The 51,733-nt window shown below is 37.3% G+C and carries 42 protein-coding genes, 1 tRNA gene and 5 pseudogenes; 14 read left to right on the top strand and 34 right to left on the bottom strand.

Going from position 1 to position 51,733, the window contains the following annotated elements:
- A partial coding sequence (locus PVV65_RS07070; protein WP_273789700.1) for a DUF4043 family protein occupies window positions 1–575 on the bottom strand: 575 nt, incomplete at its 3' end.
- A gap of 98 nt (window positions 576–673) precedes the next feature.
- Window positions 674–1,519, bottom strand: a pseudogene (locus PVV65_RS07065) (hypothetical protein); the annotation flags it as partial.
- Between the two features lie 733 nt (window positions 1,520–2,252).
- Here PVV65_RS07065 and PVV65_RS07060 point away from each other — a divergent pair.
- Window positions 2,253–2,489: pseudogene (locus PVV65_RS07060) on the top strand (type ISP restriction/modification enzyme); the annotation flags it as partial.
- A gap of 1,045 nt (window positions 2,490–3,534) precedes the next feature.
- Here PVV65_RS07060 and PVV65_RS09980 read toward each other — a convergent pair.
- The 6 genes and pseudogenes from PVV65_RS09980 to PVV65_RS07035 all read right to left on the bottom strand — a co-directional run.
- A pseudogene (locus tag PVV65_RS09980) lies at window positions 3,535–3,639 on the bottom strand (transcriptional regulator); the annotation flags it as partial.
- An 18-nt stretch (window positions 3,640–3,657) separates the two neighbouring features.
- Window positions 3,658–3,735 (bottom strand): annotated as a pseudogene (locus tag PVV65_RS07055) (Killer protein); the annotation flags it as partial.
- Between the two features lie 13 nt (window positions 3,736–3,748).
- The gene (locus tag PVV65_RS07050; protein WP_273789698.1) at window positions 3,749–4,681 is read right to left on the bottom strand and encodes a DMT family transporter; all 933 of its coding nucleotides are present in this window, start codon (window positions 4,679–4,681) and stop codon (window positions 3,749–3,751) included.
- An 11-nt stretch (window positions 4,682–4,692) separates the two neighbouring features.
- Entirely contained in the window at window positions 4,693–5,556 is an 864-nt protein-coding gene (locus PVV65_RS07045; protein WP_273789697.1) for a carboxymuconolactone decarboxylase family protein, read from the bottom strand.
- 753 nt (window positions 5,557–6,309) lie between these two features.
- Window positions 6,310–6,561 (bottom strand): type II toxin-antitoxin system RelE/ParE family toxin, encoded by a 252-nt coding sequence (locus PVV65_RS07040; RefSeq protein ID WP_273789696.1) that lies wholly within the window; start codon window positions 6,559–6,561, stop codon window positions 6,310–6,312.
- Between the two features lie 495 nt (window positions 6,562–7,056).
- Window positions 7,057–7,133, bottom strand: a tRNA-Arg gene (locus PVV65_RS07035).
- A 271-nt stretch (window positions 7,134–7,404) separates the two neighbouring features.
- On the opposite strand from PVV65_RS07035, the gene PVV65_RS07030 reads away from it, so the two are divergent.
- A complete protein-coding gene (locus PVV65_RS07030; RefSeq protein ID WP_273789695.1) occupies window positions 7,405–8,178 on the top strand; it encodes an NAD kinase in 774 nt (257 codons plus the stop codon).
- Window positions 8,179–8,324: 146 nt separating this feature from the next.
- Window positions 8,325–9,728 (top strand): DEAD/DEAH box helicase, encoded by a 1,404-nt coding sequence (locus PVV65_RS07025; protein WP_273789694.1) that lies wholly within the window; start codon window positions 8,325–8,327, stop codon window positions 9,726–9,728.
- 60 nt (window positions 9,729–9,788) lie between these two features.
- Here the strand turns inward: PVV65_RS07025 and gltX (PVV65_RS07020) are convergent, their stop codons facing one another.
- The 7 genes from gltX (PVV65_RS07020) to PVV65_RS06990 form a co-directional block, all read right to left on the bottom strand.
- Window positions 9,789–11,162 (bottom strand): glutamate--tRNA ligase, encoded by a 1,374-nt coding sequence (gene gltX / locus PVV65_RS07020; RefSeq protein WP_273789693.1) that lies wholly within the window; start codon window positions 11,160–11,162, stop codon window positions 9,789–9,791.
- Between the two features lie 10 nt (window positions 11,163–11,172).
- On the bottom strand, window positions 11,173–12,834 hold the full coding sequence (locus tag PVV65_RS07015; RefSeq protein ID WP_273789692.1) for an NAD+ synthase: 1,662 nt from the start codon (window positions 12,832–12,834) through the stop codon (window positions 11,173–11,175).
- A gap of 125 nt (window positions 12,835–12,959) precedes the next feature.
- Window positions 12,960–14,339 (bottom strand): class II 3-deoxy-7-phosphoheptulonate synthase, encoded by a 1,380-nt coding sequence (locus PVV65_RS07010; RefSeq protein WP_273789691.1) that lies wholly within the window; start codon window positions 14,337–14,339, stop codon window positions 12,960–12,962.
- A gap of 72 nt (window positions 14,340–14,411) precedes the next feature.
- Window positions 14,412–15,803, bottom strand: a complete 1,392-nt coding sequence (gene gor, locus PVV65_RS07005; protein WP_273789690.1) for a glutathione-disulfide reductase — start codon at window positions 15,801–15,803, stop codon at window positions 14,412–14,414.
- Between the two features lie 200 nt (window positions 15,804–16,003).
- Window positions 16,004–16,561, bottom strand: a complete 558-nt coding sequence (locus PVV65_RS07000) for a DUF2059 domain-containing protein (RefSeq protein ID WP_273755288.1) — start codon at window positions 16,559–16,561, stop codon at window positions 16,004–16,006.
- A gap of 97 nt (window positions 16,562–16,658) precedes the next feature.
- Window positions 16,659–17,363: a ribose-5-phosphate isomerase RpiA gene (rpiA, locus tag PVV65_RS06995; protein ID WP_273755289.1), complete on the bottom strand. Its 705-nt coding sequence runs from the start codon at window positions 17,361–17,363 to the stop codon at window positions 16,659–16,661.
- A gap of 332 nt (window positions 17,364–17,695) precedes the next feature.
- A complete protein-coding gene (locus PVV65_RS06990; protein ID WP_273789689.1) occupies window positions 17,696–19,972 on the bottom strand; it encodes a ComEC/Rec2 family competence protein in 2,277 nt (758 codons plus the stop codon).
- Window positions 19,973–20,082: 110 nt separating this feature from the next.
- Here PVV65_RS06990 and gltX (PVV65_RS06985) point away from each other — a divergent pair, with 110 nt between their 5' ends.
- The 7 genes from gltX (PVV65_RS06985) (at window position 20,083) to PVV65_RS06955 (ending at window position 27,755) form a co-directional block, all read left to right on the top strand.
- Window positions 20,083–21,513 (top strand): glutamate--tRNA ligase, encoded by a 1,431-nt coding sequence (gltX, locus tag PVV65_RS06985; RefSeq protein WP_273789688.1) that lies wholly within the window; start codon window positions 20,083–20,085, stop codon window positions 21,511–21,513.
- 268 nt (window positions 21,514–21,781) lie between these two features.
- Window positions 21,782–23,077, top strand: a complete 1,296-nt coding sequence (gltA, locus tag PVV65_RS06980) for a citrate synthase (RefSeq protein ID WP_273755292.1) — start codon at window positions 21,782–21,784, stop codon at window positions 23,075–23,077.
- A gap of 323 nt (window positions 23,078–23,400) precedes the next feature.
- The gene (locus PVV65_RS06975; protein WP_273755293.1) at window positions 23,401–24,153 is read left to right on the top strand and encodes a transporter substrate-binding domain-containing protein; all 753 of its coding nucleotides are present in this window, start codon (window positions 23,401–23,403) and stop codon (window positions 24,151–24,153) included.
- Between the two features lie 492 nt (window positions 24,154–24,645).
- The gene (locus tag PVV65_RS06970; protein ID WP_273789687.1) at window positions 24,646–25,398 is read left to right on the top strand and encodes a transporter substrate-binding domain-containing protein; all 753 of its coding nucleotides are present in this window, start codon (window positions 24,646–24,648) and stop codon (window positions 25,396–25,398) included.
- A gap of 77 nt (window positions 25,399–25,475) precedes the next feature.
- The gene (locus PVV65_RS06965) at window positions 25,476–26,198 is read left to right on the top strand and encodes an ABC transporter permease (protein WP_273755295.1); all 723 of its coding nucleotides are present in this window, start codon (window positions 25,476–25,478) and stop codon (window positions 26,196–26,198) included.
- A complete protein-coding gene (locus tag PVV65_RS06960) occupies window positions 26,195–26,902 on the top strand; it encodes an ABC transporter permease (RefSeq protein WP_273789686.1) in 708 nt (235 codons plus the stop codon). The genes PVV65_RS06965 and PVV65_RS06960 overlap by 4 nt, the downstream gene beginning before the upstream one ends.
- Window positions 26,903–26,981: 79 nt before the next feature.
- On the top strand, window positions 26,982–27,755 hold the full coding sequence (locus PVV65_RS06955; protein ID WP_273789685.1) for an amino acid ABC transporter ATP-binding protein: 774 nt from the start codon (window positions 26,982–26,984) through the stop codon (window positions 27,753–27,755).
- A 20-nt stretch (window positions 27,756–27,775) separates the two neighbouring features.
- Here PVV65_RS06955 and lpxB read toward each other — a convergent pair whose 3' ends face one another.
- The 13 genes from lpxB to PVV65_RS06890 form a co-directional block, all read right to left on the bottom strand.
- Window positions 27,776–28,972, bottom strand: coding sequence for a lipid-A-disaccharide synthase (gene lpxB / locus PVV65_RS06950; protein ID WP_273789684.1), 1,197 nt, complete (start codon window positions 28,970–28,972; stop codon window positions 27,776–27,778).
- Window positions 28,965–29,837, bottom strand: coding sequence for an LpxI family protein (locus PVV65_RS06945; RefSeq protein WP_273789683.1), 873 nt, complete (start codon window positions 29,835–29,837; stop codon window positions 28,965–28,967). The genes lpxB and PVV65_RS06945 overlap by 8 nt, the downstream gene beginning before the upstream one ends.
- A gap of 2 nt (window positions 29,838–29,839) precedes the next feature.
- Entirely contained in the window at window positions 29,840–30,664 is an 825-nt protein-coding gene (gene lpxA / locus PVV65_RS06940; protein ID WP_273789682.1) for an acyl-ACP--UDP-N-acetylglucosamine O-acyltransferase, read from the bottom strand.
- Window positions 30,665–30,687: 23 nt separating this feature from the next.
- Window positions 30,688–31,155, bottom strand: a complete 468-nt coding sequence (gene fabZ, locus PVV65_RS06935; protein ID WP_273789681.1) for a 3-hydroxyacyl-ACP dehydratase FabZ — start codon at window positions 31,153–31,155, stop codon at window positions 30,688–30,690.
- 1 nt (window position 31,156) lies between these two features.
- On the bottom strand, window positions 31,157–32,203 hold the full coding sequence (lpxD, locus tag PVV65_RS06930; protein ID WP_273789680.1) for a UDP-3-O-(3-hydroxymyristoyl)glucosamine N-acyltransferase: 1,047 nt from the start codon (window positions 32,201–32,203) through the stop codon (window positions 31,157–31,159).
- Window positions 32,204–32,268: 65 nt separating this feature from the next.
- Entirely contained in the window at window positions 32,269–34,665 is a 2,397-nt protein-coding gene (gene bamA / locus PVV65_RS06925; protein ID WP_273789679.1) for an outer membrane protein assembly factor BamA, read from the bottom strand.
- Window positions 34,666–34,868: 203 nt separating this feature from the next.
- On the bottom strand, window positions 34,869–36,017 hold the full coding sequence (locus tag PVV65_RS06920) for an RIP metalloprotease (RefSeq protein ID WP_273789678.1): 1,149 nt from the start codon (window positions 36,015–36,017) through the stop codon (window positions 34,869–34,871).
- A 15-nt stretch (window positions 36,018–36,032) separates the two neighbouring features.
- The gene (locus PVV65_RS06915; protein WP_273789677.1) at window positions 36,033–36,848 is read right to left on the bottom strand and encodes a phosphatidate cytidylyltransferase; all 816 of its coding nucleotides are present in this window, start codon (window positions 36,846–36,848) and stop codon (window positions 36,033–36,035) included.
- Window positions 36,849–37,533: 685 nt separating this feature from the next.
- A complete protein-coding gene (frr, locus tag PVV65_RS06910) occupies window positions 37,534–38,094 on the bottom strand; it encodes a ribosome recycling factor (RefSeq protein ID WP_273755306.1) in 561 nt (186 codons plus the stop codon).
- Window positions 38,095–38,131: 37 nt separating this feature from the next.
- On the bottom strand, window positions 38,132–38,851 hold the full coding sequence (pyrH, locus tag PVV65_RS06905; protein ID WP_273789676.1) for a UMP kinase: 720 nt from the start codon (window positions 38,849–38,851) through the stop codon (window positions 38,132–38,134).
- Between the two features lie 155 nt (window positions 38,852–39,006).
- Window positions 39,007–39,930: a translation elongation factor Ts gene (tsf, locus tag PVV65_RS06900; RefSeq protein WP_273789675.1), complete on the bottom strand. Its 924-nt coding sequence runs from the start codon at window positions 39,928–39,930 to the stop codon at window positions 39,007–39,009.
- 102 nt (window positions 39,931–40,032) lie between these two features.
- Window positions 40,033–40,812, bottom strand: coding sequence for a 30S ribosomal protein S2 (gene rpsB, locus PVV65_RS06895; protein WP_273789674.1), 780 nt, complete (start codon window positions 40,810–40,812; stop codon window positions 40,033–40,035).
- A gap of 167 nt (window positions 40,813–40,979) precedes the next feature.
- Window positions 40,980–41,816, bottom strand: a complete 837-nt coding sequence (locus PVV65_RS06890; RefSeq protein ID WP_273789673.1) for a cell envelope integrity EipB family protein — start codon at window positions 41,814–41,816, stop codon at window positions 40,980–40,982.
- A gap of 145 nt (window positions 41,817–41,961) precedes the next feature.
- On the opposite strand from PVV65_RS06890, the gene PVV65_RS06885 reads away from it, so the two are divergent.
- Window positions 41,962–42,423, top strand: coding sequence for a RidA family protein (locus tag PVV65_RS06885; RefSeq protein ID WP_273789672.1), 462 nt, complete (start codon window positions 41,962–41,964; stop codon window positions 42,421–42,423).
- A 32-nt stretch (window positions 42,424–42,455) separates the two neighbouring features.
- Window positions 42,456–42,878: an HIT family protein gene (locus PVV65_RS06880; protein ID WP_273755312.1), complete on the top strand. Its 423-nt coding sequence runs from the start codon at window positions 42,456–42,458 to the stop codon at window positions 42,876–42,878.
- A gap of 23 nt (window positions 42,879–42,901) precedes the next feature.
- Here PVV65_RS06880 and clpA read toward each other — a convergent pair whose 3' ends face one another.
- Together clpA and clpS are read right to left on the bottom strand one after the other, a co-directional pair.
- Window positions 42,902–45,253 (bottom strand): ATP-dependent Clp protease ATP-binding subunit ClpA, encoded by a 2,352-nt coding sequence (clpA, locus tag PVV65_RS06875; protein WP_273789671.1) that lies wholly within the window; start codon window positions 45,251–45,253, stop codon window positions 42,902–42,904.
- A gap of 6 nt (window positions 45,254–45,259) precedes the next feature.
- On the bottom strand, window positions 45,260–45,655 hold the full coding sequence (clpS, locus tag PVV65_RS06870) for an ATP-dependent Clp protease adapter ClpS (RefSeq protein ID WP_273755314.1): 396 nt from the start codon (window positions 45,653–45,655) through the stop codon (window positions 45,260–45,262).
- A gap of 233 nt (window positions 45,656–45,888) precedes the next feature.
- Between clpS and PVV65_RS06865 the strand changes: the two genes are divergently transcribed.
- Window positions 45,889–47,238 carry a D-alanyl-D-alanine carboxypeptidase gene (locus PVV65_RS06865; RefSeq protein ID WP_273755315.1) on the top strand — a complete coding sequence of 450 codons (1,350 nt, stop codon included), beginning with the start codon at window positions 45,889–45,891 and terminating at the stop codon, window positions 47,236–47,238.
- Between the two features lie 32 nt (window positions 47,239–47,270).
- Entirely contained in the window at window positions 47,271–47,549 is a 279-nt protein-coding gene (locus tag PVV65_RS06860) for a hypothetical protein (RefSeq protein WP_273755316.1), read from the top strand.
- Window positions 47,550–49,232: 1,683 nt separating this feature from the next.
- Here the strand turns inward: PVV65_RS06860 and PVV65_RS06855 are convergent.
- From PVV65_RS06855 to PVV65_RS06835, 4 genes and pseudogenes are all read right to left on the bottom strand, one after another.
- Window positions 49,233–50,624 carry an L-serine ammonia-lyase gene (locus PVV65_RS06855; protein WP_273789670.1) on the bottom strand — a complete coding sequence of 464 codons (1,392 nt, stop codon included), beginning with the start codon at window positions 50,622–50,624 and terminating at the stop codon, window positions 49,233–49,235.
- 383 nt (window positions 50,625–51,007) lie between these two features.
- Window positions 51,008–51,238 carry a hypothetical protein gene (locus PVV65_RS06850; protein WP_273789669.1) on the bottom strand — a complete coding sequence of 77 codons (231 nt, stop codon included), beginning with the start codon at window positions 51,236–51,238 and terminating at the stop codon, window positions 51,008–51,010.
- Window positions 51,239–51,354: 116 nt separating this feature from the next.
- Complete coding sequence (locus PVV65_RS06840; RefSeq protein WP_273789667.1) at window positions 51,355–51,582, bottom strand: hypothetical protein; 228 nt, start codon at window positions 51,580–51,582, stop codon at window positions 51,355–51,357.
- A pseudogene (locus tag PVV65_RS06835) lies at window positions 51,579–51,733 on the bottom strand (lysozyme); the annotation flags it as partial. The gene PVV65_RS06840 and the pseudogene PVV65_RS06835, both read right to left, overlap by 4 nt.

The raw sequence follows: 51,733 nt of genomic DNA, 5'->3' as shown, positions 1-51,733 counted from the left end.
ACATCCTCTTTTGTAAGCTCTTCATCTGTTTTTTTCTTGGCTGGGCGAATAAGGCGCAATTTGCTTGGCTCTGATGGCGCATTAAAACCATAATGAACCGGTTTAAGCGTTATGGTACGCCCTTCAAAATGCATCCATGGTGCTGTATAGCCTGCTGCCTGAATGAAAAACATCATACTTAAACGGTCTGCATACCAATCAACCAACCCATCTTTTGCTTCTTTACGCAAATTAAAGGGAACACGTTGTTGATCAATAGAGCCTTCATATTTGATGCGCACAGCATGAGTAAGCTCGTTGATGCGCACCTTTTCATTCATAAATTGGAGGGCTTCTTCATTGCCTTCTAGCGTTTGTCCCTCGCTAACGCCATCCCCCATAAGTTGAACGCGTAATCCACTCGTAACGGAGTCACCAGCGGATTTTCCTAGCACATCCAACACTTGGATAATGCTGTTTTTGCTCTCCCCCATCAGCGGTGCAATGGGCAACGCTTTTGAGGTCTCTGTGTTTAGCATCTTAGCCCAAACGCCAACGGCTAATGGGTCATTGAGCTTTACTTCTGTTACTGCCATTTCAATCAATGCCTTTCTTGGTTTTAAAACTCGCCTTGCGGCTCCCCCAAACGATAACAATCACTTGGGTTCTCTCTGTCGCGCCATTGCGCACATCTTCATGCTCTACTCATAATTTGTTCAAATTTTTTGGGATTTTTCTCAACCCATGCTGCAAATTCTGCTTCCGGCATGGAAAAAAGCGTTCTCACATCCATACCACCTGTTAGAACTTGCCCGCCGCGCGCTGTAAGCGTCCGCGCTGCTTGAGAGCGCTCTTGAAGGACTCCCACTTCGTCCTTAACTGGTGCTCCACTATAGCCAAAAGCTTTCGCTTTTTGCACCAGCACCTCAATTGGATTTATACCGGCTTTCTGACACTGCTGGCATATTTGGCGCAATTCAGCACCAATTTGCTGTTGCCGTGCTACAGGGTCTTTCCATTGCGGATAAAGGCTAGCTTGCGCTTGTAGAACATTGTCTGCTCTTTCATAGAGATAGTCCGTGATACTGTCTAAATCTGGATATTTATCTTGTACCTGCGCTTTGGATTCCTCGAAATATTCCCCTAACTTTTGACGTTCATATTCCTCTTGACTCATGCGCTCTTGGCTCTCTCTCATATGAGAAAACTCATCAAGCAATTTCTGTTGTTCCTGTACCTTATGACTAAGCCATGCAACATGTGCTTCTGGGTCGTCTTTTAGAGAGGGAACATTTTCCTCACGGCGGCGCGTGATTTCTTCTTGCATTGCGGCATATTTTTGCGCAAGTTCAATAGCCAATTCACGCGCTTCAATGGCGCTTTGTTCTGCCTTTTGACGTGCTTGCCGCTCTTGCTCTAATTTATCAGATTCTATTGTATCAGAACTTGGCTGCTCCTGAAGAGCTTCTACAGGTAGCTGTTCAGAACTTTCCTCTGATTCAAACACCTCTTCAACTTGCTCTGGCTCGAACAACTCAACAATACGCTATGAATGGAATCCCTTAATGACAAGCCATAAAACATCACACTGAGGCAATTTGGAAATCTTATAGAACATTAACAATATAACAGTGAACTCTTCAAAGCACTCCCCATTATGAGTTTTGGGGGGGCTTTTTATAGGTATTATTTTATTTTTTAATCTAAAATAAAAATCATTATATTTCAATATGTTAATGTTTTAAAGAAACAACCTATATTAAATGCAATCCGTAAATATAATCTATAATATATATTTAAAGGGGTTTTGTAGGTTTTTTTTGGGGGGGTAAGAACCTACAAAACCTATCAAAATACTCATTCTGATATTTTAAAGCACGTAGTACATTTATCTTGATTAACCCGTGAAACGAACAGCAAATTTCACTACTTTGCTGATCTTATTCCATGTCATGGGCTGTTGATAAGCAGCCTTAAAGACCCCTTTTGAAAAAAAAATTCTGGTTTTGCAAGAATTTCACCTCATCTGACACTCGCTATTTATCCCAAATGGATTTAATTGACTTCAATTTGATTATTTTGAAGAGAATTAATCAGTAGAATATATTGTCATGGAGTCTATTCTTTATATCTCACCCTCTTTATTCTGATAATAAACATGTCTCTTTACGCTCTCTCTTACAAGCCTATCGTGATCAAGCGATATCAGAGCAAGAAAAGCAAGCTGCTTTTGAAAAGTTTGTCATTGCCTATTTGACGCAAGACCCGCTTCAGAAGCTTATGAGTATATTGTCAATGGTAGACCCGCTCTTGAATGGGTTATGGGGCGTCAATGTGTAAAGACTGATAAAAAGAGTGGCATTGTGAATGATGCCAATCGTTATGCCGTTGAAACCATTGGCAACCCTGCCTACCCTCTAGAGTTGTTTCAAAGGGTTATTACCGTAAGTTTAGAAACCATGAAAATCGTAAAAAAACTACCAAAATTGGAAATTAGAGAAACTGAATAGACTTGGTATGCCACATAATGGGTATATTAACCTTATAAGGGGTAAAAGGTCTTATACCTATAGGTTCTATACCCCCTTTATACATTGCTTACGTACAATCTTTAAAAGGATAATTTATCATGCGTTATTCTAAAAAGAAGAAACTTGCACTTTTAGATACTCTTATTTGGATTGCTTTAAGACTTTTAAGAAACCCACTCTTAAATAGAATTAGATTTTTTTACATTGCCTTTAAGAGGTTATACCGTAATCTAAAATGATAACTTTATCCTTTTCAAAAGCTTTGTTTAAAGAGAGTTATGTATATTCATTTTTCTTATATTACTTATAGGTTTTGTAGGTTCTTTAAACCCCCACCCCCCCCCCCTACAAAACCCCTTTTTATATATATTATAGATTGTATTTAATATAGGTTGTTTATTTAAAAGATTAACATATTGAAATATATTGATTTTAATTTTTTACCATTCAAAAAAAATAATAGAGGATCTAAAAAGAACTGACAAAACTGACATCACTGACAAAAGCCTATTAAAAGGAATTTTACTGATCTCTATAATTATCAATCTCTCTTTAGATGTTTTCATAACAGTCTATAAATTACAATTATCCTACTTATCGTTTCTCTTATGAAAATGAAAAATGATGCCATGGCTATAAAGCATATAACAGCTATAGAAAATGCGTAAAAACAGCAGCTTCAAATAACTAAACTGTAAATGAACGCATTGATTATAAAGAGAGCACCTATAAGAGGCTATTAAATTTTAAATGTATTATAAACAAAATTCACAAAAAAAATTAAATTCATTTAGTAAAAAAACTGATAGGTTATAAAGTTTAAAATACGCATAATGAGAGCCTTTTTAAATATTATAGATGTATAGATTCAAAACATAACACAATCGTTTCATAAAGCCTATAATATAGCTTTAAACGCATATAAATATAAAAGAAGCAATTCATAATCATAAGATATTATCAATACACAACGTATTTAAAAAATACAAAAAAAGATAAAATATTATTTGACAATAAATACGTATTTTGTTATATGAAGACGGTACGCTAATTTTTGTATTGTTATCCCCATTTCTTCTAAAAAAGCTACTTTTAGAACTTCACTAGAATGGGCGGGGTTATGCGTCATTTGTTTTCATTCCTTTCATCAATGGTAATCTTGATAATCAACAAGCTCCACATCTGTTCCGATAAAGCGAAAAATAACACGCCAATTTCCATTCATCTTAAAAAGTATATTACTCTTTATGCGCATTGGGAACGGCTTTTCTAGATCCTAGTAAGCTGAATATATAGCCTTGTCCGATTAGAACTCCAAAAATCGTAACAAAAACGCCTATGATTTGCATGGTTTGAGGGATGAAGCCGAACAGGATTTGCACCAATAAGGCTGAAATAGGTACAAAATTGAAAAATATCGCCGTCTTACCCGGACCTCGGATCGCTATTCCAATATTCCAAAATAGGTAGGCTAAAACTGATCCTGCAACCCCTATCCAAAGGAGTGCGAATAAACTAGCGCCGGACATAGACATGGTTTCTTGAAGAGGGGATTCGAATAAAAAGGTTAGGACGCCAAGGGCGACGGTGCCAGAGAGCATCGTCCAGCTTGTTGTTTCAAGCGGGGTTGCGTTCTTGACAAATGACCGCGTGCCCACGGTATAGAACGCCCAACCAATGGAACCTAAAAGAATCATAATATCTCCTTTGGCAAAGGAAACATGGTTAGACAAAAATCTCCCATTTGTTATGACTAAATAGACCCCGAACATGCTAATGAGCATCCCTATAACCCTCTCACAGGTTGGGAAAGATTTATTCATGATAGCTTCAATAATATTAGCACTAATAGGGGTTGTCGCCATGATGAGGGAGGCTGTTATGGGATTTGATGTTTGCAAGCCAACAAATAAAGCGCCATTAAACCCTGCCACACCGATAATCCCTAGGAAAATATAAGAAATAAAATTTTGCGATAAAACATGCCACCGCAAGCCTTCTTTGAAAATCATAATTAAAAATATGGCGATTACGGCAATGAGAAACCGCTCAAAAGAAGCTGTCCATGGAGAAACAGTCGTTAAAGCTATCTTAGTGGCTTGGAAATTGGAACCCCAAAAAAAGGTTCCTACGAGGGTTAAGACAAGAGCTATTCTGGGCGTGATTTTCATTGGATAGATCCTTATACTTGATACCAAAGTGGAGCATCGAGACGTATAGAAGAAATTTGTGCGGTATTAGATGAGGAAAGAATAAAGTTGACCGCGGAAGCAATTTCAACGACATTAATCGCTGCAGGAAAGCCTGCATAAGAAGCAATGTGAATTGCTAATTCAATCACCTGTTCGGGCGTGCCACCTACATTAAGCAGACCCTGTATATGCAGCTTCAGCTGTGGAATCGCAGTTCCTAACGTTCCTAACGCTGCCACCGTTATAATTTCCCGTTCAAAGAAGTTGAGGATAGGCCGTGTGTAGATATCACCAAACCCAAACTCAACAACAAAACGAGCTAAGTCTGGAGCAATGCTACCCAGTGTCTTAATAATCATTTGTCCATCGGGGCCATCAATATGTTCTAGTGCCTTCAGTCCAGATTCGTAGCGATCCTCGCATACTAATGGCGAGCCGCAACTAGATATGAAGTCTAGTTGCTTTTCATCAAAGACCTCTTTTGCAGCAAAAACACTATTTAAGGCTGCTGGAAACCCTGCATAAAGTGCCAACTGTATCATTACTTCAATCAGCTCAGCAGGACTACACCCAATATTAAGAGCACTGGTAAGGTGGAATTTGAGTTGCCGTCTTGCATTACCGAGAGTTGCAAAGATGGCAACGGTGGCAAGCTGCCGAATACGGCTTGTTAAGTGAGGTCGCTCATAAATTTCTCCATACACAAAAGAGATGATGAATTTTGCGAGATCAGGGGCAACATCGGCCATTTCTTCAAGAATTGAAGGGGTCTCGACCAATTCCATAGAGCGTAAACGCTCCACGCCCAATTCATAAGCATTTTTCTTATAATTTACAAATGTTTGTTCTTGCATGTAATGGCCCCCTCCCCACGGAGCCTTAGTTGGGTAAGGCTTTTACTTTCCTTAAAAACTAAACCTTCAATTAAAATGCAATACCTTATCTCCTCTTGCGGATTTGCATTGCATGAATCGTTATCGTGCTTTAATATCCTAGTCAATCATTTTGTAAATTTATTTTACATTATAGGCAATCCTTATGAAGCTATAGCAGATAGTAAGGGATTTTTCTATGGCATTAATATTACGTTGATGCAGCAGGCACGTGTAGCCTTTCCAGACGTTGTACTTAAGACTGAGCTAAAATTAGCAAATTAAACCCTTCTTATTCGTATTTGTGCAAGAGAACTGAGGTGTAACTTGTTGAGTGTAGAAACACCATGCATGATTATGTGCGCATTGAGCTATAGGACTTAGTTGTATTTAGTATTTTGCGGCTTGAATTTACCGAGGAAAGTGCGAAGCGTTAAATTTATAAAAGATGCTACTGACTTACCTCTAATCTAGTAAAGTTCTATCATGACAAAGCCATTTGTTGGGGTGTACGGAAGAGCTTTGTTTTTAATTCAAGTTAGAGGTATGTAATAGCAGATGAGTGCAGTACTCCTTTGCTGCAAAGTCCTCCAATCGGTTTAGCTAAAAATATTATGCCGCAATTAGGTGCCCAATATAGCTTGATCATGTCTATAAATTTTTGTTTAATACCTTTAGCACTGGAGAACTTTAGTAAAATTAATGCTGTGTGCCTCTATCAAGTTGTAAAATATATTATGCTTTAAGATCTCGGTAAAAATTTTCATGAGAGCCAAGTGCTAACAAGGTCAAAGTAATCGTGTGATCTTCATAGCTGTAAGCAAGCAGCGTCAATTGCTTGGCCATTTTAAATTTATAGACAAAAACACCAGAAAGATCACCTGTTTTGGCTTGACCAATGGTGGGCGTTTTCATAATGACGCGAACAGCTATGACCGGCAATATCAGTGTATAGAGAAATCGCTCTATCCTCATCTCCAAAACCATAATCACCATACCAAATACAGAGATTTTGAAAGAATTCAAATCTGGACGATTATTTCCACCCCATTACTTATTATTTATTTAACTGGTTATATTCCGTATCTGCATCCCACCTCATCATAGTAGCCTTTAGCTATAAGAATAAAAGCAGATTTGATTATCTATTTTAATAACTAGAACAACATATTTAGTGATCTATTGTTAATATCACCAGATTAATTCTACAATAGTACATTGAATTAATATGTATTTTTTATGTTATATGTTTTCACAGTTAAATTGAAATCATATTGAGATATATCTTGCTTTTTATCTCGATATTTAAAAAGGCTAATCTAAAAATTACAAACCATAAATTTTACTTCTCTTAAAATCATTTTCTTATTTGTCACAAAACTTAATAAACAACTCAAATGACCATTTTAGTAAAATTTTCTTCTTTTTAGATTTAGATAATGAGAAAAATTATTATTGAGGATGATGTTAAATTGAAAAGTTTGGTGCACCCGACAGAATTCGAATCTGTGACCTCTGCCTTCGGAGGGCAGCGCTCTATCCAACTGAGCTACGGGTGCTCCACACCGATTATCAAAATCAGTTGTGGTCTTTTAACTAATCATACGCTCAGCTTCAATGCTAAATTAGCATTCTAATAAAAAAATTACTTATTTGTAAATTATCTAGCAACGTAATCTTTTTTTCTTTTCTACAATGATACTTTATCTTGAAATAGCTTCTCTTTTGGTCTTCAATACTCTTTTTATTATAAAATAGCTTTTATTATAACTTCAAAACTCTCAAAAAATAAGTTACAAGATGCGTTATAATTATCAGGATAATTCTTAAATGATTACATTACCAAGTCGCTTTCATTTTATTTCCGCAGAGACTGAGGAAGCTATCAAAGCTACCCAGAAATTAATTTCCGTCTACGGTCATTCTTCTCTGGAAGAAACTGATATTGTTGTTGCAATCGGTGGTGATGGAACAATGTTACAAACCGTACGAGATGTTATGAACACTGGAAAACCTATTTACGGTATGAATCAAGGTTCTGTAGGATTTCTTATGAATGAATTTCATGAAAAAAAATTGCCCGATCGTATTGCTGTCGCCCATAAAAAAGAAATTCATCCCTTACGCATGATTGCAAAAGCTGAATATCAAGAATCTATCGAGGCACTTGCAATTAATGAAGTATCCCTCTTTCGGCAATCTTATCAAGCAGCAAAAATTCGTATCACCATTGATAACAACATACGTATGGAACAATTAAGTTGTGATGGTATCCTCGTCGCGACACCTGCAGGATCAACTGCCTATAATTTATCAGCACAAGGACCTATTCTCCCCCTTATGGCCCCTCTTATGGCTCTCACCCCTGTTAGCCCTTTTCGCCCAAGACGTTGGCATGGCGCATTGCTCCCCAATACAGTAACGGTGCGTTTTGATATGCTCGAACCTGATAAACGCCCTGTCAATGCTGCTGCGGATAATGTTGAGGTTAAATCTGTCCATTCAGTGACTATTTCAATGGCAACAGAAGTAACAGCTTCAATCCTTTTTGACTCAAGTCATTCATGGGATGAGCGTATTTTATCAGAACAATTTCGCTATTAATGATTGTATTATGCGCTTTATATGTATATGATTGTTATAGTTGGATTTTTTGTGAAAGCATCTTAACACTCTTTAAGAATGAAGAATATTAGTTGTACATATCGTTGAGATAGCGAAGTTAAAAGTACAGAGTAATTGATAAAAAAATGATACCATCTTTGAATAGTTTTGATGATTTAGGTCTTTCCTCAAAGGTTATTAATGCTGTAAAGTTAGCAGGATATACAGTTCCAACGCCTATTCAAAGTGAAACAATTCCTCATGTTCTTCAAAGAAAAGATGTTCTAGGAATCGCTCAAACAGGAACGGGTAAAACCGCCTCTTTCGTATTACCTATGCTCACTCTCCTTGAAAAAGGTCGTGCAAGAGCACGAATGCCCAGAACACTCATCCTAGAACCAACAAGGGAAATCGCAGCTCAAGTTGAAGAAAATTTCGATAAATACGGAATAAATCACCGTTTAAATGTTGCTCTTTTGATTGGTGGCGTTTCTTTTGAACACCAAGATCGTAAACTTGAACGAGGAGCGGATGTTCTTATCGCAACACCAGGGCGACTTCTTGATCATTTCGAGCGGGGTAAATTACTCCTGATGGGCGTTGAAATCCTTGTTATTGATGAAGCTGATCGCATGTTGGATATGGGCTTTATTCCTGATATTGAACGTATCTGTAAACTAACCCCTTTCACGCGTCAAACTTTGTTCTTTTCTGCTACAATGGCGCCAGAAATTACAAAGCTGACAAAACAATTTTTACATTCTCCTGTATCCGTTGAAGTTACAAAAGCATCCTCAACAGCAACTACAATTACACAACGGCTTGTCAAATCTGGAAATAAATCGTGGGATAAAAGAGCAGTTTTACGAGAGCTTATCCAAAATGAAGGTTCTAAACTTCAAAATGCTATTATTTTCTGTAATCGAAAGAGAGATATCTCTGAACTGTTTAGATCGCTCATCAAACATAACTTTAATGTAGGCGCACTTCATGGGGATATGGATCAATATTCACGTATGAATACCTTAGCCGATTTTAAAAATAATAAGCTTACGCTTTTGGTTGCTTCTGATGTTGCGGCCCGTGGGCTCGATATCCCTGCGGTAAGTCATGTGTTTAATTATGATGTTCCTACACATGCTGAAGACTATATCCATCGAATTGGTCGTACAGGGCGTGCAAATCGTCGTGGAAAAGCTTTTACAATCGTCACGAAAGATGATCAAAAATATATCAACGCTATTGAAGAAATAAGCAATGAAAAAATTGAATGGCTCAATGGAGATCTTTCGACTTTAATAACCGATGATCAAACAGAAGATATTGTTGTAAAGAAAAAATCTTCACAATCATCAAAGAAAAATGCTGCCAAAGATGCTCTTTTCCCCCCTAAAAAAACTGTAAAAGAGAATAAAATAGATTATATCAAAAATATGAAGCGTAAAAAAAATCCATCCGAGCAACAACACTCACGAAAAAATACGAATTACGCGCCCCTTGGATTCGGTGATGATATTCCAGCATTCATGCTCATAAAAACGCGTAAATAGGTTCGTACTTTACTCTCTCTAAGCGTACAATAAATAAAAAATGTTTTTAAAAAACTTCTCTTATTTTTTAGAGAGTTTTTCTATTACCTTTTCGCGGCCTAAAAGCTGCAAAAGCTTTCCCATTTCAGGTCCATGATCCATGCCCGTAAGTGCTTGACGTAATGGCATAAATAAAGACTTCCCTTTCCGCCCCGTTTGTTCTTTTAATGCTTTCGTCCAAACTTGCCAACTTTCATTCTTCAATACACCTTCAGGTAAAAAATTGAGTGAAAGCTGCACGAAAGCACGGTCCTCTGGTGCCACGGTATCAAAACTCTTTTCATCATGAATAATTTTCCACCACAAGACAGCATCATTGACTTTATCAATATTGCTTCTTATCGTATTCCAGAAATATTCTGCCTTTTCTCCTTCAATAGAAAGACTTTGAAGACGTGTTTTAACGTCCTCATAATTTAGTTCATGAACAAGATGACTATTCAGAGTACAAAGATCAGCAATATCAAATTTTGCAACCGATTTTGATGTATTTTGTAAATTAAAATGTTTTAAAAGCGCTTCTTGATGGGGATAGGGATGCACATTTTGCGATGTCCCAATCAAAACAGCAAGACACTGAACAGCTATCGATTCAAATCCTTCTTCCCGTAGAGAACGGATAGAAAGATCATTATTACGTTTTGAAAATCCTTTTCCTGAGACTGTCGCCAATAAATTGAAATGACCAAAAACCGGTAATTCTGCACCCAGAGCTTTAAAAAGAGCAATCTGGGCGCCTGTATTTGTAACATGGTCATCGCCACGAATAATATGTGTAATGGCCATATCTACGTCATCCACAACAGACGGTAATGTATAAAGATAGGTTCCATCTTCACGAATAAGAACAGGATCTGAAAGAGAAGCCAAATCTATCGTCTGTTTTCCCTTTACGGCATCATTCCAGAAAACTTCTGTTCTCTTTGTTTTCAAAGGATTATTTTCAAAATTAGGAAGAAGAAAACGCCAATGAGGTTTACGACCTTGCGATTCAAAGTTTTTTTTCTCTTCTGCTGTCAACTTCAATGCAGAACGATCATAAATAGGAGGCAATTTACGAGAAAGCTGGATTTTACGACGTCGTTCTAATTCTTCTGCTGTTTCATAACAGGGATAAAGCAAACCACGTTGTTTGAGAATTTCTGCCACTTCATCATATCGATTAAACCGCTTAGATTGATAATAAATTGCATCTGGTTGAATTCCAAGCCATTCAAGGTCAACAGTAATAGCATCGATATATTCCTGTTTAGAACGTTCAATATCTGTATCATCATAGCGCAAAATAAACTTTCCTTTATGCGCCCGTGCATAAAGCCAATTGAAAAGCGCACTACGAATATTACCAATATGAATATAACCTGTTGGAGAGGGAGCAAAACGAACTTTAACCATAAAAGAATACTCAATTTTTATCGCGAAAATGATTGACAATAGGATAACGACGATCGCGTCCGAAATTCTTGTAACTGATTTTTACACCGGGTGCAGATTGTCGCCTTTTATATTCAGAACCATAAAGAAGCTGTTCAATTTTCTCAACAGTTTCTCGTACATGTCCACGTTGAACAATATCACAAATACTCATCTCATTTTCTACAAGAGATTGCAAAATATCATCTAGAATAGGATAAGGGGGGAGAGAATCTTCATCTTTTTGATTTTCCCGCAGCTCTGCAGAAGGTGCTTTTTTTATAATATTGGGTGGTATGACAATTCCTTCTGGTCCCTTTAAATGATGCAAGTGATTTTTATTGCGCCACTCAGCTAATGCATAAACCTGCATTTTATAAATATCTTTAAGAGGATTAAAACCTCCATTCATATCACCATACAATGTTGCATATCCCACAGCCATTTCTGATTTGTTGCCTGTTGTCACCACCATTGAGCCCAATTTATTTGAAAAAGCCATTAAAAGTGTACCGCGTATACGACTTTGAAGATTTTCTTCTGTTACATCAGAGGGTAAGCCTAAAAAAAGAGGCGATACTATATTCAAAAAAGCTTCAACAGCTTGCTCAATCGGTATGACTTTATAGTGACATCCCAAAAGATTGGCACATTCTTTGGCATCGTTTAATGATTCTTGCGAAGTATAATGATAGGGCATCATAAGGGTGCGAACCCTCTCAGCACCAAGAGCATCTACTGCCATTGCTGTACAAAGAGCTGAATCAATTCCTCCTGAAAGACCAAGAATAACATCTTTAAAACCGTTTTTATTGACGTAATCTTTCAAACCTAAAACACAAGCTTGATAATCAGCGGCTAATCCATTGAGAAGATTTTCATTAGGCCCTGAAACACAGTGCCACCCGCTCGTTTTTCGTTGCCAATGGCTCAAAGCAAGATGGCTGTCAAAGTGTTTCATTTGAAACACTTTTTTACCTTGTCCATTCAAAGCAAAAGATCCCCCATCAAAAACCAGCTCATCTTGACCACCAACCTGATTAGCATAGATAATTGGTACTCCAGATTGAAGTGCTTGCGTATGAACAACGTCTATACGTTTTAAGGTTTTATTACGATAATAGGGAGATCCATTAAGAACCAGAATAATTTCAGCACCTTTATCTTTAAGCTCTGTACTAAGAGAGAAATCATTCCAAATATCTTCACAAATCACTATTCCTAATTTTATCCCATGATAAACAATAGGCTCAGGACGTGGTCCAGAAGAAAATAGACGCTTTTCATCAAACTCAGCATAATTAGGTAAATCAAACTTAAAACTTTCAGCAATGACTCGCCCTTCATCAAGAAGCATGATACCATTGTAAATATCGCTATTACGTCTTAATGGAAGACCAATGACAATTCCTGGTCCGCCTACGGTTATTTTTGCTAATTTTTCAACAGCCTCTTCACATGTTTTTGTAAAAGCAGGTTTTAAAACAAGATCTTCGGGCGGATAAGCACTTATAAAAAGCTCCGTGAATAGAACAAGATCAGCTCTCTCTTCTTTAGCCTTTTGATGTGCCATGACAGCTAAAGAAAAATTTCCTTCAATATCACCGACAGTAGGATTTAATTGGGCAACTGCTACCCGAAAGTTATCTTTCATAAGTCTTTATATCGCTTCATCAGTTTGGCAACCACAACTTTATTCTTCACCACCAGAAATATTATTTTTTTTAATTCTTTTCGTCCATAACGATCTAAAGTAAAAAATGTCAGACAAATTTTTACCTAGCCACCAGCAGCAAGTGCTAACGGGTCAGTTGCACGATTTTTCTTAAGGAGTTCAGCAACAAGAAAAGCTAACTCTAACGCTTGATCTGCATTTAATCTTGGATCACATTGTGTATGATAACGATCAGATAAATCATCTACAGAAATAGCATGGGCCCCACCCGTACATTCCGTTACATCACGACCTGTCATCTCAATATGAATTCCACCTGGATAGGTTCCCTCTGCACGATGCACTGCAAAAAAATTCTCTACTTCTTTTAAAACATAATCAAAGGGACGCGTCTTATAACCATTGGCAGTAATTGTATTGCCATGCATTGGATCACATGACCATATCACCTCACGCTTCTCGCACTCAACGGCACGGATGAGTTTAGGCAAATAACTCTCAACCTTATCATAACCAAAGCGCGTAATAAGAGTAAGCCGCCCTGGTTCATTTTCAGGATTTAAAATATCAATTAATTTTAAAAGCTCATCAGATTCCATGGAAGAACCACACTTTAATCCTATAGGATTTTTAATACCGCGACAATATTCAACGTGAGCATGATCAATTTGACGTGTACGGTCACCAATCCATAACATATGGCCAGATGTTGCATACCAATTTCCTGAAGTTGAATCAATCCGAGTCAATGCCTCTTCATAACCAAGCAAAAGCGCTTCATGACTGGTATAAAAAGATGTTTCACGCAATGAAGAATGCGTTTTGGATGTAATCCCTATGGAACGCATAAAATCAATTGCTTCAGAAATACGCTCTGCCAATAATTCATAACGTTCCCCCTGCGGACTGTTAGAAACAAAACTCAACATCCATGTGTGAACATTTTCTAAATTAGCATACCCTCCTTGTGAAAAAGCACGCAACAGATTAAGTGTTGCCGCAGATTGGCGATAAGCCATAGACATCCGTTGCGGATCTGGAATACGAGAAACGGCTTCAAACTCAATGTCATTGATAATATCCCCACGATAAACAGGAAATTCAATGCCTTCTCTCCTTTCAATATCAGAAGAGCGGGGTTTTGCAAATTGACCAGCAATACGACCAACTTTAACAACGGGTTTAGAATTCCCAAAGGTTAAAACAATCGCCATTTGCAAAAATACACGAAAAAAATCACGGATATTATCAGCTTCATGTTCTGCAAAGCTTTCAGCACAATCACCTCCTTGCAATAAAAAAGCCCTGCCTTTCGCAACAGCTGCTAATTCATTTTTTAAATCACGTGCTTCACCGGCAAAAACCAAAGGAGGATATCTTCTCAGCCTTCGTTCGACATCTTCTAACATAGACTTATCCGGATAAGTCGGAACTTGTTTAATTGGCCTTTTCCTCCAAGAGTCAGGCGCCCATTCTTTTATCATTACACGCTCTCTAAAAAATTAAGCTTCCAGCTTAGCATATCAAAAACTTTTTACCACACTACGGGGTGCTGTTTAATTTTCTATTTTCTTTCCATTTTCATATATATAACTTGGTTTATACATCGTTACTAATTCTTCTGCCATCGTTGGATGCACCGCCATCGTTTCATCGAAAATATCCTTTGTCAGCTTACCCTTAAGAGAAATTCCAATAAGTTGTGCCATCTCACCAGCGTTTTCTCCTAAAATATGAGCACCTACAACAATACGGCTTTCACCATCAACAATGAGCTTCATAAACATTTTCTCTGAACTACCGGAAAGAACATTCCGCATAGGACGAAAAACTGTACGATAAATTTCAAGACTCTTATAACGCTGTATCGCCTCTTCTTCTGAAAGACCTACCGTTCCAATTTCAGGTTGTGAAAAAACGGCTGTTGTAATTAAATCATAATTAGGTTTTGTGGAAATATTTTCAAATGCGGTCTTAACGAAACACATTGCATCATGTATCGCAACAGGTGTTAATTGAATATGACCCGTTACATCCCCTACAGCCCAAATATGGGGGATATTTGTCGTCATTTTCTCATCAACAATAACACCACCAGACGCATTAACTTCTATACCTGCCCTTTCAAGTCCTAAATCCACTGTATTGGGCATACGCCCCGTGGCTAACATAACTTGATCCGTGTTGATCGTTTGCCCATTTGATAAAAGAACATTATAACTATTTTCTGCCGCCTGCACTTTAGAAACTGTCACTTTATAGAGAACAGAAATCCCTTTTTCAATCATTGCATCATGGAGCAATTGTCGTAAATCGTGATCAAAACCACGAAGAATTAAATCACCACGATGAAGGAGTGTCGTCTTTACACCTAACCCATGAAAAATATTAGCAAATTCAACACCAATATACCCTCCACCAACAATGATTATTGATTTTGGGAGTTCATCAAGATCAAAAATCTCATTAGAAGTCACGCAAAAATCGGCACCTTCTATAGTCATATTTGGTGCAACTTTTGCCCCCGTTGCAATCAAAATTTTTTCAGCAGTTACCCGCTCACCCGTAGTAGAAAGCTCTAATGTGTGATCATCGATAAAAGTAGCACGACTTTCGTAAATATGCACATTGTTATTTTCTAACCCCTGACGATATAGCCCTTCTAATCTTGATATTTCTTTATTTTTAGCCGCAACCAACTTTTTCCAGCTAAAAATTGGATCCGCATATTTCCATCCAAAACCAATGCTTTTCTTAAATTCTTTTGCATATTGTGAAGCATAAACATAAAGCTTTTTGGGAACACAACCACGAATAACACAAGTTCCCCCTATCCGATATTCTTCTGCTATAGCGACACGCTTACCAAGACCTCCAGCAAGCCTTGCTGCACGCACCCCACCAGAACCACTTCCAATAACAAATAAATCAAAATCAAAAGAGTCCACAAACTATTCCTTTTTATATATTTACAACGATAGGTTAAAGTCATTTATTATTAAGCGAAAGTCTTTTTTCTTTTAAAAAAATATTTTTCTATAAAGCAATAGTCTAAAAGAGTAGACTCTTAATAAAACATTTAAAACGGCGAAAAAACGCCGCTTTTAAAAGTAAGAAATTTCCGATTACAGTCATGATATCAGTCAAGTTATTTTTTATTTTCTGGAGCTTCTGATTTTATAGGCATAGTAGAATTATTCAAGTTAAGTGTTTCAGACATTTCTTTTTTCACATTTTCTACAAGATCCTGCATAAGAGCAGAGCGCCATACATCAAATGTAGAATAGGAATCACGTGCAATATTAGGAACTTCTGTCAAAAACTTTTTACCGGTATCAGAATTATAAAATGCTGTGATTGCATCAAGCTCTTTTTGCGTAAAATACTTTGCATACACATGGGCAATCTCTTTTTCTAGATCAGAGCGCCTTTTAATTAAAGCAAGCGCCTGCTTATCAACAATATCAGAAATAGCTGTTGCCAAATTCGGATCATCACTGATCAGTTCATTTTTAAAATCTTGGACTGCATTTGGTAAAAAACTATCAAATTGATCCGTTGCATGGATAGCCCTAATCGCCTTTCGGGCTGAATCTAAATGTTGATCACTCACACCCTGTGCATAAACCATTCCAATATTCACAAAAAAAACAGCAATTGTACTGAAACACACGAAAAAACGCTGAAAAGAAAATATTATTCTCATTTAATGATTACCCCAATCGCTAATTATAATTTAAATTCGTTATTCTACCCAAAATCTTTTTTTATTGTGCTAACATATCACCATGTAAATGTCTTTTCTAAAAATCAAATGGTTCTAAAATTTTTATTTGACCATCAGCCATAGCGATAATTGCACGTGAAGCCAACCCCAAAAAAAGACCATGCTCAACAACACCAGGAATGGAAAGAAGAGCATCCGATAATAATTTGGGCTGAAAAATGCATCCCCAAAATGCATCAAGAATAAAATGACCACCATCTGTTTTAAAAGGATTCTTTCCATTCATTCGCAATGCAATTTCTCCAGAGAGTCCTAAATTATCAGCGACTTTTTCGATGGCTTTACGTGTTGTATGGATACCAAATGGATTCACTTCAATCGGTAGTGCAAAAGCACCAAGTCTTTTGACCATCTTTGTTTCATCAGCAATGACAAGCATTGCACGAGATGCCGATGCGACAATTTTTTCATACAACAATGCTCCCCCTCCCCCTTTAATGAGCATCATCTCAGGACCAATTTCATCTGCTCCATCAATATCAAGATCCAGTTCATGTATTTGTTCTAAAGTGCGAACAGGCACTCCAAACTTATGACAGAGCTGTTCAGAATATCGTGAAGTCGCAACACCGGTCACATGTAAACCGTCTGCAACACGCTCACCAAGAAGACGAATAAATTCATTAACAGTTGAACCAGATCCGATACCAAGCCGCATATCATCTTCAATAAATTCAAGCGCTTTAATAGCTGCCCTTTTTTTTAACTGCTGAACATCCATGAATGACTTTACCTTTTATCCGCAAACAACATTTATCACCACTATTACTACCAATAATAATGATAATAAAAGGCAGTCTTTTTACTCAATCTATCTAAATTTAACCACCATCTCTTTTTGAAGAGATGTTACTCGTTATAGAAATATATGATAAGAATAAAATAGGATAATCAACAATTATCTTTTTTATTTCTCCGAAAAAATTTGGAGACTTTTCCTCATTCACAATAAAATCGATAAGCTAATCAATAAAAAAAACGCAAAAATGTATCAGAAATATCTTCTGTTGTTTTTTGTTTTGTTAATTGTCCAGATATGAAAAAATGCGCAAATTATATATTTTTTTGTGAATATTTTCTGTGCATATTCCACGGTCTATAAAACCCTAGAGAAGACCAAATGATATCCCCACCTTTAGTCATCATAACGCTTCCTCTTAATAACAAGTGCTGGGGAGTAAATATTATTTTTGCCTTCTTATGACATGTTGGATTATGCATTACAAATGTCTGAATAAGAATATCTGCCTCTATACAGTGATCTATTCTTTCACGTAAAATGATAACTTTTAATCCATCCTCTAATAAGGATGTACATACATAATGATCACAAACAAATTGTCCGTGAAACGAAGGACCGTACTTTGTTGGTTTAATCGTTTCATTCAAACGAAATGACTTTTTCCAGATAGCTGTTGTAAACTTAGAATGATGATAACGATCAATATATAATTTTCTATCATGGATAACACCCACGAGACGCATATTATCTGCTATAATCAATTGTACAGGTGAATGCATTATACAAATAGAAATACCAGCCAAAATAAAAAGACTAAAAAAGAGCCTGATAGGTGTTTTGAAAAAAGTTAATCCAACCAAGCCTACACTCAATAAAACTAATGCAGACAACGGCATAAAGCCAGGATTCAAATCAGGAGAAATAGCCTTAATAGCATGTGCAATCTTTATCACAAGATCAATACCAAACCCCATAATTTGAAGAGGAAGCCATTCGAATCCTCCTAACATTGCAAGAACTGCGATTAATCCAAAAGGGATGACCAAAATTGAGATGATAGGCAAAGCAACAGCATTACTGATAATGCTTAAAGATGCCATATTAGAAAAATGATAAGCAGCATAAATTCCACTTGCACTTCCTGCTACAAACGAAGACACACATGTTGAAAGTATTGATAAAAAAGCAAAATTTATCACTCTTTCTCCAACATAAAAGGAAATTATTTTTCTTGTACGAAAAAGTGACCTTCTGCTCCACCAATCAAAAAAAGCAATCAAAGCAGCCGTCGCAGAAAAAGACATTTGAAAGCTGGGGCCTAATATTTCATGGGGTCGAATCGCTAGAGTTATCAACCCCGCAATAGAAAAATTACGCATTGTTATAGCAGAGCGATTACATAATATAGCAACCAACATAACAGCAATCATCACAAAACTTCTTTGTGCTGATACTGCTAAACCTGACAAGAGCAAATAAAAAGCCGTTATCATAAATGCAACGATAGCAGCAAATTTTTTATTGGAATAATAGGAAGAAAAAACTGGAAAAAATGCTAAAAAACTACGGATGCTCAAAAGAACTAGGCCGCTCAACAAAGCCATATGTAAACCTGATATAGATAAAATGTGCGCTAATCCAGCCGTACGCAGTGCCTCGTTTATCTCATTTGAAATACCAGCACGTTGTCCTGTTATGAGAGCTGCAGCAACACTTCCCTTTTCTCCTTCAAGGGCTAGAAGGATTCTTTGTGTCATCTTCATGCGTAAATTTTCAATTTTCTGTAGAATGATAGCGAATATTCCATCAGGCGGAGAAACGGATATTTTTATTGGTTTTCCTAAATAAACGCCTTGCGCCCCAATCCCTTTAAAGTAATTATGAAAACTAAAATCGTAGCCTCCTGGACGCACCGCCCCAGAGAATGCGCGAATCTTAACTCTCCCATACAGGCCATCGCCAATTGCTAATCCAGATGGCAAATATCTTGCCGATACGCGAACACGATGAAGACTATGGTATAATATGGGCTTTTCTGTACTCAAAACATCCAAAACTAAGCGAAATCCCCTTTTGGGAACTGACTCAACGGAAATAATTCTTCCCGTCAATGTGGTGACAATGTCACTGCTTAACATGGGGGTTGCAATACGCCACGTTTCTATTTTTGCCGCCAAAGCGCCCAATGCGATACAAAACAAAAATCCCGCAAGAATCCATATTTTTCGGTAAAAACGTGCAAGATAGAATATTCCCCCAAAGATGCTAACCGATACCCCCAATTGTCCCCAACTTGGCTCCAGTTCTAAATAAAAATAAAAAATGATTCCTAAGGAAAAAAAGACTAAAATCAGTGAAAAAAGAATACCAAAAGAAACTTCTTTCTCGATACAATCCGCTAACCATTTTCTAATAACAATGATTGCTTTCTTTAAGAGCATTAATAAAAAAAGTTTTTGTTGCTTATAACTGCCATTCTTTGCATCATCACAGCTAGAAAAAATACCCTGCCCTATCTGATATGCATTTTTTCTTTCTATAACAGATTTTGCGGATAAACCCTCTTTAACTTTACTTTGATTAAACATCCGCTCCCCACTTTAACTCGCAATGCGGCTATTGCACACCCCGTCACCTATGCTAACATAACCTTTCTATAAAGTTCCATAAGTATATCTCAATTTAAAGGAAAATATTCGTGTCTGTTATTACTCGTTTTGCCCCCTCTCCCACAGGATTTCTTCATATTGGTGGTGCTCGTACTGCTCTTTTTAATTGGCTTTATGCAAAACATACCGGTGGAAAAATGCTTCTACGCATTGAAGATACAGATCGAGAACGCTCAACAGAAGCAGCTGTAAAAGCCATTATAGATGGCCTACACTGGATGGGACTTAGTTATGATGGTTCCCCTATTTCGCAATTCGAACGTGCAGAACGTCACCGCCAAATCGCCGAACAGTTGGTCAAAAATGGCAAAGCGTATTATTGTTATGCCTCACCTGAAGAGTTAGCTGAAATGCGTGAAAAAGCCCGTGCAGAAGGACGCCCCCCTCGTTATGACGGACGTTGGCGTAACCGGGATGCTTCTGAAGCGCCTCAAGGTGTCAAACCTGTTATTCGCATCAAAGCTCCTGAGGAGGGAGAAACAGTTGTACACGACCGTGTTCAAGGTGATGTTCATTTTCCTAATAAAGATTTAGATGACTTTATTATCTTGCGCTCTGATGGTTCGCCTACCTATATGCATGCTGTTGTCGTTGATGATCACGATATGGGTGTCACACATATCATACGGGGTGATGATCATCTAACCAATGCAGCCCGACAAACGATCATCTTTAAAGCTATGGGATGGGATATTCCTGTTATGGCTCATATTCCTCTTATCCATGGTGAAAATGGTGCAAAATTATCAAAGCGGCATGGTGCGCTGGGTGTTGATGCTTATAAAACAATGGGATACCTTCCTGCTGCTTTGCGCAATTATCTTGTCCGTTTAGGGTGGAGCCATGGTGATGACGAACTTATGTCACTTAAAGATATGATTTCTTGGTTCGATATTGAAGATATTAACAAAGGTGCTGCTCGTTTTGATCTCAGAAAGCTCGATTCCATCAACGGACATTATATGCGCATGAGCAATGATCAAGAACTTTTTGATGCCGCTCTTGATATTCTACCAGAAACCAATGGGGGAGCACAAATCATTGAAAGACTTGATGAACAACGTCGTGTTCAATTTTTCAAAGCAATCCCACATTTGAAAGAGCGTTCAAAAACACTGTGTGAACTGATTGACAATGCCTCCTTCATTTTTACGCAGAGACCATTACAGCTTAGCGAAAAAGCACAAATGCTTTTAGATAAAAATGGACGAACCATTTTAAATGATCTTTACCTTTCCTTAAAAGCTTGCCCCTCTTGGGATACAAAAGCTCTCGATGAAACTCTTCGCTCTTATATCCAAACACAGAATCTTAAATTTGGATCTATCGCCCAACCTCTTCGTGCGGCTCTCACAGGATGTACCACATCGCCGGGTGTTTTGGATGTTCTTATTTTACTAGGACGCGATGAAGCTCTTCATCGCATTAGTGACCAACTTATCACAACGATAGGTTCATGATGTGTTCTAGGTATATCTCCTCAAATGAGTATCTCATGTAGATACTTCAACGTAATCTAAAAAGAGTTTTTTTATCTTATATCATTGAAATACAGTTTTTATTGAGTAATAATGATCAATAAGGAAATGTTTTTAGATTGCATGTCCTCATTTTTAGAGGCAATCTACCCTCAATACAAGTAAGAAAAGCTTCAGTTATTATATATCTCACACTCTCATGAAGCAGAGTCTTAATTTTTAGAAGAGAAGGATCTGAAAGGAATACCGAATGTCTGAGAATAACGCGCATATTATTGTGAACGATAAAAAAGTAGAGCTTCCCCTGCGTAAAGGCACGAGTGGACCCGAGGTCATCGAAATCGCTTCTCTCTACAAAAAAACCAATATTTTTACCTATGATCCTGGTTTTACTTCAACAGCTTCTTGTGAATCAAAAATTACTTATATTGATGGCGATAAAGGGATATTGCTTTATCGTGGATATCCTATCGAACAATTAGCTGAAAAAGGAGACTTTCTCGAAAGTTGTTATCTTCTCCTTTATGGGGAACTCCCAACACAGAAAGAAAAAAACGACTTTGATCGATGTATCATGCAGCATACAATGGTCCACGAGCAATTTTCACGCTTCTTCCACGGCTTTCGTCGTGACTCTCATCCCATGGCTGTCATGGTTGCCTGCCTTGGTGCTATGTCTGCTTTCTATCACGACTCTATTGATATTACAGATCCACACCAGAGAATGATTGCTTCTGTTCGTCTTATCTCAAAAGTTCCAACACTTGCTGCTATGGCTTATAAATATAGTATTGGACAAGCATTTGTTTATCCCCGCAATGATCTTAGTTATGCTACAAATTTCCTCCGTATGTGCTTTGCTGTTCCTTGTGAAGAATATAAAACAAACCCTGTACTTGCTCGGGCGATGGATCAAATCTTTATCCTTCATGCCGATCATGAACAAAATGCTTCTACATCTACGGTACGTCTTGCTGGATCATCAGGTGCTAATCCGTTTGCCTGTATTGCAGCAGGTGTTGCATGCCTTTGGGGACCAGCGCATGGTGGTGCCAATGAAGCATGTCTAAAAATGCTACAGGAAATAGGTTCTATTAAAAGAATTCCTGAATTTATTGCACGTGCAAAAGATAAAAATGATCCTTTCCGCCTTATGGGCTTTGGTCATCGCGTCTATAAAAATTATGACCCACGTGCAAAAATCATGCAAAAAACTTGTCATGAAGTTTTAAAAGAGCTCAATATTCAAGATGATCCGCTTCTTGATATTGCAATAGAACTGGAAAAAATTGCCTTAAGTGATGAATATTTTATTGAGAAAAAGCTTTATCCCAATGTTGATTTTTATTCCGGCATTACATTAAAAGCTTTAGGCTTTCCAACCGAAATGTTTACTGTTCTTTTTGCATTAGCACGCAGTGTTGGGTGGGTAGCACAGTGGAAAGAAATGATTGAAGATCCTGCACAAAAAATTGGTCGTCCTCGACAACTCTATACAGGCTATGCTATGCGTGACTATGTTCCTATAGATAAACGTGTTAATTAAAGAAAGAAATCAATAAAGCTTCAGTAAACTGAAGCTTTATTATAAATGAGTAAACAACATCCTTTAAAATTTTTTACAACGATGATCAATTAATTTTAAATGAAACTATTAAAGTTCATCCCATCATTAACAATAGCTTTCTTTCCTATATTTCTCCTCCCATACTTGTTGATACAAATAAATCATTTTTTTGACTATGGTCCAGTGTAATAATAATAACAAAATGGGGACAGATAATTTTTTACATTGCTCCTAAAGAGCTTACAGATTATAAGGGGGCTTCATCGTTTCATATTTTTCAGCTTATTGAATAGGAGAACATTATGAAGTTATTAATAAGAGTTCTTATAATAAGCGCAACACTCTTTACCCTACCAGCTAATTCTCAAACTTTGAAAATTGCAAGTGATGCTTCTTATCCCCCTTTTAGTTATATTGACTCAAATAATGAGCTTAAAGGGTTTGATATTGATATATCTTATGCTCTTTGTGAAAGAATGAATATTGAATGTACCATTGTCACGCAAGAGTTCGAGGGGATGATTCCCGGTCTTCTGGCAAAAAAATACGATGCGATTGTTTCTTCCCTTTCTCCTACAAAAGAGCGCTTGCAAAAAGTTGATTTTACAGATCCTTACTACAACACAGTACTGGCAGTTATTGTTACCAAGGCTTCAGAAATTAAAGAAATCTCGACACAAGCCTTTAGAGGTAAAAATCTTGGTGTACAATCGAATACAACACAATCTGCCTATGTAGAAGACCACTATGCTTCTGAAGGTGTAAATATCAAACTCTATCCTTCTACAATAGAAGTCAATCGTGACCTTTTAAACCATCGGCTTGATATCATCATCTTTGATAAAGTAAAGGCATTAAATTGGCTTGAAAATGAAGGAAAGGATTGCTGTAAGCTTCTAGGAACTTTAGAAGAAACAAAATTTCCTGTCGCAATTGCAATCCGTCAAAATAATAATGATCTTAAAAATAGCTTCAATAAAGCAATACAAGAAATTCGTGCTGATGGAACCTATGAAAAAATTATGAAAAAATATTTTACATTCGATCTCAATTAAATATCACAATGGATTGAAATTAATCTCTTTAAGGAAGATTTTTTAACTCTTTGTTGAATATGCAAGTGTAATTAGAAATTCAGTGTCTTGAAAGGTTTGGATTTATCAAAGATAATAATTTCTAATTATTTATCGATTTTTGAATGTTTATGGAATCCAATGATAACAATGAGATTTTATTTTATTAGAATCTAATTTTTTATGTTAAAATTGAATAATCTTATTTTAAAAGAACAATCTCCAATCTTTACTCCTACAATGATGCAAATTAGTCGTTTCAGGAAAGTTGAGCTATCATACAAGCAATAAGATATTTATTCTTCTTTCAATCAATAAAAAAGATAATTTTTGGGGTAATAATGTCTAGTATCATAATCTAATATCATAATCTAAAATAAATACCGATAAATTTTTGCATTGCTCTAGAAAAGCTTACAGATTATAAAAACGTGACAACTTCATATTTTTCCGCTTATCCAATAGGAGAATATCATGAAACTATTAGCAGGAGCTCTTATAATAAGCGCTGCGCTACTTACCCCATTGGCTGATGCGAAAACATTAAAAATCGCCAGTGAAGGCACTTATCCCCCTTTTAGTTATATTGACTCAAATAATGAGCTTAAAGGGTTTGATATTGATATATCTTATGCCCTTTGTAAAAAAATGAATGTTGAATGTACCATTGTCACGCAAGATTTTGAGGGAATGATCCCTGGACTTATTGCAAAAAAATATGATGCTATTGTTGCTTCTCTTTCTCATACACAAGAGCGTTTACAAAAAATTGATTTCACAGATCCTTACTACGATACAGCACTGGCTATCATTGTTACCAAAGCTTCAGGAATTAAAGACATTTCGACACAAAGCTTTAGAGGCAGAAATCTTGGTGTGCAATCGAATACAACACAAGCTATTTATGCGGAAGATCATTATGCCTCTGAAGAGGTAAAAATCAAACTCTACCCTTCTACAATAGAAGTGAATCGTGACCTTTTAAATCATCGACTTGATCTGATTATTGTTGATAAATTACAAGCATTAAATTGGCTTAAAAATGAAGGGAAAGATTGCTGTCTCCTCTTGGGAACTCTGGAAGAAACTAAATTTCCTGTTGCAATCGCACTGCGTCAAAACAATAATGATCTTAAAAATAAGTTCAATAAAGCAATAAAAGAAATCCGTTTGGATGGAACTTATGAGAAAATTATGAGAAAATATTTCACAAACGATGTTTATTAAATGTCACTATGATATTTAAATAAAATCTACTGTTTACTTCTAAAAAATTATCTAACTCTTTCATGAGGAACGCGAGAATGATTGAAAATTTAGCATTGCTATCATTTAGCAGTGGTGGATGGGGAACGGTTATACTTTCTAGCGCAGGAGTGACATTGTCATTGGCGTTATGTTGCGGCTTTCTAGGACTTCCTCTAGGACTTCTAAATGCAGTGATGATTCGATCCAATATTAAGATGGCTAAAGCTATAGCACGTCTCTTTTCAACAGTATTTCGTGGACTACCAGAGCTTTTAACCTTGTTTTTAGTGTACTATGGATTACAAAGCCTTATTCAAAATATCTTTGACTATTTTAATCTTGAAGTCATGTTCAGTATCAATGCTTTTGTTGCTGGTGTTCTTGCACTGAGTATGGTTTTTGCCGCTTTCTCTTGTGAAGTTTGGCTTGGAGCATTCAACATTTTTGATAAAGGGCAATATGAGGCTGCTAAAGCTTTAGGGCTTTCACGCTCAACCACATTCTTTCGTATTGTCTTCCCTCAGCTCATTCGAAATGCCTTGCCAGGACTTTCTAATAATTGGCTTACTTTACTGAAAGATACATCCCTTGTTTCAACCATCGCACTTGTTGATCTCATGCGACAAACGAATTTAGCTGTCGCTGCAACCAACAAACCCATGCTATTTTATCTTGTAGCATGCTTACTCTATTTATTATTTTCAGCGTTTTTTGGCACAATCCTACGCCATTTGGAAACATACACTCAAATAGGCTATAAAAAGGTGCAAAGTCAATGATTCCTGAGTGGCTTTATTTCCTTTTTAATCCTGATCTTTTAAGCCGTTATGGGCCAAAATTTATTGATGGCTTGATTGTTACTGTCGAGCTTGTCTCTATCTCTTGTTCTCTTGGTTTTTTTCTTGGTATGCTTATCGCTTTTGCACGTTTATCAAAGAATACATTTTTACAATATTTTGCAAATGTTTATGTCTATTTTTTCCGCGGCTCTCCTTTGTTAGCCCAACTCTTCCTTTTTTATTATGGGCTTGGTTCAATGAACAGTTTTTGGCAACAGGTTGGTCTATGGTGGTTTTTTCAAAACGCGTGGTATTGTTGTCTTTTTATTTTCACACTCAATTCTTCTGCCTATCAATCTGAGATCTTTAAAGGAAGTTTTCTATCCGTAACCACGGGACAGCGTGAAGCATCAAAAGCTTTAGGTCTGAGCAATTCTGTCACATTTTTTAGAGTTATTCTTCCACAAGCAATGATTGTAGCATTACGTCCCTTGGGAAATGAGTTGATTTTAATGATTAAATCGAGTGCCATTGCCTCACTGGTTACTGTTTATGATTTAATGGGGATTGCTAAACTCACTTATTCGCGTACATTCGATTTTCAAGTTTACGTTTGGGCCACACTTATCTATCTTTTTATTGTTGAACTCATTCACCGTTTTATTGTTTTTATTGAACATCATCTCACGCGATATTTACGGTAAAAAAATGATCATAAAAAAACTTTACCAAACAAAAATGTTGAATTAATCAATTTATTCATCAATGAAAGAATAAAGCAAGATGAATTTAAAAAATAATCAATCAATCTCTCCCAATCAGAACTCTGTGATCTCCATTCAAAATCTTAATAAATGGTATGAAAATTTTCAGGTCCTCCATGATATCAACTTTGATGTTCAAGCTGGTGAACATATTGTTATCTGTGGGCCATCCGGATCAGGAAAATCAACGTTAATTCGTTGTATTAACCAATTAGAACAAGCACAAAAAGGTTCAATCTGTATTCATAATGTTGATATCAATACTGCTCCTATACAACAGCAAAAAAATGTTCTGCGAAAGATAGGAATGGTTTTTCAGAACTTTAATTTATTTCCCCACATGAGCGTTATACAAAATTGTATTTTAGCCCCTATGACAGTTCAAGGGCTTTCCAAACAACAAGCAAAAGAACGGGCAATTCGTTATTTAACGCATGTCGGTATTGAAAAACACTGTGAAAAATATCCTTTACAACTTTCTGGTGGACAACAACAGCGTGTTGCAATTGCCCGTGCGCTTTGTATGGAACCTGAAGTCATGCTTTTTGATGAACCCACTTCTGCTCTTGATCCAGAAAGTGTGGGAGAAGTTTTGGAAGTGATCGCTCAATTGGCCGATACTGGAATTACAATGCTTTGTGTTACCCATGAAATGAGCTTCGCAAAAAAAGTCTCAGAAAGAATACTCTTTTTAGAAAATGGAAAAATTGTTGAAGACACAGCCTCTGATAAATTTTTTACCAACCCTAAAAGTCAACGTGCTTGTGAATTTCTTGCTAAAATTAAACATTAATTATCAAGATATTGCTTTATTTATACAATTTTACCTTTGCTTTTTAAAAGAGTGATAATTTTTTGCGCGCCCACAATCCCTGATGGGATTTCAGTTTTCATTTTCTGTTCCACCACCTCAAAAGCATCGAGCTGAGCCTGGCGCGATAAAGGATTAGATAAAAGTTGTTCTACCTGTCTTGCTAACATGCCAGGACGTATCAATTCATTTAAATATTCTGGAATAATAGGTTTATCAGCAATAATATTTGGAAGAGCAGCACTCCATAACATCATTTTAGGAAAAATAAATAATTTAGAAAAATGATCAAGTTTATAGCAAAGGACCGTAGGAATTTTTGCTAAAGCTAATTCAAGAGAAACTGTTCCATGGGCTGCAAGAGCAACATCTGCTTGTGCAAAAGCATGCCATTTTTCATCTTCACCAACAACAATTTCTACCTTGCTTTTCCAGTCCTGCACAAAGTTACGGATTCTATTCACTAAGTAGGGTAAAGTTGGTAAAATAATCTGTAAATGAGGGATACGTTGTATGAGAATCTCCACTGTTTCTCGAAAAATAGGCATTAAAGAACGAATCTCTAAATTGCGTGATCCTGGCAAAATAATCAATGTGGGCGATGATGTTTGTTGACCACACAAATTTCTTTGTTCTACTTGGCGTTTTTTTTCTAACTGAACTCTCAAAAGAGGAGGATATGTCAAAAGACGATGTCCAACATAGGTGGTAGCAGGACCTCCCAAATCCTGCATAATCTTTTCTTCAAAAGGAAAAACTGCTAAAACATGATCAACAAATCCCCGCATAGCTTTTGCACGCTCTGGCCTCCATGCCCAAACGGTTGGTGCAATATATTTAATAATCGGAATAGAAGGTGCTAAAGCACGTACCTTTTTTGCAACACGATGCGTGAAATCAGGACTATCAACGATAATTAAGCAATCTGGTTGTTCTTGTGCGATAAATTTGGATAAATTGCGAATATGGAGCAGCAGCAACGGTAATTTTTTCAATACCTCCTTTAAACCTATTAAAGCAATATCATGAGAATCAAAAAAGGGGGTTAAACCTAATGCCTTTAAATGCCTCCCCCCAACACCTATCAAATGAATGTTACATCCTATTTGTTGTGATAAACAAGAAATTAAATCTGCCCCGAGAAAATCGCCAGATTCCTCACCTGCAACAATAGCAACTTTTAAGAAACAATCATTCATGATCAAACTTTTCAAAGGTTTCTATAAATAGAGAATATTTGTTGGCTTTTTCTATTGTTGTTTTCAACGATAATATGAGACTTCTATTTGCCTCCACCGCAATTCCAGATAAACCACTCTTTGCAATATTCATTATTGTCGTAGGCCCAATTGATGGCAAATCAACGCGATTATCCTGTTGTGGCTTTGCACATTTTACAAGAACACCACCTTGAGGGGGAATTTGCCCTCTTTCTCGCATTTCACAAACACGCCATAACATATTATCGGTTCCCTCAGCGCCCTCCAAAGCAACTACCCTTCCTTGAACAACCACAACGGCTTGTCCAATATCTAATTGACCTAAAAGCTTTGCTGCTTCTGCTGCTAAAAAAATATCTTTCTTTTCTTTCTTTGTAGCACGCCGTACTGTTAAATTAAATTCTATGGGCGCTAAAAGATCTGGAACTATCTCGTGAGCACCGATAACACAAAAACCATGCGCTTCAATAACTCGTATAAAAGCTTTTAATAGCGCATCATCACCCCTCCTCAAAGCCCCAATTAACTTAGGAAGAGCTAAAAATGTTGTCCAGTCCAATCGCAATTGTGTAAGGAGTGGTCGCTTTTTCACACCACCTGCTAAAACAACATTATAAACTCCAGCTTTTTTTAAGATTTTAACCAGTCGCGCTAACTCTACAATTGATAGCTCGCAGTGCTCATAGCGATAAAGAACAGAATCTGCCTCACCCTGCAAAAGCACAAGAAAAGGATTCTCTCCATTCTTCTCAAGAGCCTGCGCAACAGTAATCGGTAGAACACCACTTCCTGCTATAATAGCAGTACGGCCGGAAAAAAAATTTCTGGCACCCCAAATAGGCATTTTTAATCCTTATGTCCTTTTATTCTATCACCTTCAAATTTTGGTGTACAATAAAAACGCTTTCCTTCTTCCTTAATAAAATTAACAACGTCAGCAACCGACTGAGAAGAAGAATAAAAAGAAGCAACATCATTAACACGCTCTTTAAAGGGCTTGCTATGATCAAAAAGCATCCCAACCGCATGACGGAGTGCGTGAATATCTTGACGCTTAAGCCCTGCACGCTTCATGCCAATAATATTGAGCCCGGCAAGTTTTGCCTGCACACCAACAGCTGTTCCATAAGGAATCAGATCACCCACTAGTGCAGATACACCGCCAATAAATGCATGATGCCCAACACGAACAAATTGGTGAACAGCAGCACCACCACCGATAATCACATAATCACCAACAGTAACATGACCAGCAATCATTGCATTATTAGCAAATGTTACATGATTGCCCACATGACAATCATGAGCGATATGCGCATAACAAAAAAATTGACAATTATCACCAATAACTGTCATTCCTACACTCGAATCAGAGCCTCTATGCATTGTGACGCCTTCACGAATCGTACAATTCTTACCGATAGAAAGGGTCGTAGCTCCCCCTTTATGTTTATTATTTTGCGGCTCTTCCCCCAAAACTGCATGAGAAAATACTTTACTCTTGGCTCCTAACGTTGTCTTTCCCCTTATTACAACATGACTTGTCAAACTACACTCATCACCAATAACAGCCTCTGAACTAATATGGCAAAATGGTCCAACGCGTACATTCTCACCAAGCTGCGCTCCCTTCTCCACAAGAGCAGTTGGATGGATTTTAGTACCGGACATTTTTAATTTCCCATCAATATCGTTTATTCTTCTTCAACAATCATCGCAGCAATTTCTGCTTCAGCGACGCGGACATCTTCTACTTTTGCAACACATGAAAAACGCCTCATACCAGATCTCTTTTTCAAAAGCTGAACATGAATTTTAAGCTGATCACCAGGCATAACAGGTTTACGAAATTTTGCCTTATCAACCGTCATAAGGTAAACTAAATTTGTTTGCTGATTGCCTAAATTTAAAAGTGCTATTGCTCCAGCCGTTTGTGCCATAGCTTCTAAAATCAAAACTCCAGGCATAACAGGTTTTGTAGGAAAATGTCCCGTAAAATGCGGTTCGTTAATCGTTATATTTTTAATACCAATCGCTTCTTGTTCACCATTAATATCAACGATACGATCGATCAATAAAAATGGATAACGATGCGGTAATATTGATAGCAGTTTCTCAATATCAACAGCCTCTAAATCTCTAGTTCCTTCAGTGCTGATCATCTCAGCTTTTCTCCTTTTTAACTTTTCCCATACTGCGCAATGTCGCCACTTCACGAAACCATTGTTTAAATGGTCGTGCTGGGCTTCCCCCCCATTTTTCACCATCCGGAATATCATTCATAACGCCACTACGACCAGCAATCTGAACACATTTACCTATTACGATATGATCCGCTACTCCAACCCCTCCGCCAAGCTGAGACATATCCCCTATTGATGTACTCCCCGCAATTCCACATTGAGCAGCAATAAGGCAATAACGACCAATTTTTACATTGTGGGCAATTTGTACAAGATTATCAATCTTACTTCCTTCTCCAATAACAGTATCTTGAAATGTCCCTCGATCAACCGTAGTATTCGCACCAATTTCCACACCATCCTCAATAATAACGCGACCAAGTTGTGGAATTTTCTCAATTCCAGCTTTTCCCCCAACATAACCAAAACCATCTTGCCCAAGGCAAACACCAGGATAAAGCTGAACCCTATCACCTATTAATGAACATTGAACGGTTACTTTAGGAGCAATATAGCAGTCACGTCCAATACGGCAATTTTCACCAATAACAGCTGTGGATGAAATAAGAGTTCCTGCACCAATCTCAACATTTCTACCGATAACAGCTCCCGCTTCAATACACACATCATGGGCAAACTTAGCCGTTGGATGAATATGCGCATGCGGTGAAATTTCTTTCTGTCCTAACCAAGGCATTGGCTTGACAGAATCAGGAAACAAAATACGACCAACATAAGCAAAATCACGCTGCGGTGTGGATGTCACCAAAATTGCCATCGTGTCAGGAACTTTAAAAACAATATCATTCGTACAAAAAACAGCAACAGCAGAACTATCTCGTAGAGCATCAGAAAATTTCCGATGCTCCACAAAAATAAGAGAGCCTTCCACAGCACTCTCAAGCGAAGAAAGAGTATTAATAACTTTATGAGAAAACTCTGGATTAAGAAGCTTTGCACCCGTCAACTCAGCAACATTTGCAACTGTCAATTGCCGGGACGGCGTAAAAAAAAATGTATCCGCCATCAAAAAACTTTCTCTCCCAGCTTAAGTTATTCTCTTCAAATTTTTCCTTCTTAAAACCACACAAATTAGAACTTCGTAGAAATACCAAAATTCAATTGCTGCAAACGATCACCCTCCTGCTTTGTTATTGGCCAAGCATAATCAAAACGCAAAGGACCAAACGGAGAATCCCACATCAAACTCACACCTGCAGATGAGCGCCAAGCACTTTTGGTATGGGTAACAGGCGGTTCACCCTTAAAAACGGCTTTATAATTATTGCCATAGAGCGTAGCGACATCCGCAAATAAAGCACCGCGCAATCCAAATCCTTCAGGCACAACAGGAATGGGAAACTGTACCTCAGCAGTCGCATTCATATATGTCGTTCCCCCTAAGAAATAAACTTCACCCTTACTGGAAACCTGACGAGGACCTATTCCATTGTATTTGAACCCTCGGATCATATCAGTATTTGCTTTAAACATATCGAAAATACGAACACCCTCTTTGCCTATTTCATGGATATAACCACCGCCAAAGGAAAGTAAACCAACAATATCCTTCTGATCAGAAAGAGTCTTGTACATCATCGCCTTACCCGTGGTTTTCAAGAACTTTGCACTCCCGCCAAGTCCTGCATACTCCTGAAGAAGATGCACATACCATCCATCATGAGGGTTTCTCATATCATCAATCGTATTATAGGTAAAACCATAACTAATCGATGAGCGTTTCCAAGGACTGTGCTTAGCTGCTTGAACAATCGCACCAGAATATTTCCCATATAACTCTATTATATCACTCTCTTTGTTGAAATCATACTCTCCGCCAAAATCATATTCTTCTTGCACATAAGAATAAGCAACATTCGCAGATAATTGATTATTAATAGGCAACGAAAACCGTAGCGATCCTCCTGTCTGCCGTACATCATAGGCTTTATCAGCACGATAAGTGCTGCGAAAAACATCAACGCCAGCCGATAAGCGGTACCCTAAGAAATAAGGATCAACAAATGATAAATTATAATTACGGGATTTCTCTTGCCCCGCTCCTAACCCTAAACGAACGTACTGACCACGTCCTCCAAGATTACGCTCAGTAACAGAGACTTCAAGTGACATACCAGGGCTTGTTCCCCCCGTTGTATAACCTCCAGAAAGAGAGAGATCTCCTGTTGAAGCTTCAACGACATCTATCACCAAAATAACCTGGTCAGATTGCTCAGTGGGAACCATTGAAATATTAACGGCTTTGAAGAAGCCTAAACTTTCTAAACGACGTTTTGCCCGCTGTAATAAAGTCTGATTGTAAGCATCCCCTTCATTTAAATCGATCTCACGACGAATGACGTAATCACGCGTTTTCTCATTGCCCCGTATATCAATACGCTGAATATATGCACGCGTACCTTGTTCAATATTATATAAAATTGAAATCGTATGATTTGCTAAATTACGGTTTCCCCGCGGTTCAACTTTAGCAAAAGCATATCCTGAATCAGCAACCCTATTATTAATAATAGCAACAGACTGTTCAATATCTTCTGCACTATAAACATTACCTGGCTGAGTTTTAAGCTTGCCCTTCACAGATTGAACGTCAATCCCATCAACATCACTTTCAACCTGAATATCACTAATTTTATAGCGCGGACCTTCATCAAGAACGAACGAAATTTTATACGTATTGCTTGCAGCATCAAAAGTTGCCTTAGAAGAGACAACACGAAAATCTGCATAACCACGATTATAATAAAAGCGCCGTAAAGCTTCTTCATCCGCAGCGAGGCGCTCTTCGCTGTAAACATCACCTCCCAACAACTTCGAAAAAATTCCTGAAGATTTTGTTGAAATCACATCACGCAACCGGCGGCTTGCAAAGACAGTATTTCCCTTAAAAGTGATATCTCTAATCTTTGTTTTTTGTCCTTCAACAACATTAAACACCACATTAACACGCCCTTTTCCAAGGTTAATCGTTTGAACGTTAACAGTGATATTATTACGACCTAGAGTTTTATAAGCCTCACGAATTGTATTTATATCAGCAGACAGCTTAGCAGAATTAAAAGGTTCATTTGGCTTTAAAGAAATAAACCGTTTAAGATCTGGGTCTTTAAAAGATTTATTTCCCTGAAATAATATTTGATTAACAACCTCATATTCTTTTACGAATACAACCAATTTATCACCTACTTGATTTATTTTAACATCATAAAATAAACCTAATTCGAAAAGATTCTTCACAGCATGATCAACATCACCACTGGAAATCCCTTGTCCAGCCCTAATGCCCATATTGTCCCGAATCGCCTGAGAACTTACAAACTTATTCCCACGAACCTCAATAGAACGGACTAGAGATGCTTGTATTTCCCCAACCACAGCAATTGACATAAAAACCGTTGCTGGGACAATCATCCCCATCTTTAACACCAACACAGATGCTGCATTTAAAAACTTTGAATTCGTAGTCATTGGCTTTTTTCACCTTACTCTTGTTCCTTGGACACGATGCCTTAAAAGCTAACTGCCATAACAATCTTTTTACAGCGAGACTTTTCATCCCTTAATTACTCATTATAATGTACAACGCCACAATATTTTGCAGACATGGTAAACAACCTTCAATTTATTTTCGCTATTATTACCCAATTTACAAAGCGTTTTCCATAATTTAATTAGCTAAACCAACAAAAATAATCATTAAAGAAGACAAAAATCATAAATAGGAGAAGAAGGGAAAAACCTAAACGAAAAAAAATCCCCTGAATTTTAGTGGATATTTTTCTCCCAGTAATGACCTCAATGACATGAAATAAAAGATGCCCACCATCAAGCGGTAGAATCGGAAAAAGGTTAATAAGCCCAACGCTTATTGAAAGAAAAGCGGCCAAATTCAATAAAGAGATAAAACCTGTCTCGCTCACTTTCCAAGCAATTTTTACGGTTTTAGAAGGCCCACTTAGCCGACAACGATCTTCTTTGCCTCCGATTAAACGGCTCATAAAAAGAACAGTTTGAGTAGCAATGAACGCAGTACGGTTTAAAGCTTCTCCTATAGCTGTTACAAAACTATAGCGAATATGTTTTATATAAGTTGGATCTAAACGTGCAGGATTATTTAAATCAACAGGAACACCTACACCGATCATAGTACTTTGTGTTCGATTCCCAAACCCATCATCTCGCTCAATGACTTTTGGGGTAATGACTGTTGTAAATACGCGCCCCATGCGTTCTATTTTAAACTCTATCGGTTCTCTTCCATGAAAAGCTACATAATTCATCAAATCTTCAAAACTTTCAACCCGTCGACCATCCATTTCAACAAAACGGTCCCCTAATTCCAAACCGGACTGAATAGCAGGGCTCTCTTTTACTAAAGAACCAACAACGGGTTCAATGGCGACACGACCATAAATAAAGAAAAGAAACGTTAGAATAACAATAGTAAAAAGAGTATTGAAAAAGGGACCAGCAAAAACAGTTGCTGCTTTTTTCCAAGCATGCGCACTGGCAAACGAACCATCAATAACCGGAGATGATGGTGATAATAGCGTCTCGTTTTTATCCTCCTCCCCAACAAACTTTACATACCCCCCTAAAGGGATAAGTGCAAAACGCCATTTCGTACCACGCTTATCTATATAACTAGCTATTTGTGGTCCAAATCCAAGGGAAAAAACTAATGCCTTAATACCACACCACCGACCAATGAGATAATGCCCAAGTTCATGCACAAAAATGATAAGCACAATGATGAAAAGAATACTCAAACTTCTTAAAAGAAGATCACCCATAGTGACCATATGATTTAAAAGTCCCAAAATATTTTCTCCCCATTAAATCATACTAAAAAGATTAAAAGGTGCATTCATATCAGACATCAATGAACCAATTAAATAAAGAAGGCAAATTGCTCCTACCAATCCATCCATACGATCCATAAAACCACCATGTCCAGGCAATAAAGAACCGGAGTCTTTAACAGAAAATCGTCTTTTAAGCCATGATTGTCCTAAATCACTCAATTGTGAAACAATTGACAAAACAAGCGTAAGGAGCGGCACAAAAAAACTTGCTAAATTTATATCAAAAAATCCAAAAGCAACCCATATACCACCAAAAACGCCGACAAATGTACCACCAAGCGCTCCTGACCATGTTTTATTAGGAGAAAATTGTGGTGCTAATTTAGGCCCCCCTAATGCACGTCCGATAAAATATCCACCAACATCGGTTCCCCATACTATCGTAAATAAGAAAATAACGACTTGGAACCCCAACATCTCATGATCCCGTAAAAAGCATAAAGCCACAACAGGAAAAGATGCATATAAAAAACCACAAAAAACCCAACCACTGTTTTTTATAGATATAATAGCCAATACTGCAGCCAACACGATTAAAACACTAAAAATCAATGAAGCAGATATATTCAACACTAAAAAAAAGCCAAAGAAAAAATAAAAGATACCTGCTAATATCTTTTGTAAAATACACCACTTCTCTTGAGTAATATTCATCCACTCATAAAGAATAAAACCGCCGATACACCATGCAAACAGAAAAAAGGTGGTCCCTCCCAACCATGTTAGATACAAAGCAATAACGCCAAACACAAAAGCCGTTAGAACACGATAAACCAAATTAGACAAGACAACATCCAAACAATAAAAATAGAAAATACAACCTCTAAAATTGATTCAAGAAAAACTTCCCTACCCAGTATTTTTATTTCACACTTGTGCAAATCTCTCTTATAATTTATCATAAGCGGTTTAGTTTACCAAGATAGCGCTTATACAGCGAATAATCAATGAAAACAGATCAAAAATCTCCCTTATTTAGATTAATCTTAAAATAAATTTTCAAAGATTTTCTTAAACATAAAATGAGAGAGTGGTTATTTACACCCTGCATAAATTAACTTAGAGTTTTTTTCGTATAAAAGAGCTCCTCTATTAATTCTTCATCATTAAAAATGAATTACGCCCCATAACATCCGCTTGTCCCATCACCCTGCGCACATGTTTTATAAGGATGGTAAGAGTAAGGTATTATTTTTGTGCTATATTATCTCAAACCCATCTTAGAATATTTGAGACATCCCTCATAATGTTTCTCATCATGCGATTTAGTAATACCTCCAGTAAAGAGAAGACTTCACTCACAGATTAAAGAATAAAAGTATAAACCCTTTAAAATCAATCTTTTCCCTATAAAGGTGATCGAATAGCTCCCTTGCATCACGCCTTGCTATCACAAGGCACATGATTCCCTACCCTTATCCATAAAAATAATTTACACGCTGAGAATAAAATATTTCCCTAGCAAAAAGTCTTAAACGTGCATAATCTCAGATTCTTTCACAACTAAAATTTTATCAATATCAGCAATGGTTTCATCTGTGAGTTTTTGAACTTTTTCGGATAAACTATGGGCTTCATCTTGTCCAATTTCACCATCTTTTTCTAACTTTTTCAAATTGTCCATACCATCACGACGCACATGACGTGTCGCAACACGCGCTTGCTCCGCATAGTGATGCGCAATTTTTACAAGTTCTTTACGGCGCTCTTCATTCAATTCAGGCAAAGGAATACGTAAATTCGTACCATCAGTTATGGGATTTAAACCAAGACCAGAATCACGAATAGCGCGTTCGACAGCTCCTACCATCGTTTTATCCCATACAGAAACAGAAAGCATCCGAGGTTCGGGAACAGAAATATTAGCAACCTGATTAATGTGTACAACAGAACCATAAGATTCAACGGTCAACGGTTCTAATAAACTCGCCGATGCCCGTCCTGTCCGCAAGCCACCTAATTCATGTTTAAAAGCCGTAATAGCGCCATCCATGCGACGTTTCAGATCATCCATAATTGATGCAACATTCATATTTCTGTCTCCTTCAATTGTCCTTTGAAGCTTAACCTCACTCCGATACCATTGTAAAGCGTCCTGTTCCATTCAAGACCCTAGCTAAACCGCCTTTTTCATGAATGGAATACACAATTATCGGTACATTGTTCTCACGGGCTAAAGTGACCGCTGTTGAATCCATAACCGATAATCCCCATTGCAAAATTTCAACATGTGTTAATTGGTCAAAACGCTTAGCTGTAGGGTCTATTTTGGGATCTGCTGAATAAATACCATCGACTTGTGTTCCTTTAAGAAGAACGTCCGCACCAATTTCTGCTGCACGTAAAGTCGCAGCAGAATCAGTGGTAAAAAATGGATTTCCCGTGCCGCCTGCGAAAATAACAACTTTTCCCTGATTCATATAAGCTATTGCTTTACGTTGCGAAAAACTTTCACAAATTTGTGGCATCGCAATCGCAGACAATACAACAGCTTCAACCCCTAATTTTGTTAATGATGTTCGCAATGCTAAAGAATTAATAGCCGTTGCAAGCATTCCCATATGATCACCTGTCACGCGATCCCCACCACGTGAAGCAACAGCAACGCCACGAAAAATATTTCCCCCACCGATAACAACCGCAACTTCTATCCCCATTGCGCGCACTTCTGCAATATCAGCGGCAATACGGTCGACAACAGAAACATCAATGCCAAAACTTTGTTCCCCCATAAGAGCTTCACCAGAAGCCTTTAAAAGAATACGTTTATATGGAAGTGCTAATGCCATTCATAATCTCCCAAAAGCACATTTACTTCTTGCTTTTGACACCACGAAGGGCACCACTTTTTTTCACGTGACGCCCTCACAACAATTACATTGTTTTCAGCAGAGCTTCTAAAAACAATAATGATTTTAAATCTCTTATCAAAAGTTTGCAATAACTAGCCTTTTGCTGCTGCCGCAACTTCTGCAGCAAAATCAGACTCCTCTTTTTCTACACCTTCACCGAGTGCAAAACGAACAAAGGCTGTGATTTGTACTGGAGCACCAATTGATTTCTCAGCATCCTTTAAAGCAGCCTCAACGGTCATATCAGGATTCATAACAAAAGCTTGAGAAAGTAAGACAACCTCTTCAAAAAACTTACGCATACGTCCTTCCACCATTTTTTCAATGATATTTTCAGGTTTTCCAGACTGACGTGCTTGATCTGAAAAAATTGCTTTTTCACGCTCAATGGCACCAGCATCAACATCTTGCGCTGTAAGTGCTAATGGACTGGTTGCCGCAATATGCATTGCAACCTGCCGACCAAAAGCAAGAGCTGCTTCTTTATTTCCCGTTGTTTCGATTGCAACCAAAACACCAAGTTTTCCAAGCCCTTCAGCCACACTATTATGTATATAAGTCGCAATAACACCATTCTCAACAGACAATTTAGCAGAACGACGAAACGTCATATTTTCGCCAATTGTACCAATTGCATCTTTAATTGCAAGCTCTACACTCTTCTCAGTGCCTGGATAAAGAGAAACAGAAACAGATTCAACATCACCTGGCGTATCCAAAGCCGCAGTTGCTACTTTGCGCACAATGTCTTGGAATCCATCATTGCGTGCAACAAAATCTGTTTCAGAATTAATCTCAACCAAAACTGCATGTGAATCTTTTGATGCGACTCCAATTAACCCCTCAGCTGCTGTACGACTAGCCTTTTTATCTGCTTTCGCTATCCCTTTTTTACGAAGCCAATCAACAGCAGCTTCCATATCACCATTGGTTTCTGCTAGAGCGGCTTTACAGTCCATCATCCCGGCGCCAGATAATTCTCGAAGTTCTTTTACTTGTGCAGCAGTAACGCTCATATTTGCCTCTTCATTCTGTAACAGTGAAAACGTGCAAATTTCCTCTGCACGCCTATAACTTTTTCTTTAGATAATAAAAGTACCTTAATTAGGCGTTTTATATTACTCAGAAACTGCTGAAACCGTATTTTCTTCCAAAATAGGCTCCACTGGTGTATCAACTTGAGCTCCTAAATCAACACCCATTGCACCCTGCTGGCGTGCAATACCATCAAGAGCAGCACGCGCAAAAAGATCGCAATAAAGAGAAATCGCACGTGAAGCATCGTCATTTCCTGGGATTGGATGTGTTACATCATCAGGATCACAATTGGTATCAATAATAGCAATCACTGGAATGTTTAAACGTTTTGCTTCTTGGAGTGCAATATTTTCTTTATTTGTATCGATAACAAAGATAAGATCTGGGACAGACCCCATATCTTTAATACCACCAAGCGCACGATTAAGCTTTTCACGATCACGTTCAAGATTTAAACGTTCCTTTTTAGTAAAGCCTTGTGCTTCAGCAGCAAGAATTTTATCAAGCTTTCGCAAACGATGTATCGAATTGGAAATCGTTTTCCAATTCGTCAGCATACCGCCAAGCCAACGCGCATTAACATAATATTGGGCAGAACGATTCGCTGCATCAGCGATAATTTCAGATGCCTGCCGTTTCGTACCAACAAAGAGAATACGACCACCACGCGCAACAGTGTCTGAAACAAGTTTAAGCGCTTGATGTAAAAGTGGAACGGTCTGAGCAAGATCAATAATATGAATATTATTACGCTGACCATAAATATAGGGGGTCATCTTGGGATTCCAGCGATGAGTCTGGTGACCAAAATGCACACCTGCTTCTAAAAGCTGGTGCATTGTAAAATCGGGTAGTGCCATAAATCTTATCCTTTCCGGTTCAACCTCCGCGGAAAAAGCAGGAAAACCTACTACCGGCGGATGTTTTCTAGACTTTCCTCACAGATTATCTACAAACACCCAAACTCCGCGTGTGGAATAGCGCAAACATACTAATATTTGATTCTTTTTCAAGTTATTTTCTTCAATCATTTAATATTTGCATTTTCACATTGATCAAGATCTTTTCCAAGTTCAAGGAATTCAAGACTGTTCAATTTTGCGCTCACTGAAAAAGTTCCATAATCCATATAAAAATCACGCATGACACCATTCTCATGTAAAAGAAAACTGCTCTGATAAATCGGTAAACCATCTTTATTTTCACCATCATCAAAATAAGAGATTGTAACAGGCCAATATTCTTCTTCATCCAATTTTTTCATTTTTTCCGTCTCATTATCAGATAAAAGCGCTTTCTTTTCCCCGATGACGATACTTTCTTTTATAACTTTATCTGCTTTATTTGTCCCATCAAAGACAGTGATATTATAAAAATGATCTCCCGCTTTTGCATGGCGAATAATATTCTTTAGCTGCATTATTGGAAATTCAGCCATTGCAAGCTTATACTCTTTTTCCTTTGGCTTTTTTAAGGTAACTGTAATACCATCTCCCGTTCGCTCCGCGACCCCTTCAGCACGATGCACAATTTCTTCCCCTTCTTGATCAGTAACATTAAAACGAAAAATACGGCTATCTCCTGTTTCATAACTCGTCGTCTGTTGATCCGTTAAACGGACCGGCATATCTTCAACATGAAGACGACTAATGAAACGAAAACGTGTGCTATAGCCTTGGCATGGAGAACCAGTAAGTTCGTAAACCATTCGCCCTGACATCCCAGAAATTGTCATTTCATGAGAAACATTATCGAGCTGAAAATCATAAATTGCTCGATGTGGCACAATAAAAATAGGCTCTTCAGCTCTCGCCGTACAGAAAAAAACAATATATAAAATTATTATAAATAATGCTCTAATCATTCCCAACTTCCAAACTTTATTCCCGTTGCATAACACTATACAATAAGGCAAAAAAGGCTAATTTCTCAATTAACCACACATTTCCTTTAATCAAAAAATAGGTTATGCAATGATATATTTATAGAATAGCTATGGAGTTTAAATTATGACCAATGTGATTGAAAAAAACTTAGAAAAGTTCGGAATCACTCTTCCTGCAGCAACGCAACCCCTTGCTAATTACATCGCAACTTCACAAAGTGGCAATCAACTCTTTATTTCTGGACAGCTCCCCCTTATAAATGGAAAACCTATAGCCATCGGTAAAGTTGGTGCTGCTGTGAATGTCGAACAAGCCAAACAAGCATCTAAAGCTTGTGCTCTCAATATTCTCGCTCAACTCAAAGCAACTCTGGGTGATCTTAATAGAATAAAACGCGTAGTAAAAATTACTGTTTTTGTGGCTGTCGATTCTCATTTTACCGATATCCCTTTTGTCGCCAATGGAGCTTCTGATTTATTTGTCAATATTCTTGGTGAAATTGGGAAACATGCCCGTTCTGCTATCGGTGTTGCCTCTCTGCCTATGGATGTTCCTGTAGAAGTTGAAGCCATCATAGAAATTTAAATCCTAAACTTACAATAAAAGGAAATAATTGTATGAAGCAAGCTTATGACGATAACAATATTTTTGCTAAATTAATTCGTAATGAAATCCCTTCTGTTCGTGTTTACGAAGATGATGAGGTGATTGGATTCATGGATATCATGCCACAAGCGCCAGGTCATACGCTGGTCATTCCTAAAAAAGGCTCTAGAAATTTGCTTGATGCCGATACTGAAACATTATTTCCTGTTATTAAAGCGGTTCAAAAAATCGCCAATGCCGTCAAAAAAGCCTTTCAAGCCGATGGCATAACAATCATGCAATTTAATGAAGCAGCTAGTCAACAAACCGTTTATCATCTCCATTTCCATATTATACCACGTATGGAAGGAATAGAACTTACCCCTCATAATGAAGTGATAACGCCTACAGAAATACTTGAAGAGAATGCCAAAAAAATTCGTGCTGCTCTATAATAGACCCTCTTGGTAACATGTTTTTAAGATGCTGTGCTTTTCTTTCCTATATGCTTTGGTGTAAAATTCTTCATTTTACTTTTCTTTGAGCCAACAGATAGATCGGAAGAGAAAATTTTTAGCTGTAATCTTTCTTTTTCGCTATTTGACTTTTGTGTCAATACGCGAACAATGCCGCCGTTGCGTAACTTTCCAAATAAAATTTCATCTGCTAATGGCTTTTTGATATATTCTTGTATAATACGTCCTAATGGACGTGCTCCCATCTGAGAATCATATCCTTTATTGGAAAGCCATAAAGCTGCAGAAGAGCTTAATTCAAAACAGATCCCCCGATCAGCTAATTGTGCTTCAAGCTGAAAAATAAATTTTTGCACGATCTGATTGATAGTTAAGTGAGATAAAGGTGTAAACGGAATAATTGAGTCTAATCGATTACGAAATTCTGGTGTAAATAACCGATTGATTGCTTCTATATCCTCACCATCACGATGAACTTTCCCAAATCCAATCGCTGATTTTGCCATATCTGAAGCACCAGCATTGGTTGTCATAATCAAAATAATATTGCGGAAATCAATTTTCTTGCCGTTATGGTCTGTTAATCGACCATAATCCATGATCTGCAATAAAATATTAAATAACTCTGGATGGGCTTTCTCAATCTCATCGAGCAATAGGACTGCGTGAGGCTTCTGATCAACTGCATCTGTAAGGAGACCTCCTTGATCAAAGCCTATATAGCCTGGAGGAGCACCGATTAAGCGAGCTACCGTATGCCGTTCCATATATTCTGACATATCAAAACGTAAGAGATCAATGCCTAAAGATGATGCAAGCTGTTTTGCAACTTCAGTTTTTCCAACCCCGGTTGGTCCTGAAAATAAATAACTTCCTATCGGTTTATCTGGTTCGCGTAAACCTGCTCGCGCCAATTTTATAGATGAAACTAAGGCGGTAATTGCCTGATCTTGCCCATAAACAACATGCTTGAGTTCTCTCTCAAGTTTACTCAATATCTTCTGATCATTCCGCGAAACTGTTTTGGGTGGAATCCTTGCAATTGTAGCAATAGTCGCTTCAATTTCTTTAACACCTATAGTCTTTTTGCGCTGTTTTTGTGGCAAAAGCTTTTGCGCTGCACCACTTTCATCAATAATATCAATTGCTTTGTCGGGTAATCTGCGATCAACCATATAGCGTGAAGATAATTCTACAGATGCCTTCATCGCCTGATCTGTATATTTGATCTGATGAAAATCTTCAAAGTAAGGCTTCATCCCCTGCAAAATCTTAATTGTATCAGGAACAGAGGGTTCATTAATATCAACCTTCTGAAAACGACGCTCTAAAGCACGATCCTGTTCAAAGAATTTTCGATATTCTCTGTAAGTTGTTGAGCCAATACATCGCACAGAGCCAGAAGATAATGCTGGTTTTAAAAGATTTGCTGCATCCATATTTCCCCCTAATGTTGCCCCTGCTCCAATTAAGGTATGAATTTCATCAATAAATAAAATAGCATCTGGATACAGCTCAAATTCTTTAATAACTTGCTTTAATCGTTCTTCAAAATCACCGCGATAACGTGTACCAGCAACAAGTCCGCCCATATCAAGAGAAAATATCGTTGCATTTGATAAAACTTCGGGCACTTGTCCATCAACAATACGCTTTGCTAATCCCTCAATGATCGCGGTTTTCCCTACTCCAGGATCACCAACCAAAAGAGGATTATTTTTCGATCTTCGACATAAAATTTGAATCATGCGCGAAATTTCTTTTTCGCGGCCAATTAATAAATCAATTTTCCCATTCCGTGCTTTACAATTGAGATCAATACAATAACCTGTTAAAGCACTCGTTACCCTTTCACCATTGTCTGAAATCTGCTGATCTAATTGCTCTTCAAGTCCTTCAAGTAACATGGATAATCCATCATCACGCGTAATACCATGAGAAATAAAACGTACAGCATCATAGCGTGTCATTCCCATCTCTTGAAGAAAATAGGCAGCATGGCTTTCACGTTCAGAAAAAATTGCAACAAGAACATTTGCCCCTGATACTTCATCTTTTCCAGCAGATTGAGCATGTATCACCGCACGTTGGATAACACGCTGGAAAAAAGCTGTAGGTTTTGTATCCTCACCAGCTCTAATCTGTTCATCTAACTCTGAGCGAAGATAGTTGGTTAAGCGTTCGCGCAATTCCTCTACATCTACTTGACATGCCTGAATAACGGAATTTGCATCAGCATCATCTAAAAGCGCAAGGAGAAGATGCTCTAATGTTGCATATTCATGTCGCGCTTGAGCAGCAATTGTTAATGCACGATGCAAAACCTCTTCAAGACTAGGTGTAAAAGATGGCATAACTCCTCACTTCCATTCCATTACACATTGTAACGGATGTTCATTTTGACGTGCACACTCCCTCACTTGTACAATTTTCATTTCAGCAACTTCATAAGTATAAGTTCCGCATTCGCCTATCCCATTGTGATGAACATTTAACATAATCCGCGTTGCCTCTTCTAAACTTTTTTTAAAAAAGTTCTTCAAGACGAAAACAACAAAATCCATAGGTGTGTAATCATCATTCAATAAAAGAACGCGATATAATTTAGGTTTTTGTAGTTTAACCTTAGCCTTAGGTATTATAACCACACTATGCCTATCTTCATCCCAATTCTTGCCTTTTTTATTATGCATAATCCAAGGTTCTTCGTTATGCATAATATGAGATATAGAGTTTATTATGAATGTTTGTTTCATTATTGTTTTCCATAGAGCAAATTTCTCATTAATTTTAAGTTCTTTCAAAACTATTGCAATAGCTCTTTCGCATAAGATAAAGACTTTCCTTCTATGGTTAGATTTAAGTCACTCATAAAATAGCTACTGTAAACAAATTAGTAATACCATTCGTCTAAACTGCATCAATACGTTACAGAAAAGGAAGTTTTATAGAAGTTTTTCAGAGTAAATGGAGAAATAGGATACTGCAAGTGTATATTAATAATAAAAAAATTATGCGCTACTATAGAAAGATAGCAATTTCTTTTGTTATGTTAGCTTTTTCTTGCTATTGGGCATCAGCAACACCCCAAGGAGCCTATCCTGATAAATATGCGGCTATTGTTATAGATGCAACGACCGGGAAAACTCTCTTTCAAGCCAATGCAACACTGAAACGTTATCCTGCTTCTTTAACAAAAATGATGACATTGTACCTACTGTTTGAATCTATGCAGATGGGTCGTGTGACACCCAATACTCCAATTCCTGTTTCACATTACGCTGCAATGCGCCCACCAACAAAAATTGGATTTAAAGCAGGCCAAACAATTTCTGCAGAAGCAGCTGCTAAAGCACTCATTACAAGATCTGCAAATGATGTTGCTACAGCCATTGCAGAATATCTTGGAGGGAGTGAAAAAAAATTCGCTCGAATGATGACAGCAAAAGCGCGTAAACTTGGTATGAAACATACACATTTTGCCAATGCTTCAGGACTTCCGGATGTGCATAATTATTCTACGGCACGAGATATTGCCACTTTATCATTAGCTCTTCGTAAACATTTTCCAAAACAATATAAATTGTTCAAAATAAAAAGTTTTAATTTCCGTGGACATACGATTAACAGCCACAATAAACTCGTTAAAATAATGAAAGGTGTTGATGGAATTAAAACAGGCTACACACAAATGTCAGGTTCTAATTTAGCAACTTCGATGCGTCTTGAGGGCCGCTCTGTTGTTGCTGTTGTTATGGGAGGAAAATCATCTACTGCACGTGATGAGCACATGGCCAGCTTGTTGAATCAATATTTGCCCAAAGCAAGCCAAATGAAAAGTGGGAAACGTTTAATAGCTTCTGCACACTATCACTTACCCACTGGCGCAAAAACTCCTATACCGACCATTAAAACTGATTCAAGTAATTTTGACGATGAAATTTCAACTATGTTGACAGCATTTGCAGAACAACCTAAAAATTCCAATGTCGCAATAACGGCTGTAAATAGGGTCATTGTACCAATACCTAACCCTCAAAAAGCTATACCGGTTGAGACTCATAAAATTGTTAACGCCTCTTTATCCACAAATGCCGGATGGGCTATCCAAATTGGTTCTCTTCCTAGTAAAGCACAGGCAAATACTCTGCTTTTAAAAGCAAAAAATACAGCTTTTTCTACTTTAAAGAATGCCTCTTCACATATGCAACTGTTTGAAAAAAATGGGCAGCGTTATTACCGTGCCCGATTTACAGGATTTCAATCAAAAAAAGCAGCATTTGATGCTTGTTCTACATTAAAGAAAGCAAATTTTAACTGCTATACTGTAGCTTACTAAAAGTTTTTTAATTCTGCGTTAAGGATAGTGTTATGACAGATAATGCTTTTGCTTCATTTTATGAAAAAGAAAAATTATTGAAGCAATCATCCCTCCTTTCATTGCGTTCCCTTCACGATGCTGCAGCAAAACTTACTGGTTTAAAATATAATTCAACTGCATTAGATACAAAATCCCTTGTTAATCTTCTCATTTGCCAAACAATGCGCAATCGTCGTCTCATGATGCCTCCTGTACGCATTCATTTACGTGTTGCGAGTCAAACTGGTAATGTACCTATTAAAATCCGTCTAGGAGCAACAAATATTTAATTCTACAAATCTTTTTCAAAAAGAATTATTTTATTATTGCACCATCATCTACAGTCTGAGAAAATTCTTTGATAGATATACTTCTTTCTTAAGTCGTAGGAGTTATGTTGATGGCTTTTTCAATTATCCAATATCTTCAAGCTTCCAATCAAACTATTTTTTAAGGACACAAAGAATACCAAATTTTTTCTACTTTTTGAGTTAGTCGCCAAAATTATCCTTGATATCTTTCTTAAAAAAATGACCCACACATGGGATGAAAGCTTATCACTTTAAAGGTTATTGTAAAAGTGCAATAAAGAAAATTCTTCTTAATAATGAATTCCTCTACAACATAAATGCTGTAAAAAATAATCTAAGTCCTTTTATTTCTTTCAACAAACAAAGAAAATTTAAAAATACAAAGACTATCGATAAAAAAATTAATTTACTTTTAGATATGCAACAGACTTTTTAATTATTTTCATTGCTTCTAATGATAAAGATATACGAAATTCTTCTTTAGCATCTCATCAACCTTTTACACCTTCAGCAGGGGATTATCCATAAATCATCTTTAATTTAATTATCACAACTATAACGCAATGGATGATATGTACGAATACCTGTAAGAGTAAATATACGTAAAATCAAATGTGTTATGCGTTGTTTGGCAAAGTTTTTTTATAAAAAGCAGCCTTTTTTCTTCAATTTATTGCTAGTGGATTTTGTGTTCTATGGAGTTGTTTTGCTAAGACAGCCTGTGCTTTTCCTATTGCCTGTAAATCAATATCCAAATCCAAAGCAATCGCATATTTGAGACAAATATTCAGGTGATTTAGTGTTTTTCCTTCTGTTGCAACTTTTATATGCTAAATGGAAGAAAAGGTATCGCCTATTTCTATTTGTATAATCTCTAAAACAGATAGAAAACTTAACTTTAGAAGAATATGAAATTTTAAAGGTAAAAACTAATTCCAAGCCTCGCTGTCTCCTTTTAATTAAGCTTTACAACTTTCTAAAAGTACCCGAAGCAATGTCCTTTAAATAATAAAGATTATGCATTATCTCACGCTTTTGTTTATCACATTTTTTAATGATATCACAATCTTCATCTAAAACAAATTCATGAACGAGAAACACGATAATGTCCTATTATCTTGCATTCTATTCTTTATGAAAATTTTGATAAATATTTTTAATATATATGCTAATATTTATTTTAATTTTTTACCGGTACAAGATTTTAAATAAAAGTTAGAGAATAAGATTTTCTAAAATCCTTTTTAATTATTGCAAATTAGAGTTCCTTTTCAAGGTGTTTTTTTGCCATATCAGCTGTCCAAAAGATCTCCACCTTTAAAAATCATAAAACCCAGCTAGAAAGTAATGATAGATTGATTTCTTATTTTACTCGACACTTATTTATTTTTTCTAATGAGACTGTTTTTCCATTTCAAAGACAAATCAAACAGATATAAGCAATACTCTCCTTCCAATCTTGCAGGCAAAAGCTATTACTCGTTCATAAAGCACAAACCCGCCTCAAATTTATCTTAAGCATACTGCTAAATTAAATTTGAATTTTGATTTATAAGCCACAAAAAATATAAGATTTTTTAAGAAGTAACAAATATGATCCTTCCCCAACGAGTCCAGTTACGGATTGAAAAATATCACAGCTCTTAACAAGAGATCGCACTTTTAACAAGATATTGCATTGACTGCAAGACCACCTTTACTTGTTTCTTTATAGCGTTCACTCATATCAAGACCTGTCTGACGCATTGTTTCTATACAAGCATCAAGAGAAACAAAATGTTCCCCATTACCATATAATGCCAGAGAAGAGGCCGTTACTGCCTTAACCGCTCCCATTGCATTACGCTCAATACAAGGAACTTGTACAAGACCCGCAACCGGATCACACGTCATTCCCAAATGATGCTCAAGAGCTATTTCCGCTGCATTTTCAATTTGAGCCGGCGTTCCCCCTAATGCAGCGGTTAACCCTGCCGCTGCCATTGAAGATGCCGTTCCAACTTCACCTTGACACCCAACTTCTGCACCAGAAATAGACGCATTATGTTTGATAACACCGCCAATAGCTGCTGCTGTCAATAGAAAATTATGTATTCCCTCTTGATCTGAATTATCATTAAACTGAAGATAGTAACGCAAAACTGCAGGGACAACACCAGCGGCCCCATTTGTTGGGGCTGTAACAACACGACCACCCGCTGCATTTTCCTCATTGACTGCCATAGCATATACCGAAAGCCAATCATTTGCCCAAAGTGGATAATTGAAATTTTTCTTTTGATTTTCCAAAAGCGTTTCATGCAGCTTTTTAGCACGCCTTTGAATACGTAATCCACCAGGCAACTCACCTTCTTGTGAAAGACCTCTATCAATGCAATTTTTCATCGCTGAAAAAATTTCATCAAGTCCTGCATCTAGAGAAGAACGCTCAATCTTTGTTTCTTCATTTAAGCGCTTCATTTCAGCAATAGAAAGTCCAGATTTTTCTGCCATTGATAACATTGTACGAGCAGAATGAAAGGGATATGGTACTTCAAATGCTTCTGGTTGTATATCACCATTCATATGGCTTAATTCATCCTCAGTCACAACAAAGCCCCCCCCGATAGAATAATAAATCTGTCGTAACAGAACATTCCCATCCGTATCAAGTCCCTCAAATGCGAGGCCATTCGTATGTCCAGGTAAGATTTTTTTTCGTTCAAAAATAAGATCACTTTGCAAATTAAACTGATAAGCGGGATGGTCTTCTGGTTGCACTTTTTTTTCACGGATAACTTTTTCTAACAGAAATTCCATATTATTAGGATCAACAGTAGAAGCCTTTTCTCCTAAAAGTCCTAACACAATAGCCCTATCTGTCGCATGACCAATACCCGTAAAAGCTAAAGAACCGTAGAGATAAACTCGTATACAAGAAACTTGAATATCAGATAACTGAGAAAGACCTTGCATCTTTTGCAAAAACATATTGGCAGCCATCATCGGGCCCATCGTGTGTGAGCTAGAAGGACCAATCCCAATTTTAAAAAGTTCAAAAACAGACAAAAACACGCATCACCTCAAAACTGTAGTATGGTGTGAGCATACGCTTTTTATAGGGTTTATCCTATTTAAAATCAAATTATGAGATAAACTAAAAAAATGACAGTAATAAACACGAATGTTGCTCGTCTTGCTACCACCCAACACTTTCTTTCTATAGTGCTTTCCATAGTCAACCTTTAAAATGAACAATGCTCCTAGATTCATCTAACTTTTCAAGCGTAATAAAATAAGTGTTAATATGCAAGACTAGAATTTAATAAACCTTTTTTAAAGTTATAATTTACTGTATTCACATGCCTTTTTTACTGTGGGGGATATGTGAATAAAAGTAAGGGAATAGGATTTTGCAACATGCCTCTATAGGGCGCCTCTTTTTTGATCGAATTTCTCTAACTTTTTGTTATCCATTTTTTTAAGTGTGAGAAGCTATTCTCTATGGCGTCTATGAAACGGGAAAAATCCATTACAAAGATAAAGATAATGAAGGCAATCCACTTCATAATACGTGACATCATCTTTAAGCCTTGATAGGTTTCTATCATCTCGTGAAGCAACCGTTGTTCTGTTTCCGAAAGGTCTTTTCCCCGCTTACTTTGATTGCTACTCATTTTGCCACCCACATAAACGTGCTCCCTGTTGATTATGCTTCAAAATATCTCTTGCTAAATGGGGACTGAGAGCGTTCAGATCTTGCTTATCTAAATAAATGGGTAACCAACCAACACAAGAAACAGACCTATTTGCCCCGCATCCAACGAGACAAAGCAGAACGAACATCAGCATCACTTTTTTGATTAACTTCATTTTCAACCTCAAAACGGGTGGTTGCTCTCTTTAAAGCATGCTCTGTTTGCTTTTGCCGTTCACTTTTCTTGCCAAGCTGAAAGGCTTTGCCTAAAGCCATAAAAAAAACGGCTATAGCCGTTAACAGAAGAGAGAGATTTCTTTTGAACCAAAAAATCACAAGCGCTGCTCCTTAAAGCGCTTGGCAACAATCACCAGTCCTGTACATGCCGCTAAAACCATAATTCCTGCTAACGCCCATTGGATCGGTCCATTGCCTACCAACAAACCTCCAAACCCAGAACAAGACCCTATAATCGGCGCTAGTGCCT

This window comes from Bartonella sp. ML70XJBT (assembly GCF_028618425.1).
GTDB lineage: Bacteria > Pseudomonadota > Alphaproteobacteria > Rhizobiales > Rhizobiaceae > Bartonella.
Note: the sequence above shows the minus strand (reverse complement) of the source record. Positions and strands in the feature narration are given on the sequence as shown.

What these genes read in the sequence shown, in the direction of transcription:
- PVV65_RS07015 (WP_273789692.1), bottom strand. Translation starts at nt 12,834, where the DNA reads ATGAAAGATAACTTTCGGGTAGCAGTTGCCCAATTAAATCCTACTGTC.
- PVV65_RS07045 (WP_273789697.1), bottom strand. Translation starts at nt 5,556, where the DNA reads ATGCAAGAACAAACATTTGTAAATTATAAGAAAAATGCTTATGAATTG.
- gltA (WP_273755292.1), top strand. Translation starts at nt 21,782, where the DNA reads ATGTCTGAGAATAACGCGCATATTATTGTGAACGATAAAAAAGTAGAG.
- pyrH (WP_273789676.1), bottom strand. Translation starts at nt 38,851, where the DNA reads ATGGCATTAGCACTTCCATATAAACGTATTCTTTTAAAGGCTTCTGGT.
- PVV65_RS06975 (WP_273755293.1), top strand. Translation starts at nt 23,401, where the DNA reads ATGAAGTTATTAATAAGAGTTCTTATAATAAGCGCAACACTCTTTACC.
- PVV65_RS06955 (WP_273789685.1), top strand. Translation starts at nt 26,982, where the DNA reads ATGAATTTAAAAAATAATCAATCAATCTCTCCCAATCAGAACTCTGTG.
- lpxB (WP_273789684.1), bottom strand. Translation starts at nt 28,972, where the DNA reads ATGAATGATTGTTTCTTAAAAGTTGCTATTGTTGCAGGTGAGGAATCT.
- frr (WP_273755306.1), bottom strand. Translation starts at nt 38,094, where the DNA reads ATGAATGTTGCATCAATTATGGATGATCTGAAACGTCGCATGGATGGC.
- PVV65_RS06990 (WP_273789689.1), bottom strand. Translation starts at nt 19,972, where the DNA reads ATGTTTAATCAAAGTAAAGTTAAAGAGGGTTTATCCGCAAAATCTGTT.
- clpS (WP_273755314.1), bottom strand. Translation starts at nt 45,655, where the DNA reads ATGAAACAAACATTCATAATAAACTCTATATCTCATATTATGCATAAC.
- PVV65_RS06965 (WP_273755295.1), top strand. Translation starts at nt 25,476, where the DNA reads ATGATTGAAAATTTAGCATTGCTATCATTTAGCAGTGGTGGATGGGGA.
- bamA (WP_273789679.1), bottom strand. Translation starts at nt 34,665, where the DNA reads ATGACTACGAATTCAAAGTTTTTAAATGCAGCATCTGTGTTGGTGTTA.
- lpxA (WP_273789682.1), bottom strand. Translation starts at nt 30,664, where the DNA reads ATGTCCGGTACTAAAATCCATCCAACTGCTCTTGTGGAGAAGGGAGCG.
- PVV65_RS06885 (WP_273789672.1), top strand. Translation starts at nt 41,962, where the DNA reads ATGACCAATGTGATTGAAAAAAACTTAGAAAAGTTCGGAATCACTCTT.
- PVV65_RS06960 (WP_273789686.1), top strand. Translation starts at nt 26,195, where the DNA reads ATGATTCCTGAGTGGCTTTATTTCCTTTTTAATCCTGATCTTTTAAGC.
- PVV65_RS06970 (WP_273789687.1), top strand. Translation starts at nt 24,646, where the DNA reads ATGAAACTATTAGCAGGAGCTCTTATAATAAGCGCTGCGCTACTTACC.
- PVV65_RS06880 (WP_273755312.1), top strand. Translation starts at nt 42,456, where the DNA reads ATGAAGCAAGCTTATGACGATAACAATATTTTTGCTAAATTAATTCGT.
- rpiA (WP_273755289.1), bottom strand. Translation starts at nt 17,363, where the DNA reads ATGGATGTTCAGCAGTTAAAAAAAAGGGCAGCTATTAAAGCGCTTGAA.
- PVV65_RS07030 (WP_273789695.1), top strand. Translation starts at nt 7,405, where the DNA reads ATGATTACATTACCAAGTCGCTTTCATTTTATTTCCGCAGAGACTGAG.
- PVV65_RS07010 (WP_273789691.1), bottom strand. Translation starts at nt 14,339, where the DNA reads ATGATAAAAGAATGGGCGCCTGACTCTTGGAGGAAAAGGCCAATTAAA.
- PVV65_RS07040 (WP_273789696.1), bottom strand. Translation starts at nt 6,561, where the DNA reads ATGGTTTTGGAGATGAGGATAGAGCGATTTCTCTATACACTGATATTG.
- clpA (WP_273789671.1), bottom strand. Translation starts at nt 45,253, where the DNA reads ATGCCATCTTTTACACCTAGTCTTGAAGAGGTTTTGCATCGTGCATTA.
- PVV65_RS07000 (WP_273755288.1), bottom strand. Translation starts at nt 16,561, where the DNA reads ATGAGAATAATATTTTCTTTTCAGCGTTTTTTCGTGTGTTTCAGTACA.
- tsf (WP_273789675.1), bottom strand. Translation starts at nt 39,930, where the DNA reads ATGAGCGTTACTGCTGCACAAGTAAAAGAACTTCGAGAATTATCTGGC.
- fabZ (WP_273789681.1), bottom strand. Translation starts at nt 31,155, where the DNA reads ATGATCAGCACTGAAGGAACTAGAGATTTAGAGGCTGTTGATATTGAG.
- lpxD (WP_273789680.1), bottom strand. Translation starts at nt 32,203, where the DNA reads ATGGCGGATACATTTTTTTTTACGCCGTCCCGGCAATTGACAGTTGCA.
- gltX (WP_273789693.1), bottom strand. Translation starts at nt 11,162, where the DNA reads ATGGTTAAAGTTCGTTTTGCTCCCTCTCCAACAGGTTATATTCATATT.
- PVV65_RS06860 (WP_273755316.1), top strand. Translation starts at nt 47,271, where the DNA reads ATGACAGATAATGCTTTTGCTTCATTTTATGAAAAAGAAAAATTATTG.
- PVV65_RS07025 (WP_273789694.1), top strand. Translation starts at nt 8,325, where the DNA reads ATGATACCATCTTTGAATAGTTTTGATGATTTAGGTCTTTCCTCAAAG.
- PVV65_RS07050 (WP_273789698.1), bottom strand. Translation starts at nt 4,681, where the DNA reads ATGAAAATCACGCCCAGAATAGCTCTTGTCTTAACCCTCGTAGGAACC.
- rpsB (WP_273789674.1), bottom strand. Translation starts at nt 40,812, where the DNA reads ATGGCACTACCCGATTTTACAATGCACCAGCTTTTAGAAGCAGGTGTG.
- PVV65_RS06945 (WP_273789683.1), bottom strand. Translation starts at nt 29,837, where the DNA reads ATGCCTATTTGGGGTGCCAGAAATTTTTTTTCCGGCCGTACTGCTATT.
- PVV65_RS06890 (WP_273789673.1), bottom strand. Translation starts at nt 41,816, where the DNA reads ATGATTAGAGCATTATTTATAATAATTTTATATATTGTTTTTTTCTGT.